Annotated in this window: 31 protein-coding genes and 3 tRNA genes (1 of these 34 running past the window's edge); 28 read left to right on the top strand and 6 right to left on the bottom strand. The window is 61.3% G+C overall.

Annotated features, from left to right (window positions below; all coding sequences use genetic code 11):
* The first annotated feature begins 80 nt into the window (after positions 1 to 80).
* The 3 genes from HMPREF2845_RS08225 (at position 81) to HMPREF2845_RS08215 (ending at position 2276) form a co-directional block, all read left to right on the top strand.
* Positions 81 to 151, top strand: a tRNA-Cys gene (locus HMPREF2845_RS08225).
* 24 nt (positions 152 to 175) lie between these two features.
* Positions 176 to 247 (top strand) — tRNA-Val (locus HMPREF2845_RS08220).
* Positions 248 to 914: 667 nt separating this feature from the next.
* On the top strand, positions 915 to 2276 hold the full coding sequence (locus HMPREF2845_RS08215; RefSeq protein WP_070634436.1) for a hypothetical protein: 1362 nt from the start codon (positions 915 to 917) through the stop codon (positions 2274 to 2276).
* 375 nt (positions 2277 to 2651) lie between these two features.
* Here the strand turns inward: HMPREF2845_RS08215 and hrpA are convergent, their stop codons facing one another.
* Positions 2652 to 7142, bottom strand: a complete 4491-nt coding sequence (hrpA, locus tag HMPREF2845_RS08210; protein ID WP_070634435.1) for an ATP-dependent RNA helicase HrpA — start codon at positions 7140 to 7142, stop codon at positions 2652 to 2654.
* A gap of 285 nt (positions 7143 to 7427) precedes the next feature.
* Between hrpA and HMPREF2845_RS08205 the strand changes: the two genes are divergently transcribed.
* On the top strand, positions 7428 to 7889 hold the full coding sequence (locus tag HMPREF2845_RS08205) for a helix-turn-helix domain-containing protein (protein ID WP_070629507.1): 462 nt from the start codon (positions 7428 to 7430) through the stop codon (positions 7887 to 7889).
* Between the two features lie 18 nt (positions 7890 to 7907).
* On the opposite strand, the gene HMPREF2845_RS08200 is transcribed toward HMPREF2845_RS08205, so the two are convergent.
* From HMPREF2845_RS08200 to HMPREF2845_RS08190, 3 genes are all read right to left on the bottom strand, one after another.
* Positions 7908 to 9050: an alpha/beta hydrolase gene (locus HMPREF2845_RS08200; RefSeq protein ID WP_246824648.1), complete on the bottom strand. Its 1143-nt coding sequence runs from the start codon at positions 9048 to 9050 to the stop codon at positions 7908 to 7910.
* A gap of 14 nt (positions 9051 to 9064) precedes the next feature.
* The gene (locus HMPREF2845_RS08195) at positions 9065 to 10012 is read right to left on the bottom strand and encodes an NADP-dependent oxidoreductase (protein WP_070593474.1); all 948 of its coding nucleotides are present in this window, start codon (positions 10010 to 10012) and stop codon (positions 9065 to 9067) included.
* Positions 10013 to 10294: 282 nt separating this feature from the next.
* Positions 10295 to 10368, bottom strand: a tRNA-Arg gene (locus tag HMPREF2845_RS08190).
* Positions 10369 to 10442: 74 nt separating this feature from the next.
* Here HMPREF2845_RS08190 and argS point away from each other — a divergent pair.
* The 9 genes from argS to HMPREF2845_RS08145 all read left to right on the top strand — a co-directional run bounded on the left by argS (position 10443) and on the right by HMPREF2845_RS08145 (position 24019).
* Positions 10443 to 12107, top strand: coding sequence for an arginine--tRNA ligase (argS, locus tag HMPREF2845_RS08185; protein WP_070634434.1), 1665 nt, complete (start codon positions 10443 to 10445; stop codon positions 12105 to 12107).
* An 83-nt stretch (positions 12108 to 12190) separates the two neighbouring features.
* A complete protein-coding gene (locus HMPREF2845_RS08180; protein ID WP_070634433.1) occupies positions 12191 to 13711 on the top strand; it encodes a diaminopimelate decarboxylase family protein in 1521 nt (506 codons plus the stop codon).
* A gap of 317 nt (positions 13712 to 14028) precedes the next feature.
* The gene (locus HMPREF2845_RS08175) at positions 14029 to 15318 is read left to right on the top strand and encodes a homoserine dehydrogenase (protein ID WP_070634432.1); all 1290 of its coding nucleotides are present in this window, start codon (positions 14029 to 14031) and stop codon (positions 15316 to 15318) included.
* A gap of 160 nt (positions 15319 to 15478) precedes the next feature.
* The gene (thrC, locus tag HMPREF2845_RS08170) at positions 15479 to 16579 is read left to right on the top strand and encodes a threonine synthase (RefSeq protein ID WP_070634431.1); all 1101 of its coding nucleotides are present in this window, start codon (positions 15479 to 15481) and stop codon (positions 16577 to 16579) included.
* A 164-nt stretch (positions 16580 to 16743) separates the two neighbouring features.
* Positions 16744 to 17712 carry a homoserine kinase gene (thrB, locus tag HMPREF2845_RS08165; RefSeq protein WP_070634430.1) on the top strand — a complete coding sequence of 323 codons (969 nt, stop codon included), beginning with the start codon at positions 16744 to 16746 and terminating at the stop codon, positions 17710 to 17712.
* 494 nt (positions 17713 to 18206) lie between these two features.
* Positions 18207 to 20375: a transcription termination factor Rho gene (gene rho / locus HMPREF2845_RS08160; protein ID WP_070634429.1), complete on the top strand. Its 2169-nt coding sequence runs from the start codon at positions 18207 to 18209 to the stop codon at positions 20373 to 20375.
* A 143-nt stretch (positions 20376 to 20518) separates the two neighbouring features.
* Positions 20519 to 21601, top strand: coding sequence for a peptide chain release factor 1 (gene prfA, locus HMPREF2845_RS08155; RefSeq protein ID WP_049337341.1), 1083 nt, complete (start codon positions 20519 to 20521; stop codon positions 21599 to 21601).
* Between the two features lie 152 nt (positions 21602 to 21753).
* Positions 21754 to 22662 carry a peptide chain release factor N(5)-glutamine methyltransferase gene (gene prmC, locus HMPREF2845_RS08150; protein ID WP_070634428.1) on the top strand — a complete coding sequence of 303 codons (909 nt, stop codon included), beginning with the start codon at positions 21754 to 21756 and terminating at the stop codon, positions 22660 to 22662.
* 169 nt (positions 22663 to 22831) lie between these two features.
* The gene (locus HMPREF2845_RS08145) at positions 22832 to 24019 is read left to right on the top strand and encodes an L-threonylcarbamoyladenylate synthase (RefSeq protein WP_070634427.1); all 1188 of its coding nucleotides are present in this window, start codon (positions 22832 to 22834) and stop codon (positions 24017 to 24019) included.
* Between the two features lie 162 nt (positions 24020 to 24181).
* Here the strand turns inward: HMPREF2845_RS08145 and HMPREF2845_RS08140 are convergent, their stop codons facing one another.
* Positions 24182 to 25183, bottom strand: a complete 1002-nt coding sequence (locus HMPREF2845_RS08140) for an NAD-dependent epimerase/dehydratase family protein (RefSeq protein ID WP_070634426.1) — start codon at positions 25181 to 25183, stop codon at positions 24182 to 24184.
* A gap of 429 nt (positions 25184 to 25612) precedes the next feature.
* Here HMPREF2845_RS08140 and HMPREF2845_RS08135 point away from each other — a divergent pair, with 429 nt between their 5' ends.
* The 13 genes from HMPREF2845_RS08135 (at position 25613) to HMPREF2845_RS08075 (ending at position 39221) form a co-directional block, all read left to right on the top strand.
* Positions 25613 to 27580, top strand: coding sequence for a glycosyltransferase family 2 protein (locus HMPREF2845_RS08135; RefSeq protein WP_070634425.1), 1968 nt, complete (start codon positions 25613 to 25615; stop codon positions 27578 to 27580).
* Positions 27580 to 29538, top strand: a complete 1959-nt coding sequence (locus tag HMPREF2845_RS08130) for a polysaccharide biosynthesis protein (RefSeq protein ID WP_049358657.1) — start codon at positions 27580 to 27582, stop codon at positions 29536 to 29538. Before HMPREF2845_RS08135 ends, HMPREF2845_RS08130 begins: the two co-directional genes overlap by 1 nt.
* 256 nt (positions 29539 to 29794) lie before the next feature.
* On the top strand, positions 29795 to 31084 hold the full coding sequence (locus tag HMPREF2845_RS08125) for an MraY family glycosyltransferase (protein WP_049358658.1): 1290 nt from the start codon (positions 29795 to 29797) through the stop codon (positions 31082 to 31084).
* A complete protein-coding gene (locus HMPREF2845_RS08120) occupies positions 31084 to 31650 on the top strand; it encodes a hypothetical protein (RefSeq protein WP_052265079.1) in 567 nt (188 codons plus the stop codon). Before HMPREF2845_RS08125 ends, HMPREF2845_RS08120 begins: the two co-directional genes overlap by 1 nt.
* 28 nt (positions 31651 to 31678) lie before the next feature.
* Positions 31679 to 31939, top strand: coding sequence for a hypothetical protein (locus tag HMPREF2845_RS08115; protein WP_049347487.1), 261 nt, complete (start codon positions 31679 to 31681; stop codon positions 31937 to 31939).
* A 112-nt stretch (positions 31940 to 32051) separates the two neighbouring features.
* The gene (gene atpB, locus HMPREF2845_RS08110; RefSeq protein ID WP_049347485.1) at positions 32052 to 32843 is read left to right on the top strand and encodes a F0F1 ATP synthase subunit A; all 792 of its coding nucleotides are present in this window, start codon (positions 32052 to 32054) and stop codon (positions 32841 to 32843) included.
* Between the two features lie 143 nt (positions 32844 to 32986).
* Complete coding sequence (atpE, locus tag HMPREF2845_RS08105) at positions 32987 to 33190, top strand: ATP synthase F0 subunit C (RefSeq protein ID WP_005506461.1); 204 nt, start codon at positions 32987 to 32989, stop codon at positions 33188 to 33190.
* A gap of 51 nt (positions 33191 to 33241) precedes the next feature.
* Positions 33242 to 33799 (top strand): F0F1 ATP synthase subunit B, encoded by a 558-nt coding sequence (locus HMPREF2845_RS08100; RefSeq protein WP_049326923.1) that lies wholly within the window; start codon positions 33242 to 33244, stop codon positions 33797 to 33799.
* On the top strand, positions 33799 to 34611 hold the full coding sequence (locus HMPREF2845_RS08095) for a F0F1 ATP synthase subunit delta (RefSeq protein ID WP_049347483.1): 813 nt from the start codon (positions 33799 to 33801) through the stop codon (positions 34609 to 34611). The genes HMPREF2845_RS08100 and HMPREF2845_RS08095 overlap by 1 nt, the downstream gene beginning before the upstream one ends.
* 187 nt (positions 34612 to 34798) lie before the next feature.
* Entirely contained in the window at positions 34799 to 36424 is a 1626-nt protein-coding gene (gene atpA, locus HMPREF2845_RS08090; RefSeq protein WP_070634424.1) for a F0F1 ATP synthase subunit alpha, read from the top strand.
* 75 nt (positions 36425 to 36499) lie between these two features.
* Positions 36500 to 37441: a F0F1 ATP synthase subunit gamma gene (locus tag HMPREF2845_RS08085; RefSeq protein WP_070634423.1), complete on the top strand. Its 942-nt coding sequence runs from the start codon at positions 36500 to 36502 to the stop codon at positions 37439 to 37441.
* Positions 37442 to 37497: 56 nt separating this feature from the next.
* A complete protein-coding gene (gene atpD, locus HMPREF2845_RS08080; RefSeq protein ID WP_005507810.1) occupies positions 37498 to 38961 on the top strand; it encodes a F0F1 ATP synthase subunit beta in 1464 nt (487 codons plus the stop codon).
* Positions 38962 to 38963: 2 nt separating this feature from the next.
* On the top strand, positions 38964 to 39221 hold the full coding sequence (locus HMPREF2845_RS08075; protein ID WP_005507812.1) for a hypothetical protein: 258 nt from the start codon (positions 38964 to 38966) through the stop codon (positions 39219 to 39221).
* Positions 39222 to 39440: 219 nt separating this feature from the next.
* Here HMPREF2845_RS08075 and nucS read toward each other — a convergent pair whose 3' ends face one another.
* On the bottom strand, positions 39441 to 40154 hold the full coding sequence (gene nucS / locus HMPREF2845_RS08070; RefSeq protein WP_070634422.1) for an endonuclease NucS: 714 nt from the start codon (positions 40152 to 40154) through the stop codon (positions 39441 to 39443).
* A 248-nt stretch (positions 40155 to 40402) separates the two neighbouring features.
* On the opposite strand from nucS, the gene HMPREF2845_RS09135 reads away from it, so the two are divergent.
* Positions 40403 to 40729 carry an ATP/GTP-binding protein gene (locus HMPREF2845_RS09135; protein WP_080562540.1) on the top strand — a complete coding sequence of 109 codons (327 nt, stop codon included), beginning with the start codon at positions 40403 to 40405 and terminating at the stop codon, positions 40727 to 40729.
* A 66-nt stretch (positions 40730 to 40795) separates the two neighbouring features.
* Positions 40796 to 41571, top strand: the 5' portion of a protein-coding gene (locus tag HMPREF2845_RS08065; RefSeq protein ID WP_070634421.1) for an alpha/beta hydrolase. It continues 43 nt past the right edge of the window; 776 of the gene's 819 nt are visible here — the first part of the coding sequence; its start codon is at positions 40796 to 40798; its stop codon lies off the right edge, out of view.

Genomic DNA, 41571 nt, shown 5'->3' with positions numbered 1-41571 from the left:
TGGATGTCGCGAGTTCAAGTCTCGTCAACCGCTCGTAAGGACTCCAAGAGTTCGAACGCGTTCCCTCGTGGAGCGTATGCGGTGAGGTGGTCGAGTGGTTAGGCAGCGGCCTGCAAAGCCGTGTACGCGGGTTCGAATCCCGTCCTCACCTCGCAACAAAACAACTGTTTTGTGAGCGCGATTGGCGCAGCGGTAGCGCGCTTCCCTGACACGGAAGAGGTCACTGGTTCGATCCCAGTATCGCGCACAGATAAAGCCCTTAGCTTTCGAGCTAAGGGCTTTTGTGTTTAACTTTTTTGGTTTTGGTTAGAGGGGCGGTGCTCCTCAGCTGACTTGTGTTTATTCTGGAGGCGGTGCTCCGTATATTTCCTCCGCGCCGTCGCAGGGGACCCGCCCTCGCTTCGCTTCGGGCACCCTGAGGGCGCTTCCGGAAAATACGCTCGCCCCCGCTCCGCGTCCCCGATGTCACGACGGAGGACACCATCCCTCCGCCTCGTAGGTAAAACACTCGACCCCGGTTCAGTAAGGGCAGGGCTTGGGTGCGCGATACCGGTATAACGAACTGGAGGGGGAGGGGGCTGTCACCTTCTCAATCTTTTGCTGGCTCCGCCGGACAGGTGAGCTGAAATTGTGCCCGCGCCGCACCTTCCGAAAGCGACATCAGGGTGCCCGCCCGGGCGCTCTCCGCAGCGAAGCAAGGAGAAGCGGAGCGTCCGGGCGTGGCGGGTTCCCCTGCAGGAGCGAAGGAAGGGAGCGGCGCGAGATGCCCAAGAGCTCCCATACTGTGCTCGAGCTAGGGATTTATGTTAAAGCTGAGGTTCAAGGTATGCTTTTCCTCGGCGCAGAGGCACAGACTTTCAGGCTCCCGCTTCCGCACCGCAAACACATCACCCCACCTGAATAAAGGGCATACCATGTCTACATCCCTGACCCGCCGCAAGCTCGTCGCCGGTGCAGCCTGGGCGGCACCCGTCGTCGCCGCCTCCGCAACCATCCCCTCCTACGCAGCGTCCGTCGCTGCAGACTGCACGCTCGCCGCACACCCGGCGTACAGCATCTCCGGTACCGATGAAGGCGCCAAGACCGTTCAGAGCTTCGCCGTGCCCAACAACGTCCACAAGCTCCGCTTTGAACTGGTCGGCGGCGCAGGCGGCACCAACAACCGCATGACCCCCGCTGGCTCCGGCGCGAAGGTCAGCGGCATCATCCCCGTAACCCCCGGCTCCACCGTGCAGATCATCGCCGCGGCAGGCGGTATCGGTGACGGCTCCCTCACCCCCACCGCAGGCGGTGAAGGCTACGGCAACGGCGGCTCCGTACCCGCCTACACCATCCCCGCCACCATCACCTCGCAGGTTGACGCTAAGTACGCGGACCCGGCAAACTCCAAGAGCCAGGTCTACGCCGCATCAGGCGGTGGCTCCTCCGCACTGCTCATCGACGGCGTCATCGTAGCTGTAGCAGGCGGCGGTGGCGGTGCGGGCATGACCACCTCCGGCGTGTCCTACGCAGACCCCTGGTACTCCAACTTCAACGGTCAGATCGACGCCGGTGTGGCGCCCCTCGGCTCGGACGCATCCCCGCAGTTCGACGCGGCGGGTAGCGCCTCCGCGGCGGCAGGTTCCAACGGCACCTCCGGCTACGAAGTCTACAACGCTGAACGCTCTAAAGTCCTGACTTATAACTCCGGTTTCGGTGGCGCAGCGGGCGTTGGCGGTGCCGGTGGCGCGGCGGGCACCCTGCCGGCAAGCGGCCCCATCATTGGCTTTGAAACCACCAACAACCAGGTGCTGTTCAGCCAGTTTGTTGCCGGTAACGCGGGCACGAGTGGCTTCGCGGGCAACGGCGGCGATGGTGCGGGCGCGTACTCCTACCAGCTGGATGAGAACCCCGCCAGCGTGCACGAGAAGGGCACCTACGAGGACCGCAGCTGGGACCTGGACGTCTACAACGACGAGGGCGCGTACGCGCAGAACTTCAACGGCTACCAGTCCGTGGTGTCCGGCGGTGGCGGCGCAGGCTACGGTGGTGGCGGTTCCGGTGCGGCACAGTCTGTCTCCTCGATTGTGCTGACCCAGAAGTGGCTGAACAGCCCGACCGGCGTGCGTCAGGGCATCGGCTACACGATGCAGGGCGGCGCCGGTGGCGCGGGCGGCTCGTACATTGCACCGTCCGTGACTGATGGCTCCATCGTTTCGGCTGAGAACGCGCCGCAGTGGATGCGCGAGCGCGGTAACGGTTCGGTGACGGTAACTTTCTGCGAGGCGGCTGCCTAACCGTCCTGGTTGCTCTTGCCAATTCGCGGGTGGAGGCAGCTATGCCTTCCGGAAGCGACATCAGGGTGCCGCCCCGGGCGCTCTCCGCAGCGAAGCGAGGAAGAGCGGAGCGTCCGGGTGCGGCGGGTGCCCCTGCAGGAGCGGAGGAAGTGCATGGCTTGCCGACCCACCGGGTGAAGAAAACCATAGAGATAGAAGAGTCCCCCACACGAGGTAATCGTGCGGGGGACTCTTTGCTGTTCACAGCGCAAGCTGAGGCGGGAACCTACCGCGGACAGGCGGTGTCGTCCGTAGCGACATCAGGGTGCCCGAGCTCTGCGAGGGCGGGTGCCCCTGTAGGAGCGAGGACGACACCGCCATCCGCAAGCTCAAAATCTAACGCTTGATAGCGTCCAGCGCCTCACGCTGAGCCTTCGCAATGCGCTTCTCAGACACCGTGTATGCGGTACCAAGCTCCTGGGCGAAGAAGCTGACGCGCAGCTCCTCAATCATCCAGTTCACGCGGCGGAGCGCATCCGGCACGATGGTGCCTGCCGGTAGCGACTTGACCGCGTTATCGTAGGAGTCTTCCAGATCCTGCACGGTAAGCATGAGCTGGTTGTCGCGGTGCAGGTTCGGTCCGAGCTTCGTCAGGCGCACCTGGGCGGCCTTGAGGTAGCGCGGGATGTGAACCAGCTGGTCGTAGCCGGTTTTCGCCACGAATCCGGGGTAAACGAGGTTCTCCATCTGTGCCTTCACATCGGAGACGGCGTGCATGGTCGTCAGCGAGGTTGCCTTCTTGATTGCCTTCTTCAGCGCGGTGGCTTCGGAGAGGATTTCGGCGACGAGTTTGGTGACGTCGAAGACCGTTTCGATGAGTTCGGCGCGCACGTGCTCGTAGAGTTCGCTGTATTCGGCGTGCGTGAAGATGGGCGTGTGCGGCACGAGGTGGTCGAGTGCCGCGACGGTGCAGTCGCGGATGAGCTCGTCGATGGAGCCGTGCGGGTTCTGCGTGAAGACGATTTTCTCCTTGTGGGAGAGGTGTTCGCTCACGTAGCGCACGGGCGAGGGTACCTGCAGCTGGAGCAGGCGGATGATGCCGCGGCGCTGCGCGTGCAGCTGCTCGGCCTCGGTGGGGAAGATGCGCAGGCCTACGCTGGTTTCTTCGTCGACGAGGGCGGGGTAGCCGTTGACCGCCTGGGTCGCGATGACACGCTGTACCTTGCGGGGGATCTCTCCGTTGGGGAACATGTCGGCGGGGAATTCGGTGAGACCGCTGATTTCGCGTACCTGCGAGCCGTGCGCATCGGCTGCCTGAGCGGTGCCGCTCTGAGCGTTCTTCACGCTCTTCTTGGCAGAAGCCGCGGAGCTACCCGAGTTGCCCTGCGCGAGCGCCACCATTTTTGCCATGGTGTCGTCGGATGCGCCGAGCGAGTCGGCGAGGGCGCTGCGGATTTCCTTGTGGAGCTGCTGCTGTAGGGCGCGCAGGTCCTTGCCTTCGCCGAGGATTTTGTTGCGTGCGTTGCGCACCTGGAATCCCATTTTCAGGTGTTCGGGCACGGCGTCCCAGTTAAAGGCTTCGGGCTCGACAACGACGCCGCGCAGGCGGCGTAGTACGAGTGCAAGGGAGGGGATGAGCTCGTCGGTGGCGGGGGAGTAGTCCTCCTCCAGTGCGGCGCAGGCGGCGCGTGCTACGTCGGGTGCAGGTACGAAGTTGCGTCGAATCGCCTTGGGGAGCGATTTGATGAGCGCGGTGACGAGTTCGTGGCGCAGGCCGGGGATCTGCCAGCGGAACGGTTCGGGGTTCAGCTGGTTGAGGAACAGGATGGGTACCTGGACTGCTACGCCGTCGCGCTTGGCGGCGTCGGTGCGTGCGCCTCCGATGCCGGCGGTGGGGGCGTATTCGTAGCGCAGGTCGAGGGTCAGTTCGCCGCTGTCGGTGCGCTGCACCCACTGGCGGGGGAACTGGGAGTCGTCGTAGTCGGCGGCTTCCTCGTTGATGAGCTTCTCGGGGTTGAAGTCCAGGTAGTTGTCGTCTTCGAGACGTGCCTGCTTCCACCACTTGTCGAAGGCGCGCACGTCGGTGACGTGGGCGGGGATGCGTGCGTCGTAGAAGGCGAAGAGTACGGAGTCGTCTACGCGCAGGTCGCGGCGGCGCAGGCGTGCTTCGAGTTCTTCGACTTCGGCGAGGGCGCGCTGGTTGCGCAGATAGAACTTGTGCTGGGTGTGCCATTGGCCTTCGACGAGGGCGGACTGGATGAACAGTTCGCGGGCTGCGGCGGCGTCTACGCGGGCGTACTGCACGGGGCGGTCGGCGTAGATGGTCAGGCCGAAGAGGGTGCCCTTGGCGTAGGCGACTGCCGCGCCGGAGCTGAGGGACCAGTGCGGTTCGGAGTATTGCACGCTGATGAGGTGCTTGCCGATTTCTTCGATCCACTGCGGGTCGATGGAGGCGTTGGTGCGCGCCCACAGGCGGGAGGTTTCGACGAGTTCGGCGGAGAGCACCCAGTCGGGGCTCTTTTTGAACAGGCCGGAGCCGGGGAAGATCGCGAACTTGGTGCCGCGTGCGCCGAGGTATTCGCGGGGGCCGCGGTTGCGTCCCTTGGAGTCCTTCTCGCGTTCTTCCTTGACGCCCACGTGCGAGAGCAGGCCGGTGAGCAGGCTCTTGTGGATGTCTACCTCGTGCGCGGAGGCGTTAATATCGCGACCGCCGCTGGCGTGAATGTTGGCGGTGCGTCCCATTTCGCGCAGCTGGGCGAAGAGGTCCTGCCATTCGCGGATGCGCAGGTAGTTGATGTATTCGCGGTGGCACATTTTGCGTAGCTGCGAGGATGACAGCGCCGCCTGCTGCTCGTTGATGTAGTCCCAGAGCAGCAGGAAGGAGGAGAAGTCGGAGGTGTCGTCGACGAAGCGGGCGTGCATCGCGTCGGCTTCGGCGCGCACGTCGGCGGGGCGTTCGCGCGGGTCCTGGATGGTCAGGGCGGCGGCGAGCACCATCATTTCCTTGGCGCAGTTGCGGCGGCCGCCTTCAATGATCATGCGGGCCAGGCGCGGGTCCACGGGGAATGCCGCCATGGCTCGGCCGATGGCGGTGAGGGTTGCGCTATTGCCGCGGCCCTTGCGGGGGCCGCGGGGGCGTTCGGTGAGTGCGCCGAGTTCGCGCAGCAGGTTCACGCCGTCGTTGATGGCGCGGGATGCGGGCGGCTGCACGAACGGGAAGCGGGAGATGTCGCCGGGCTCGCGAACCACGCCGATTGCGATCATCTGCAGGATGACGGCTGCGAGGTTGGTGCGCAGAATTTCGGGGTCGGTGAACTCGGGGCGCGAGTTGAAATCTTCTTCGGAGTAGAGGCGGATTGCGATGCCGTCGCTGACGCGGCCGCATCGGCCGGAACGCTGGTTGGCGCTTGCCTGCGAGATGCGTTCGATGGGCAGGCGTTGAACCTTGGTGCGTGCCGAGTAGCGGGAGATGCGTGCGGTGCCGGTGTCGATGACGTACTTGATGCCGGGCACGGTCAGCGAGGTTTCGGCAACGTTCGTGGCGAGCACGATGCGCGGGCGGGATCCGGGGGAGAACACGCGGTGCTGTTCGGCGAGCGAGAGGCGCGCGTACAGGGGCAGCACTTCGTAGTTCAGGCGCGGCGACTTGAGAACCATTGCCTCGATGGCGTCCTTGGCGTCGCGGATTTCGCGTTCGCCGGAGAAGAAGATGAGGATGTCGCCGGGCGCTTCCTTGGAGAGTTCCTTGATGGCGTCGAGGATGCCGTCGGTGGGGTCGTGGTCGTCTTCGATTTCGTCGTCGCTGAGGTAGTCTTCCTCGTCGAGCGGGCGGTAGCGGATTTCCACGGGGTAGGTTCGGCCGGACACCTCAATGATGGGCGGCGCGTCGTCGGGCAGGATCGCTTCGGCGATTTCGCGTTCTTCGGCGCTGAGGCTTTCGTCGACGATGCCCTTGCCCGGCACGTAGCTGGGGGAGAAGTGGCGCGCGAAACGCTCCGGGTCGATGGTCGCGGAGGTAATGATGACCTTCAGGTCCGGGCGCTGCGGCAGGATGCGCTTGAGGTAGCCGAGGATGAAGTCAATGTTCAGGCTGCGTTCGTGCGCCTCGTCAATGATGAGGGTGGAGTATCGGCGCAAAAGCTTGTCGTTCTGGATTTCGGCGAGCAGAATGCCGTCAGTCATGAGCTTGATAGCGCTGTGTTCGCCCACTTCGGAGGTGAATCGCACCTGGTAGCCGACGGTTTCGCCGATTTTCTGGCCGAGTTCTTCGGCGATGCGTTCGGCGACGGAGCGTGCGGCGAGTCGGCGCGGCTGGGTGTGGCCGATGAGACCCTTCTCTCCCAGGCCCAGGTCGAGGCACATTTTGGGGATCTGGGTGGTTTTACCGGAGCCGGTTTCACCCGCGATGATGACGACCTGGTTGTCGCGGATCGCGTTCATGATGTCTTCGCGGCGTTCGCTGACGGGCAGCTCTTCGGGGTAGGTGATGACCTCGGGAATGAACGGCTCGTAGCGGCGCGGTGCCGGGCGGTTCTGCTGGTTGCTCTTGTTGTCGCCCTGCTGGTTGCCCTGCTTGCGGGCGCGGTTGGGACCGCCTCCGCGTCGGTTGGAGCGGGAGGCATTGGAGTTACGTTCGGAGGCGCCGCGGGAGGAGTTCTTACGGTCAGCGTTATTCTTCGAGGCGCTGTTCTTCTGCGCACCCTTCTTCGGAGCGCCGTTTTTTACCGCGTTGTTCTCAGTAGTTTTATCTGCGGTTTTTTCGCTGGCTTTTTCGGAGGATCGTACCTTTGCCGCGTGGATTGCGGCGGCCATGCTCGCCATGGTGGGGGCGGTGCGGGGGGCCGTAGAAGTATCTGCGTGTTTCTTCGTGGATTTCTGCTCAGACATATCCTATCCAGTGTACTCGCCTTGCCCGCGGTGGGCTTGGGGTGTGCTTTGTTTGTCATATTTGGGGTTGTTCGCGGGGACCCCGGGGTGGGCGGCGGTGGAATACTGACCCCAGGAGAGCAGTTAATATACAATAAATGACATCAAATGCTATCTAAAGAGTTAATAATTATTCATCTGAATTTTATGCACTGTAGATGCGAATTAACTGCGCTTCTTAACTTTCTTTCGATAGTTTCGTTCAACTGCTACAGTGGTGAATAACACAGTAACGAAGGAGTGACTATGCCATCACCAAAGACGTACCCGGCAACACGTGTTGCAGTGTTGGATTGCTGCGAAGACGGACAGTACGAAGAAATTCACCACCGCTGCGAAGAGCTCTTCCAAGCCCTCGTTCACGCGAGTCTGCGCACCCACTTCGACCGCCTCAGCGCCGAAGAAACCCTCTACCTGGTCACCGGCGACGGCGAGCGCGTACAGATTTCCCCCGAAATGTACGGACCCCTCACCTCCGTAGCGCGCGCATTCGCCGACCGCAAGGATGTCTGCGTGGTTCGCCAGGACCGCCTCATGACCACTCAGGAGGCGGCAGACTACCTGGGCGTATCCCGCCCGACCGTTGTTCGCCTGCTGGAGCGCGGAGATATTCCGTTCGAGCGCATTAACACGCACCGTCGCGTTGCTTTTGATGACCTCGAACGCTACCGCCTTGAGCACGAATACGTGAACCGCCGCGTTCGCTAACCTGTCGAACCGCTCGGGCTACACGCCGCGGTTGAGCTGCACGGCGCGGTTGAGAAATAGCAGCATCTGCTGAACAATATCGGGGCTAAAACAGCGCGAATCCCCGTGTTCGGCATCCGGAACCAGCACCAAATCGGTAGGCACCTGCCGCGTGCGCAGCGCCTGATACACCCGCACCGATTGCTGGTACGGCACACACGAATCACTAATACCGTGCACAAGCATCAGGGCAGTGGCGCCGCCGCTCACACCCGGTGCAGAGGCACTTTCGACCTTATTCACTCGTTTCTGGGGGCGTACCGCATCGATAGGATGCGCACGCTCCCAGTTCTTTTGGGCACGCTCGATGCAGACACCCGGAACCGCCCGCTCGCCCTTGGAAGCGTCGATGGTAGACACGTCTGCGGGTACCGGGTGGGTGCTTCCCAGTAGTCGCCATTCGGCGCCGTCATCTTCGGGATGGTCGAGAGCGTAGCCAGCCAGGGGTCGATCGGTGAAGATGGTCCTCAAGTCGCTGACCCCGTAAAACGAAGCCGCCGCCGCCACCTGCGAACTGTGGGACGGGTAGGTGCTCGCCGCCCTGCCCTCAAAGTATTCGTCGTGCTCGGGTGCGCTCGCAGAATCCCCACTGCTACCGTCACCGGCGGCGGAATCTCCCGTATGCGCAACCATCATGCTCAGGTGCCCTCCGGCGCTTCCGCCCGCTACCGCAATGCGCTGCGGGTCAATGCCGAACTCGTGCGCGTTGGCGCGGAAGAAACGCACGGCCTCCTTCACATCGTGCAGGGCGCCCGGGAAGAGCGCCTGATGCGAATACCGGTAGTTGATGGAGGCGACCGCCCAGCCTGCCTGCTGAAAAGCGGCGCGCATGAGCGCCTGGGTATTGGGCTGCTCCCCGCCAGGGGTGCGCAGGATAGTGTCGCGTAGAGCCTGGTTGGTGCCGAAGCGCCAGGCGCCACCGTGAACCCACACCAGTAGCGGGGCGGGGGAAGAGATATCCCCTGTCGCGGGGAAGAAATCGTAGGCGAACGCCTCACGAGTTACCGGCGACTGCGCGCCGTAGTCGGGTAGCGAATGGGCATCGTAAAAGCCCGCCTCGCGGTAAAAACCGGAGCGGTACTCGGTGCTCTCAATGGTCGGCGCGTTCTCAGAAGTCTGCATGAATCAGCGCCGCGTTAGGGAACCAGCACGATCTTGCCGCGGGTGCGACCCGTCGCAACCAGGGCGTGAGCCTGCGCAGCCTGCGAAAAATCAAGTACCTGATCCACGTGCACCTTCAACAGGCCCAAGGACATGAGGCGGGCAATCTCCTGCATCTGCGTGCGGTCCGGGTGAACCGTCAGCCACTGCGCCTCGAAGCCGCGCTCACGCGCAACATCCAGCGGGTCGGGGCTGGTCAGGGTGACAATGCGGCCGCCGGGAACCAGCACCTCCAGCGAATCGAGGAAGGTCTGCTGACCGGTGGAATTGAGCACCACATCCATGGTCTGGCCCAGTACGGCGCGGAAATCCTCGGTGCGGTAATCGATGGGCTGGGCACCCAGCGAGCGCACAAACTCGTGGTTCGCCGCGGAGGCGGTCGCAAAAACCTGAGCGCCAGCCTGCGCAGCCAACTGAACGGCGAGGTGACCGACGCCTCCGGCACCGGCGTGAATGAGCACGCGCTCGCCTTCCTTCAGCCGCGCCACTTCGAAGAGCGCCTGGTATGCGGTCAGCGCCGCCAGGGGAGCGCCACCCAATTGCGCGCAGGGAACATCGGCGGGCACCTTCACCAGCTGATGCGCCGGGGCGAGAACATACTCGGCGTAAGCACCGGCGGGGGAGGGAAAAGCAACAAGACCAAATACGCCGTCGCCCACCTTAAAACCCGTGTAGTCGCCGGCGGTAGCAACCACGGTGCCGGCAACATCCCAGCCGGGCACGAAGGGCTTGTACGACGGATCTGCCAGCTGAGCGGCGGGCCCCAGACCCTTGCGAGTGGTTAGGTCAATCGGGTTGACGCCGGCGGCAACCGTCTTGATGAGCACGTGACCGCGCACCGGCGAGGGGATAGGTACGTTTGCTTCGTGCAGAACGCTTTCGTCGCCCCATTCGGTGAGCTGAATCTGGCGCATGGTGGTCATCGGGTTACCTCCGCTGTTGTGGCTTGAAGCCGTGCTGATGTGACGGGTGTGCGCGTTTTCCCATTCTCTCAAGGCTGTTAGCGTTGCCACAACAGGCAGGCGGGTAGTGTCCACCCTCTGAGGTCGAAGAGGGAGCTGGCGGGAACGGCCGCCCGGCGCAGGCTTTATGCATAACAGGTTGAGCGGCTAAATAAAGTTGGGTTGTTAAATAAAAAGGAGCCGATACCCGAACAATACGCCTCGGATATCGGCTCCCGTGTTCCCTCTCGAATAAGAACATCGTGCCCCTGAAAGGATTCGAACCTTCGACCCCCAGTACCGGAAACTGGTGCTCTAATCCGCTGAGCTACAGAGGCAACCCACTTATGGTATCAGATAAGCACTAGATAAAGGGTCAGACACCAGCCAAGGCTTGCTAGAATAGTTTGTTATGACTCCTGAAGAACTCTCCGAAGCCATTGCGCTTGCCCTAGAAGAAACCATTTCCTCCGGCCAGCTGACCCTCGTGGAGGGCGCTGAACTGCCCGCCGTCCGAGTGGAGCGCCCCAAGTCCCGTGAGCACGGCGACTGGGCCACCAACGTCGCTCTGCAGCTCGCCAAGAAGGTGGGCAAGAACCCGCGCGAGGCAGCAGCTCTTCTGGCCGAGAAGATCGGCGCCATCCCCGGCGTGGCATCCGTTGACATCGCGGGCCCCGGCTTCCTGAACATCACCCTGGACGCCGCAGCTGCTGGTGAGCTCGCCGCCACCATCGTTGAGGCTGGCGAAGCATACGGCCGCAGCGACAAGTTCGCCGGCAAGACCATTAACCTTGAGTTCGTCTCCGCGAACCCCACCGGCCCCATCCACCTGGGTGGCACCCGCTGGGCCGCCGTGGGCGATGCGCTCGCCCGCGTGCTGGAGGCTGAGGGCGCTAACGTGGTGCGCGAGTACTACTTCAACGACCACGGCACCCAGATTGACCGCTTCGTGCGTTCCCTGATTGCCGCCGCCCGCGGTGAGGAGACCCCCGAGGACGGCTACGCTGGCGCGTACATTGTCGACATTAAGGACCAGATTCTGGCTCAGCGCCCCGACGCGCTTGAGGCTGAGAACCCCGAAGAGATTTTCCGCGAAATCGGTACTCACCTGATGTTCGATCAGATTAAGGAGTCCCTGGCGGCCTTCGGTACCCACTTCGACGTGTTCTTCCACGAGAACTCCGTGTTCGAGGGCGGCAAGGTGGACGCCCTGCTTGAGACCATGCGCGAGAACGGCCAGCTCTTCGAGGCCGACGGCGCATGGTGGATGCGCACCACCGACTACGGCGACGACAAGGACCGCGTGGTCATCAAGTCCGACGGCAACCACGCCTACGTGGCCGGCGATATCGCCTACTACCAGGACAAGATGACCCGCGCCGAGAACCCCGCCGACGTGGCGATTTACATGCTCGGTGCGGACCACAACGGCTACGTGGGCCGTCTGAAGGCCATCGCCCAGATTCTCGGCTACCGCCCCGACCAGATTGAGGTCATGATCGGTCAGCTGGTGAACCTGGTCAAGGACGGCAAGCCCGTCCGCATGTCCAAGCGCGCCGGCACCGTGGTCACCCTCGAGGACCTGGTCGAGGCCGTTGGCGTTGACGCTGCACGCTACGAGCTGACCCGCTACTCGGTGGACACCCCCATCGACATTGACCTGGGCCTACTGACCTCCAAGAGCAACGAGAACCCGGTCTACTACGTGCAGTACGCTCACGCACGCACCGCCGCCGTGGCACGCAACGCCGCGGAGGCCGGCGTGAAGATTGAGGACGGCGTGGACACCTCCCTGCTCGACTCGGCTGCTGATGGTGAGCTGCTGGCTGTGCTCGGCCAGTTCCCCGCCGCCGTGCGCGACGCCGCGAAGTTCTACGAGCCGCACCGCGTGAACCGCTACCTGGAGCAGCTCGCTTCGGCCTACCACAGCTGGTACGGCGTCTCCCGCGTGGCCCCCAAGGCCGACGAGGAGGTCACCGACCTGCACCGCACCCGCCTGCTGCTGAACAACGCGGCACAGCAGGTGCTGGCTAACGGCCTGAACCTGCTGGGTGTGAGCGCACCCGAGCGCATGTAATACCCCTCGATTCAACCCCCGACCCGGTGCTACCGGGGCGGGGGTTGAGCGTATGCCGGCAAGATAGCTAAGAAAGAGACACGATGAGCGAAGCCCGCGCCCTCTACGCCCCCGAATGGCTCACCTACCCCGAGCACCCCGAGACCCTCTCCCGCACCATCTGGACCGATTCCTTCACCCGCAATGCGGAGGGTGAGCTCTGCATCGACGGTGTGACCGTCAGCGAGCTGGCCGCCGAGCACGGCACCCCGCAGTACGTTTTCTCCGAGACCACCTTCCGCGCCCGTGCCCGCGCTTACCGCACCGCTTTTGAGCAGGCTTTCGCCAAGCATGGCGCGCAGGTGAGCGTCTACTACGCCGGCAAGTCCTTCCTCTCCACCGCGGTCGTTCGCTGGGTTCGTGAGGAGGGCCTGTGCCTGGACACCGCCTCCGGTGGCGAGCTGGCGCTGGCGCTGCGCGGCGGCATGCCCGGCGAGCGCATCGCCCTGCACGGCAACAACAAGTCGGAAGCCGAAATCGCCCGCGCGATTCGTAGCGGCCTGGGCCGCGTGGTGGCCGATTCGGTGGACGAAATCAAGCTGATTGAGCGGGTGTACGCCGAGCTGGCCGCCGAGCGCGTGGCTGAGGGCGAGGAGCCCTACCCGCCCGTTCCGGTGCTGATTCGCATCACCCCGGGCGTGCACGCCTCCACCCACGAGTCGATCGCGACCGCTCACGAGGACCAGAAGTTCGGCATGTCCCTGCAGCCCGGTACCGCTGCGCTGGCCGGCCTGGACGAGGCAGAGCTGGAGCACTGGGGTGTTGAGGCGAGCGATTCTTACGCGGCGCTGGCTGCCGCGATTCTGAACGCGACCGATTCCCTGGAATTCCGCGGTATTCACTGCCATATTGGTTCGCAGATTTTTGAGGCGGAAGGCTTCGAGCAGGCGGCAACCACCGCCCTGGAGTTCATGAACCGCCTCAACCGTGACCTGGGCGTGACCCTGCCGGAGCTGGACCTGGGCGGCGGCTACGGCATCGCCTACACCGAGGCGGATCACCCCCGCTCCATTACCGAGGTGACCGAGTCGATTGCGGCTTCCGTTGCGGCAACCTGTGAGCGCCTGGGCATGGCGATTCCGCATATGTCGTTTGAGCCGGGCCGTTCCATTTCCGGTCCTTCGGGTGCGACCCTGTACACGGTCGGCACCATCAAGAACGTGAGCATTGAGGACGAGAACGGCGAGATTCGTGTGCGCCGCTACGTTTCGGTGGACGGCGGTATGAGTGATAATGCCCGTCCGGTGCTGTACGAATCGGATTATTCGGTGACCCTGGCGAATCGTGCCCCGGCGGGGGAGCAGGTGCTCTCTCGCGTGGTGGGTAAGCACTGCGAGTCTGGCGATGTGGTGGTTCGTTACTGTTACCTGCCTGCTGACCTGCAGGCTGGCGATATTCTGGCGGTTCCGGCGACCGGCGCGTACTGCTATGTGCTGGGTTCGAACTATAACTTCTTGACTCGCCCGCCGGTGATTGCGACCGCTGAGGGTAAGCCTTCTCGCGTGATGATTCGTCGTCAGCGCGAGGAGGATATGTTGGCGCTGGATATGGGTTCGGATATCTAAGAACGGATATCTAAGAACCCTGTCTGACATCATGAAAAGCCGTGAAGTTCCCGTTTCTGGCAATGGACTCCGTGAGGTGGCGGTTGCGGGCGGGGTCTTCACGATTTTGCGCGTTTACAACATGACAGAAGATAAGGTTCACCTCATCACTGTGAGGGATACCTCATCTCAGAGAGTAAAAGTCGCAGCTTGAGGCTGCTGAGCCGTCCCCGGCTCTTGATAAAGTGGTTGTTGAGTGCGTGCTCTGCGCCGCATCCACACCGTAGCCCGAAGAGATACCGGGGCGAACCCGGAACAGACCGTAGAAAGAGACTATCGTGGCTGAAAAGATCAAAGTAGCACTGCTTGGTGCCGGTAATGTCGGTTCCCAGGCTGCTCGCATCCTGGTCGAGGATAACGCCGTCCTTGAAAAGCGCATTGGCGCCCCCGTGGAGTTGATCGGTATTGCTGTGCGCGATACTAATGCATCCCGCCACTGGAATGCGGATCCCTCGCTGTACACCACCGACGCTGAATCCCTGATTGATGCGGCGGATGTGGTCATCGAGCTGACCGGCGGTATTGAGCCGGCTCGCACCCGCATCCTGCGCGCGCTGAACGCCGGCAAGTCCGTCGTTTCGGGCAACAAAGCCCTGCTGGCCAAGCACGGTGTGGAGCTGCAGGCCGCCGCTGATGAGTCCGGTGCTCAGCTCTCTTACGAGGCCGCCGTGGCCGGTGCGATTCCGATTCTGCGCCCGCTGCGCGACTCCCTGGCCGGTGACCGCGTGACCCGCGTTCTGGGCATCATGAACGGCACCACCAACTACATTCTTGATCAGATGGACACCACCGGCGCCTCCTTCTCGGATGCGCTGGCCGACGCCCAGAAGCTGGGCTACGCCGAGGCCGACCCCACCGCCGACGTTGAGGGCCTCGACGCCGCTTCGAAGGCCGCTATTGTTGCTTCGCTGGCGTTCCACTCGGACTTCACGATTGATGACGTGCACACCGAGGGCATTACCGCCATCACCGCCGATGACGTTGCGGCCGCGGACGCCGACGGCTACGTCATCAAGCTGCTGGCTATCTGCGAGCGCGAGGGTGAAGACGGTGTGAACATTCGCGTGAACCCGACCCTGATTCCGCGCCAGCACCCGCTGGCCGGCGTGCACGGTGCGTTCAACGCCGTGTTCGTCGAGGCTGAGAACGCCGGTGAGCTGATGTTCTACGGTCCCGGTGCGGGTGGCGCCCCGACCGCTTCGGCTGTTCTGGGTGACTTCGTGTCCCTGGCTCGTCGCCTCGTGCTGGGCGGCCCCGGTGTTCCCGAGACCTCCCACGCTCAACTGCACGCAACCAGCCTGGACAACGTGATTTCTCGCTACTCGGTGGGCGTTCTGGTGGAGGACCGTCTGGGTGTTCTGGCGAACATTACCCGCATCCTGGCCGAGCACGGCATCTCGGTGGATTCGCTGCGCCAGTCCGCCCCGAAGGAGGGTGTGGCCCAGATTCGTATGGTGACCCACTCCGCGAAGGACTCCGACCTGCGCCGCGCCATTGCCGTGATTGACGCGCTCGATACGGTGCGTGAGGTGAACTCCGTGATTCGCGTGGAGTCCGAGAAGCACTAGGTGCACGTCGAAAGACTATCCAATCCCGCGGCCTGATGCGCCGCACTAAACCTGCGAGGGCAACCCGCGAGGTCCCTCGCTCACTGACGAACCCGCGTACCCGCTATCGGGGTCACAGGACCCCGGCGGGCGGTGCGCCTCAAGATTAAAGGAGAAGCCAATGGCACACGTGTGGCAGGGCGTTATCAAGGAATACCGTGACCGTCTGCCCTTCGGTGAGGACGTTCAGGTCGTGACTCTGGGTGAGGGTGGTACCCCGCTGATTCACGCCCCGGCGCTGTCCGCCGAGACCGGCAACACCGTTTACCTGAAGTTCGAGGGTATGAACCCGACCGGTTCCTTCAAGGACCGCGGCATGACCAGCGCCATGACCGCCGCTAAGCGTGACGGCGCGAAGGCAGTGGTGTGCGCTTCGACCGGTAACACCTCCGCTTCCGCCGCAGCCTACGCGCTGCAGGCCGGCCTGCGCTGCGCCGTGCTGGTTCCGGACGGCAAGATTTCCATGGGTAAGCTCTCCCAGGCGATTGCTCACGGTGCCGACATCATCCAGATTGACGGCAACTTCGATAACTGCCTTGAGATTGCTCGCAAGCTCAGCGAGAACTACCCCGTGTTCCTGGTGAACTCGGTGAACCCCTACCGTATCGAGGGTCAGAAGACCGGTTCCTTTGAGGTTGTTGACACCCTGGGCGACGCCCCCGACTACCACATGCTGCCGGTCGGCAACGCCGGTAACATCACCGCGTACTGGAAGGGCTACAAGGAGTACTCCGAGCCCTACACCAACCGTGACGGCGAGGTTCTGGAGCCCGTGGCCACCAAGCGCCCGATCATGTGGGGCTTCCAGGCCGCCGGTGCCGCCCCGATCGTGGCGGGTCACCCCATCGAGAACCCCGAGACCATCGCAACCGCGATTCGCATCGGTAACCCCGCTTCGTGGGAGAAGGCCGAGGCCGCCCGTGACGAGTCCGGCGGCGTGATTGAGGCCGTGACCGACGAGGAGATTCTCGAGGCGCACCGCTGGCTGTCCTCGCGCGAGGGCGTGTTCGTGGAGCCCGCTTCGGCCGCCGGTGTGGCGGGTCTGCTGAAGAAGCACCGCGCGGGTGAGGCCCCCGAGGGTAAGACCATCGTCATCACCGTGACCGGCCACGGCCTGAAGGACCCGCAGTGGGCCCTGGAGGCAGTGAACGGCGTGAAGGTCGAGCCGACCAAGGCCCCCTTCGACGTGGTTGCTGTGGCAAATATTCTCGATTTGCACTAGCCTATTCGTACTACGAGGTGCACTCCGTCCCGGTTTTTGGGGCGGGGTGCACCTGCATGATGGCGGGGCCCCGTACCCCGTCACCACCCATTGTTATGGCGGATGTGCGGATCATCAGCATCCCGCTCGCTCACTCCGTCACCGATCGCGAGGTACCTCTTCACATGTCTTCCCTGAACCTTTCTGATATTCCCGTGGGTGCATCCGTCACCGTGCGCGTGCCCGCCACGAGCGCTAATTTGGGTCCCGGCTACGACAGCCTGGGCCTGGGCCTGGGATTCTACGATGAGCTGAGGGTTGAGCGCATCGAGTCCGGCCTGGAATTTGAGCTGACGGGTGAAGGTAGCGCCGAGGTTCCGCGCAACGAAAACCACCTGGTGGTTCGCGCCATGAAGGCGGCTTTTGAGGCGGCCGGCCTGGAGGAGCTGCCCCCGCTGAAGCTGATTGCGGATAATAAGATTCCGCACTCGCGCGGCATGGGCTCTTCGGCCTCCGCGATTGTTGCCGGCGTGGCGGCCGCCAGCGCGCTGCTGCCCGAGGAGCACCGCCTGGACCGCGAGCGTATGCTGCAGGTCGCCTCCGATATGGAGGGTCACCCCGATAACGTGGCTCCGGCGATTTACGGTAACCTCTCGGTGTCCTGGGGACAGCTGGGGGAGTGGCACTCCCTGATTATTCCGGTACACCCGCAGGTGCGTCCGATCGTGGCCGTGCCCGACTACGAGGTGTCCACAAAGCTGGCCCGTTCCCTGATTCCCGCGGAGATTCCTCACGCTCGGGCCGCCGCCAATTCGGCGCGTTCCGCGCTGCTGGTGCGTTCGCTCTCGGATGCTTCCGAGTACCTGATGGATGCGACGGTGGACTACCTGCATCAGGGCTACCGCGTTCCCGCCATGGAGCCGTCGGCCGCCCTGGTCGCCTTCCTGCGCGAGCGCGGCCTGGCCGCCGTGATTTCGGGCGCTGGCCCGACCGTCCTGACCTTCGCCCGCGGTGATGAGCAGGTGCAGCAGGCCGCCGAGGCTATTGCCGAGTTCGAGGCGCAGAGCCCCGCGAGCGAGGTGGAGGACCGTCGTCTGAAGTGGCGCGTGCTCCCTCTTGAAATTGATACTGAAGGTGTTATAGTTACTCAGTAGGACGTGTAACGTCCTATCGCGGGTTCTACCCGCCGTTCGACGACGACCGTAATTGACGCTTCCTCGCGGGTACGTTCTGTACCTCACCCCGTTTCGCCCCTTTCCGGACCTTGTACCCGGTTGGGCCTCGGAGGGGAGCTTACCTTCTACAACGCCTCACCCGCAGGGTGCCGACGTGAAGGTACGGTCTCGGTCACGGCGATTGAACCCTCCCGACCGTTCATTCTTGACCCGCCGGCCCCAGGCCCCAGGTGCGGGTCCGATGAATGAGGGGTGCACGCATAATGATAGAGCGCCTTATCTTCCGTGTGTGCTCGCCGTGTCTGAATCGGCGGGTACGGTAAGAGACGCGAACCGCCTCCAGCGCGGTTCGAGGGAGTCGAAGGTGCAGGTCGCCGCGTTCTGCGGCGGCGCAGGAACCTTTGACCGCGCTATAGCGCCCGCCCGATCTTTATTCTGAAGATTTTCAGGGCTTACAACCAAAGGAATTGTAGTTGGCAAAAAATATTGTTGTCACCGATGAGTTCGGCACGGCATCGACCGCGCCGGAACTGGCAAATTTGAAGGTCGCGCAGCTGCGCGTCCTGGCTCAGCAGCTGGGTATTCGTGGCTACCTGAAACTGAAGAAGGCGGAGCTGGTTCAGGCTCTGGAGGAGCACCAGCGTGGTGGCGCCGTAGCTGCCCCGGCCGCTCCGAAGGCCGAGACCCCCGCCGAGAAGACTTCCGAAAAGCCCACCGCGAAGGCCGAGGAGAAGGCCGCCGAGGCCTCCGCTGAGGGTGAGAAGGACTCCGAGCCTGTTCAGAAGACTCGCCGTACCCGCCGTACCCGCGTCCAGAAGGATGCTGAGGCACAGGCCGAGAAGGCAGAAAAGAGCGGCTCCGAGGGCTCCGAAAAGTCTGAGAAGTCCGAGAAGCGCACCCGCTCTTCGCGTTACGAGACCCCCGCTCAGAAGCGTGCTCGCGCTCGCCGCGCCGCCGAGGGTCAGGAGGCCCCCGAGGCCTCCGAGAAGGGTGAGAAGTCCGAGAAGTCGGAGAAGCCCGAGAAGCGCACCCGCCGTAGCCGCAAGGACGAGAAGCCCGCAGAGCTTCCCCCGCTGGATGTGCGCGCTGAGCTGGCCGCGGAGCGTATCTCTGAGCGTTCCGAGCCGGGCGATTCGGCTCCGAACTCCTCCGAGCTGAAGGCATCCACCGCCGATGGCACCGCAAGCCTGGACAGCCTGAACGCTGCCCTGGACATGACTTTTGGCACCCCCGACGGTGAGAAGAGCTCGAAGCGTACCCGCACCCGTGAGCGTCGCCGCGACCAGGATGGTGAGCGTACCGAGCGTCGCACTAAGCGTGACCGTCAGGCTGAGCGTGCAGAGCGCAACACTGAGCGTAGTGAACGTGCCGAGCGTAAGGCTGCTGAGCGTGCAGAACGCACCGAGCGTACTGAGCGCCGTTCCAAGCGCGACCGTCAGGCTGAGCGTGCTGAGAAGCAGGCTCGCCGCCGCGAGGAGAACGAGCCTCGCCTGAGCGAAGACGATGTGCTGGCACCGATTTCGGGTGTTCTGGACATTCTCGACAACTACGCTTTCGTGCGTACCACCGGCTACCTGCCCGGCACCAACGACGTGTACGTCTCCCTGGCTCAGGTGAAGAAGTACAACCTGCGTAAGGGCGACCACGTGCTCGGTGCGATTCGCGTGCCGCGTGAGGGTGAGTCGAACAGCCGCCAGCGTTTCAACGCGCTGGTTCAGGTTGAGGCGATTAACGGTCAGAGCGTTGAGGAAGCAGCGAACCGCCGCGTCTTCTCGAAGCTGACTCCGCTGTACCCCAAGGAGCGTCTGCGCCTGGAGACCACCCCGAAGAAGCTGGGCACCCGCGTGGTGGACCTGGTGTCCCCGATCGGTAAGGGTCAGCGTGGTCTGATTGTGTCCCCGCCGAAGGCGGGTAAGACCCTCATGCTGCAGTCCATTGCGAACGCGATTACTGTGAACAACCCGGACGTGTACCTGATGATGGTCCTGGTGGATGAGCGTCCTGAAGAAGTGACCGATATGCAGCGCACCGTCAAGGGTGAGGTTATTGCCTCGACCTTCGACCGTCCCGCTGAGGATCACACCACTGTGGCTGAGTTGGCTATTGAGCGTGCGAAGCGTATGGTGGAGCTCGGCTACGATGTGGTCGTGCTGCTGGACTCCATGACCCGCCTGGGCCGCGCATACAACCTGGCGGCTCCCGCATCCGGTCGTATCCTGTCCGGTGGTGTGGATTCTGCTGCACTGTACCCGCCGAAGAAGTTCTTCGGCGCTGCCCGCAACATTGAAGAGGGCGGCTCGCTGACCATCCTGGCTACCGCGCTGGTTGAGACCGGCTCGAAGATGGACGAAGTGATCTTCGAAGAGTTCAAGGGCACCGGTAACATGGAGCTGCGCCTGTCCCGTCAGCTGGCGGATAAGCGTATCTTCCCGGCGGTTGATATTAATGCTTCTGGTACTCGCCGCGAGGAGAACCTGCTCTCCCCGGATGAGATCAAGATTATGTGGGGTCTGCGCCGTGCCCTGGCGGGTATGGAACCCGAGCAGGCTCTGGGTGTTCTGACCAACCAGCTGCGTAAGACTGAAAGCAACGTGGAGTTCCTTCTGACGGTTCAGAAGAACGGTCTGCGTCTGGTCGACTAAGGCTCGTATCTCACGCGCCCCACCTCCTCATTGTGGGTGGGGCGCGTGAGCCGTTCGTTTTGTGCATCCCCGTTGTGAGGGGTGTGAGATGTCTAGTGCCTGCCCGTGCGGCGTAAAGTGCGGGAGATGGAAGAGAGAACAGAATGTTTGAATCTATTCAGGTTCTGCTGGATGAGCACGCTGACCTGCAGAATCAGCTGGCTGACCCCGCCGTGCAGGCGAATCAGGGTAAGGCACGCCGTGTGGGCCGCCGCTACGCGGAGCTGACCGGTATTGTGACTGCATACAATAAGTACACTTCGCTGAAGGATGACCTTGAGGCTGCTCGCGAGATGGCTGATGAGGATCCGGATTTCGCGGCGGAGATTCCCGGTCTGGAGGAGGAGCTGGAGGTTGCTCAGGAGAAGCTGCGCCGCCTGCTGATTCCGCGTGACCCGGATGATGGCCGTAACGTCATTCTTGAGGTGAAGGCTGGTGCCGGTGGTGACGAGGCGGCTCTGTTCGCTGGTGACCTGCTGCGCATGTACATGCGTTATGCCGAGAACAAGGGCTGGAAGACTGAGATTATTTCTTCGACCAGCACCGATGTTGGCGGTTACAAGGACGCCCAGATTGCTATTAAGGGCTCCTCGAATGAGCCGGCTGAGGGCGTGTGGGCGCACCTGAAGTATGAGGGTGGCGTGCACCGTGTGCAGCGTGTTCCGGCGACTGAGTCTCAGGGCCGTATCCACACCTCCGCTGCCGGTGTTCTGGTGTTCCCCGAGGTGGATGAGCCGGAAGAAATCGAGATTAACCAGAACGACCTGAAGATTGACGTGTACCGTTCTTCGGGCCCCGGTGGCCAGTCGGTGAACACCACCGACTCGGCGGTGCGTATTACCCACCTGCCGACCGGTATTGTGGTGGCGATGCAGAATGAGAAGTCTCAGCTGCAGAACCGTGAAGCTGCGATGCGCGTTCTGCGTGCGCGACTGCTGGCTCACCAGCAGGAGCAGATTGACGCTGAGAACGCGGCGCACCGTGCTTCGCAGGTGCGTACCATGGACCGTTCGGAGCGTATCCGTACGTACAACTTCCCGGAGAACCGCATTGCAGATCACCGTACCGGCTACAAGGCGTACAACCTGGATGCCGTACTGAATGGTGACCTGGAGCCTGTGGTTCAGTCCGCTATTGAGATGGACGAGGCGCACCGCCTCGCTCAGGTGGGCCAGGAACAGAAGTAGTTCTGTGCAGACGTAGGTTCTGTATATAGACTCTTGTCGATTCACTGAATCGACGTGAGATGTTGGTGAGGGGCTCGCCGCTACGGCGGTGGAGCCCCTTAGCCATATGCTGTGACAGGTTTTGAGCTGTTGAGAGAGCGTAAGGAGAGCTCATGAAGGTGAATGTGCACGACCCGCGCGGGGAAGAACTCGCGCAGGTACTCACGCGCGCCACCGCGGCACTGGCGCAGGTGCCCAGCCCCCGCGTGGACGCCGAGCTCCTCGCCGCGCACCTGCTCTACGACGGTTCGCGCTCGCGCCTACAGCACGCCGCGCTCATGGGGGAGCGGCTCACCCCCGCACAGGTCGCAGAGTACGAGGCGCTGGTCGCCCGCCGCGCCTACCGCGAACCGCTGCAGCACATCACCGGCTCCGCTCCCTTCTACCGCCTAGAACTGGCAGTCGGACCGGGCGTGTTCGTACCCCGCCCCGAGACCGAGCTACTCGTCGAAGAAGCCCTCAAGGTGCTGACCGCACGCACCGATTCGACAACCGGTCAGCTGCGCATCGTCGACCTGTGCACCGGCTCCGGGGCTATCGCGGCGGCAATTAAGAGCGAACTGCCGAACGCCCAGGTGTTCGCGGTGGAACTCTCCGAAGACGCCATCCCCTACACCCGTAAGAACCTGGAGCCGCTCGGCGTACACCTGGTTCAGGGGGATGCGCTCACCACCCTGTCCGAGCTCGCCGGAACCTTCGACGCGGTGCTTTCCAACCCTCCGTACATTCCGCCGGCGAACGTACCCGCCGACCCGGAAGCCGCCCTCCACGACCCGGACAAGGCACTGTACGGAGGGGGAGATGACGGCATGCAGATGCCCTCCGCTATCGCTGCCCGCGCCTTCGAACTTCTAGCCCCCGGCGGCCTGTTCATCATGGAACACGACGACACCCAGGAAGAAGCCGTCGCCGAACTGTTGGCGCGCATCGGCTTCGAGGACTGCTACCCGGTGCGTGACCTGAATAATCGCCCGCGGCATAGCGTCGGTTATAAACCGCGCCCACTAGAGCCTTTAAACTAGTAGATGCACCACCTAGCCCGCGCTGGGCTGCGTGAAGGCAACGCGTCCGCCTCCGCAGCAGGCTCAGAGCTTGCGAAATATGGTGAACGCTCGGAAGAACGCTTCCACATGGCGCGTTGTGGATGCCGGCGCCTCGCCGCATCCAGAAAAACATGAGAGAATAAGACCCGTGACTGCAAAGCTGTACCCCGTAACGACTGAAACTGAGACCCGCGAGGCCATCGAGGTTGCCCGCGAGGCGCTGAAGGCGCACGACACGATTGTGATGCCCACCGATACCGTCTACGGTATTGCCGCCGATGCTTTCTCGCATCAGGGCGTTGCCAAGCTGCTGGCAGATAAGGGCCGCGACCGCACCATGCCGCCGCCCGTGCTGATCTTTGACCTTGCTGCGCTCGCCGGCGTGGTGGACGATGTTCCGGACGACATTTACGACCTGGGCGGCCGCTTCTGGCCCGGCGCGCTGACTCTTATTCTTCACGCGTACCCGTCGCTGAGCTGGGATTTGGGTGAGACCCGCGGTACCGTTGCCGTGCGTGTTCCCGATGACGAGTTCGCCCTGAAGCTGCTGACCGAGCACGGTCCGCTGGCGGTTTCTAGCGCGAACAAGACCGGTCAGGAAGCCGCACTGGACGCGCAGACCGCCATGGACTCCCTGGGTGAGGATGTTGCCGTGGTGATTGACGGCGGCGCTCGTCCTAAGCCGATTGAGTCTGAGCCGAATGAGGACGGCGTGGTTGTGGTGACTGAGCGTGACCCTGCACCGTCCACGATTCTGGATTGCACCTCCTTCCCCTATGTGGTGGTTCGTGAGGGCGCAATTTCGGTGGAGGAACTGCGTGAGGTTGTTCCGTCGATTCTGACTCGTGCGGAGGCTGATGAGCAGGCTGCTCGTAAGGTTGAGGAAGCCGAGGCTGCTTCTTCCGCGTCGTCTGAGCCGGCGCCTTCTGAGCGTGCTCTGGACGATCAGGCTGACCTGGATGAGGCGTACGAGCAGTGGGACAGCACCCACACCGTGAGCGGTGAGCCTGCTCGTCGCGCTTCGGCGCCTGCTGCTGGTTCTGTTGCGGCGTCCCTGCTGGGCGCTACTTCGGCTCTGTCTTCTGCTTTCAACACCGGCGTGGATCAGGAGCGTGCGCGCGGCTACCGTGACAACACTCCGAAGCCGGTTCGTGCGGATGAGCCGCAGACCCACCCGGTTCCTGCTGACACTGCCCGTGCTCTGGTCTTTGGCGAGTCGAAGATTGAGGTTGCTGCCAAGAGCAAGCCTGCCAAGGAAGAAGCTAAGGCCGAGGCTGCTACGACCGAGGCTGAGGCAAAGACCGAGCAGAAGGACGCCCCGGAGGATCAGCTCTAAACCTCTGCGGGTTATAGAGCTTGGAACATAAAATCTCGGAGCATAAAAACTTAGAAGGGAACCCCCGATATATCGCTCAGATATATCGGGGGTTCCCTTTTGCTATGAGTCTTACAGATTGCGTGCCCCTAGATTGTGCGTCTCTACAGGCACGTGCGCAATCTACTTCTTGTCGAAGCGGCGGTCCTTCTTCTTGCCCAGCGCGGTGTGGGCGTTGCGCAGTACCTCGCGTACGCGCGGGGTGGGCAGAAGGTTGTTGTCGCGCGCCCAGGAGTCATCAATGCCCTGGCCAAACCACATGACCTCGACCTTACGCACGGAGCCTGCGAACTTGTCGTTCATCAGCTCGGAGACGGTGTAGCCTGCCTTGACGGCTGCGCGGCAGAGCCATTCGGGCAGGTGCAGCGGCTTGCGGCGGCCCGCATCCAGAGTTGCGGAGGCGACGGTTGCCCCCTCCCAGGGCTGCAGGACAATGGTGGGCAGTTCGCCGGGGAAGGTGCCGAGCATGACCACGAATTCCGCGAGGGCGTGCACACTGGAGACGGGCGACTTGCCGGTGCCTGCGCCTGCAACGGACGCGAAGGGGGAGGACGCCATCTTGGCGAAGAGTTCCGTGGTGCGGCGTCCGCGGCCCTGCACGCTGGTTGCGCGCAGGATGCACAGTTCGGGTGCGCTGTCGGGGTGCTCTTCGAGGAAGTAGTCCTGCAGATCGAGTAGCGCTTCTTCACCGAGTGCCTTGGAGAAGGAGTATGCGCTGAACGGGTTAGTCTCTTCGGAAGCATCCAGCACGAGGCGCGGGCCCTGTACCGCTGCGGAGGAGAGGTGGATGACGCGGCGCACGCCGGTGCGCTGTGCGGCAATTGCGATGACTGCGGGTAGCAGTGCGTTTGCGCCGACGAGCGGGGGCAGGTCCTGCATGTTGGGTGCTGCGAGGCCCGCTGCGTTGACGACGACCTGTGCGCCGGCGAAGGCTTCTGCGAGGGAGTCGATGATGCCTTCAAGCTGGTCTGCTTCGTCGATGATGCTGTCTACGTCGAGGGCGCGGGTTGCGAGTCGAGGTGCCTCAATGGGGTCGACGCTGATACCTTCTGCGTTCAGTCGCGCGACGATGGAGGAACCAACGAAGCCGCTGGCGCCAATGACTTTCCACTTGGATTCAGACATCTCTTTTACCTCTCATGAGCCCGCGTACGTTGCGGGGAAAAATGGGGTCATTTCAACTTTCCCATATTTGAACAGTTTATGGGGAATTTGTGGGGTTTTATTCGGGCTCTGGTCGTTTTTTCGCACGGTATGCACAGCGCAAACACAGGCTGTGAAGCGGGTAGCTTGATTGATACCCAAAAGCGGGTGTGCCGGTACGTCCGCTATGCGGATAAATCAACTGAATTCGGTTGTTTATTTGTCATATAAGGCGTCTTTTGGGGTGATGGTTCACTCTCTAGTGGAGACCGCAGGTAGAATATTTTCTTTGAGTGATATATCCACACGGTTGAATACCGCGGGCGCGAGAAACACCACAAGCGCCCAGCTCGGTATGGGTATATCGCGTACCGGCTGATTCAGGCGCATCGCGCCGCGGAGGGAGAACTTATGGCAGAAAAGTACAGCGACGTGACCGCTTTTGCCCAGCCTTCTTCCGAACAGTCTTCTTCTCACGATTCTTTGAACGAGTATCCCCGCACGGTTGCCGTGGTGGTGACCTATAACCGTGAGGACCTACTACCGAGGACCCTCGCTGGTATCGCTTCTGGTGAGCGTGTGCCTGCGGCGGTGGTGATCGTTGATAACGCCTCCACGGACGGTACTGCCGAGTATCTGCGTACCCTGGACTATGAGTTGCCGGTGGATTGTATCCGCCTGGAGAGCAATATGGGTGGTGCTGGCGGTTTCGCGGTGGGTATTGATCGCGCCCTGGAACGCCATAACCCGGATCTGGTGTGGGTTATGGACGATGACACCGAGCCGACCGAGAACACCCTGTCGGAGGCGGTTGCCGCCTGGCTGAACTATTCGCCGGTGCCTTCGCAGCGCCCCGCGGTGGTGGCCTCTCGCGTGGTGTGGACGAACGGCGAGGACCACCCGATGAACACTCCGCGCACGATGTTTGCGGCGGGGGAGCAGCGTCATGCTCGTGCGCAGGCTGTGGGTGCCCGCCCGATTCGTAGCGCCTCGTTCGTGTCGATTCTGATGGATGCGCAGGCTATTCGCCGCAACGGCGGCCTGCCGATTGCTGAGTTCTTCATCTGGAATGACGACTTCGAGTTTTCGACCCGCCTGATTCATCACCGCGACGGCATTGCGGTGCCGTCCTCGGTGGCAAAGCACCACACGAAGACTTTCGGCACGACGAACGCCAACCCCGGCCCGCGTTTCTATAACGATGTACGCAATAAGCTGTGGGTCTTCACCCGCTCGCGTACCCTGAACCCGCTGGAGAAGCTGCTCTATGGTGGCTCGTCGGCGCGCCTGTGGATTTCTACTGTTCTGCGTACTGATGACCGCCGCACCTACCTGGGGTATTTCCTCAATGGTGTGCGTGATGGTTTGCGTGCGCCTCGCCCGAATGCTCAGGTGCTTGAGGGCATTTACCCGCTGACTTTCCCCGGCCGCTACGGCGTGCCGGCATCCGCTGAAAGCCCCGCTGATTCTGAGAAGGCGCGTGGTTGCGTGAGCTCTGTACCCGATTTCTCGGTGCTGATGAGCGTGTACGCGAAGGAGAACCCCGCCTATCTGGACCAGGCGTTGGAGTCAAATCTTCTGAACCAGACGGTGCGTCCTTCCGAGCTGGTTTTGGTGAAGGACGGTCCGCTGACCCCCGAGCTGGATGCCGTGGTGGACCGCTGGGTTCAGCGCGCCGAGAATCTGGATTGCCCGCCGATTCAGGTGGTGGAGCTGGCTCAGAATGTTGGTTTGGCGGAGGCGCTGAACGCCGGTCTGCAGGCGTGTTCGTATGAGCTGGTGGCTCGTGCTGATTCTGATGATCTGTCTGAGCCGACTCGTTTTGCGCGTCTGATTCCTGCCCTGGTGCAGGGCGGCTACACGGTGCTGGGCTCTGCCATGCTTGAGGTGAATGAGAGCAATACTGCGGTGGAGTCGACCCGCGAGGCGATTGTTGAGTCCGAGCGTCTGCTGCGCGCGATGGATTCGCGTAACCCGATTTATCACCCGTCGGTGGCGTTCGTGAAGAGTGCCGTGCAGCAGCTGGGCGGTTACGAGTTCGTGCCCGGCGCTGAGGATTGGTGGCTGTGGATGCGTCTGCGCGATGCCGGCTACCGTCTGGGCAATATCCCTGAGGCGCTAGTGCGTTACCGCGTGGGTGCGGGCGCGTACACGAAGCGCGGGGGAGTGGACGCCTGGTTGCAGGATGTGGCGATTCAGCGTCGACTGTACACCGGTCACGGTATTTCTAAGCTTCAGTGGGCTCAGAATATGGCGGTGCGCAGTGTGTACCGTTTTGTTCCTGAGCAGGCGCGCCGTTTGGCGTTTCGTGCGTTGTCGTCTTTGACGGCTCGTGCTTCTTCTCGTTCTTCTGGTACCGCATCTGAAGGAGGCATGTAGTGGCTCAGTTGAAACCTCACGCTCATGTGGTGATGCGGAAGGCTGCTCAGCGCGGCACGATGGTGACGGAGGGTGACTCTGGCACGATGCTGGTGAACCGCCTGTATGAGCGTAAGCCGTGGTGGTTGATTGCGCAGGCACTGATTGATTCGAGCGCCTGGGTTCTGTCGGTTTTGTTCGCGTATATGCTCCGCTATAGTGTGCTGCTCAGTAACGGCTCGGTGTTCGATATTATTCACCCGGCGTCGTTGACGATGACCGCTACGTTGGCTGTGGTGTTGCACCTGGTCATTGGTCTGGCGGGCGTGAAGATTTATAACGGCGTGTATTCGTACGGTTCGTTTGACGAGTCCTGGCGTGCTGGCGCGGCTGCTTTGAGCGCGGGTGCGGCGTTGACTGCGTTCTCCTTTGTGGATGAGCTGCTGGGTCTGCCGCATATTCCGCATAGTGTGCCTGCGATTGCGGCGGCATTTAGCCTCATTATGATGGCGGGCGCTCGCATGGCGAAGCGTGTGTACACTGAGCGCGGTGCGGTGCGTGAGCTGACCGGCGAGCCGGTGATTGTGTACGGTGCCGGTTTTATCGGCGGCATGGTCATGGATTCGATGCTGCACGATGAGGATGCGAAGCTTCGCCCGGTTGCTGTCTTTGATGACGACCAGTTGAAGGCTGGTACGAAGTTCCACGGCATTTCGGTGATTACGACTTACCGCGAGCTGGAGCAGGTAATTCGTGAGTCGGGTACCCGTAAGATTCTGGTGACGATTTCGGATATGTCGGAGGATTACTTCGAGTCCTTCTGCAACCGCATGCGTAAGCTTAAGGTTGAGGTTCAGCGTATTAGTAGCGCGAATGCTCGACTGATGGGTGAGCGTCTGATTACCGCGAGCGATAACGATTTGATGCGCGTGATTCGTGGCGAGATTAACTACGATATTGACCGCGATATTCTGCGTTCGTACCTGCACGGTAAGCGAGTGCTGGTGACCGGTGCGGGCGGTTCGATTGGTTCTGAGCTGTGCCGTCAGATTAGCGAGTTTGAGCCGGAGACTCTCATGATGCTTGATCATGATGAGACTCTGCTGATGGAGACGAAGGTTTCGATTACTCACGAGTCGAGCCTGGACGATGACCGCATCATCCTCGCTGATATTCGTGAGGGTGATAATCTGCTGGAGATTTTCCGTGACCGTCGCCCCGAGGTAGTGTTCCATGCTGCGGCTTTGAAGCATGTGTCGGCGCTGGAGGCGTACCCGCAGGAGGCGTGGAAGACGAACTCCCTGGGTACTCTGAACGTGCTGCGTGCCGCAGAGGCGGTGGGCGTGAAGACCTTCGTAAACGTTTCGACTGATAAGGCGGCGGATCCGAAGACTGCGCTGGGTCAGTCCAAGCGCGTGGCGGAGCGTCTGACCGCGTACTTTGGTGAGAAGACCGGCAACACCTACGTGTCGGTTCGTTTTGGCAACGTGTTTGGTTCGCGCGGTTCGATTAAGCCGCTCTTTACGAAGCAGATCCTCTCGGGTGGTCCGATTACCCTGACGGATAAGCGCGCGACCCGTTACTTCATGCTGATTACCGATGCCTGCTTGCTGGTGATGCTTGCCGGTGCGATTGGTCGCCCGGGTGAGGTCATGGTGCTGGATATGGGTCAGCCGGTCAAGATCCTGGACGTTGCGAAGGCGATGCGCCAGGCGTATGAGCGGTATGACGTGGAGATCAAGGAGATTGGTCTTCGCAAGGGTGAGAAGCTGGATGAGGCTCTCTTCGGCGGTACCGAGAAGCTGGTACCTAGTGAGGAGAACCGGTATATTTCCCGGTCGAGTGCTCCGGCGCTTGACCCTGATGAGCTCGATTATGAGCTGTGGATTCAGAACTATCGGGAGCACAGTGGCTATGAGCGTCATGGCCTGGAGCGTGCCCCTGATCCGCGTACTTTGGCGGATGCGCAGACGTTCTAATCTTTAGGGAATGACATCGGATGCTGCACTTGCGTGGCGGGTGCGGTATCCGGTGTTTTCTCTTTCTCGGGTGTAGAACATTTCAGGACGCAGAATATGCAGAACGTATGGAGAGAATCTGTAATGTTTAGTCCCGGGCTACTGAAGAGTTCTATAGAATACGAAGTAAACACACACACACTACGCACACATCGTCCCTTAGCTGCAATTCTGGAGCTTGCGTCCAGGGGAGCGGCGCCAATGCCTTGGAGCTGGTATGACCTCCTTTTCTGAGCTGTTGAGCATTTTTGCTCTTGCTTTTGTTTTGGGTGCCCTTTTGCCGTTTGCGGTGCGCCCGATTTTGCACCGCTACAACATGGTGGATGTTCCTAATGAGCGTTCTTCGCATACTGCTCCGACGTACCGCGGTATGGGTTTGGCGACTGCGGCTGCGACCTTTGTGGCGTTTGTGGCGGCTACCCTGTTCGGCTGGACGTACCGTTCTGCTGAGTCTTTGCAGCTGGCGGTGACGATTGCCGCGGCGATTCTGTGTGCTCTTGCCCTGGGCTGGCTTGAGGATATTCGCGGCGTGAGCATTGTGCGTCGTGCGGGCCTGCAGCTGGTGATTGGCGTACTGGTGAGCGTGAGCTTTGCGACGGTGCAGGGCACGAACATTCTGCTGCTGATTCTGGGCGCGATTTTTGTTGCCGGCTACATTAACGTGGCGAATTTTATGGACGGCATTAACGGTATTTCTGGTGCTCACGGTCTGGTGGCTGGTTTGGCGTATGCGCTGACCGGTTGGATGGTGAACCTTCCGTGGCTGGCTTTGGCTGGTGTGGCTGTTGCCGGTGCTTTTGCGGCGTTCCTGCCGTGGAATGTGCGCCCTGGTAAGAACGTGTTTTTGGGCGATGCGGGTTCTTATGTTTTGGGCGCGGCGCTGGGCACGTTGGCTGTGGGCGCGTGGTTTGCGGATGTTCCGTTCCTGTTGGCTTTTGCTCCGCTGATGACGTATCTGGCGGACGCGGGTACGACTCTGTTCCGTCGTTTTATGGCGGGGGAGCAGTGGTACAAGCCGCACCGTACTCACACTTATCAGCGTCTGACGGATGTTGGTTTCAGCCACCTTGGTTCGACCGCCGTGGTGACCGGTACGACCATTCTGGTGTGGGTGCTGCTGGCGTTTGCCTCTGATTTGTTTGCTTCGGGCGCCGTGCTGGCGGCTGTTGGTGTGGTTCTTGTGGCTCTTGCCGTGCTGGTGGTGTACCTGCGTATGCCGCAGCTCTTTGGCGGTGAGGCACCTACTTCTGCGATTGACCTGTCGAAGCGCTTTGCGGCGGATTCGAAGGGTTCGGCGCCGAAGGCGAAGTCGGCAACTGCAGAGCCTGCTACCGGCTCTTTGACCTCGGCGACTGGCGTTCCGGCGACTCCTGAGAACGTAGAGCCGACCTCGCTGCATCCGGAGCCGATCATGCCGGATTCCGTGAAAGACCGTGCAGATAGCTCTTCTGCTGCTCGCTCCTCTGTTCAGCCTTCTTCTCATCGCAACCGTGGGGAGAAACACTAATGGCTTCTGAGCAGCCTAAATCTCAGGCTCCTGCAGAGCCTCTCTGGAGGCGCGTGGTGGACGTTCTGTGGTATCCGCCGGCGGAGCGCAAGAAGCAGCAGAAACACCGCCGAGAGCGTGCTCAAGCAGGTTTGAAGGCCTCTTCTTTCGAGAGTCAAGAGCTTTCCTGGAAATTTTTGTTCTACAGGGTATCGGCTTACTCTCTGCTGGCTTGGTTGGGCGGTATGATGAGTGCGTACCTGTTTGCGGGCCCCGTGGGCGCGCTAGGAATAACATTGGGCTTTCTGATAATCTATATATGCTTCACTCTGGGCGTATTGGTTATGTTGGTTGCTCCCATTTTCGACTGGGGTGTACCCAAATCGCTGGTGGTGAGCTACCTCGTGAAGATTGCTCTGCTCGGTCTGGTATTGATGTTTGTGCCGTTCCCCGAGAATCTGAGGCACGGTTGGACTCTCGCAGGCGCATGTACCGGCGTGATTCTGTGGATTGTTATTGAAACAGTTAGCATCGCACGACTGAGAATTTTGTACTTCGACACCGACTCGGAAGACCATGGTCGGTAACACGATCGGTGTTTGAAAGGAAAAACGTTTGGCCGAAGAGAAGAAGTGGTGGGACGGAGATAAAAAGCTCCGCACCACCGGAGAATTGGTATCTGACGGAGGTCTCTCCGGTGCAGTCATGTCGATTCTCTATCTGATCATCGGTGTAGCAGTGTGGGGAGGCATCGGTTACCTCGGTGACCTGGTCTTCTCCACCACCTGGCTGGTGTGGGTTGGCGTCTTGATTGGCGCTATTGGAGGTTTGACCCTCGTCTTTACCCACATGACCAGGCAGAATAAAGACCGTTAGGTCATTGAACGCGGACCGCCAGGTCACACATTCATCCATGTAGTTAGCATGTCAGTCGTTTATAGGCAGACATGGGCTCTTGATAGCCACTAGTAGCAAGAAAGGACTTGCTTTGATCGAGAACGGGTTGATCCTCGCGGAAGCCTATGTGCCGCCGACCCCCGAAGACATGCATCTGCCACCCTTCTTCACCATTGGTGATTTCGCTTTCGGTAAGCAGAACGTACTGATTCTGCTGTCCGTGGTGATTATCGCGGTCTTCTTCCTCACCGCAGCACGTAAGCGCGCCATGGTTCCCGGCAAGACTCAGTTCATCGCTGAGTCCGGCTACATGTTTGCTCGTAACTCCCTCGGTAAGGAAACCCTGGGCGTACAGCACTACAAGCCGTTCGTGCCGATTCTGTTCGCCTCCTTCTTCTTCGTTCTGGTGAACAACCTCTACGGTTCGATTCCGTTTGTTCAGTTGCCCACCTTCTCGCACCCCGGTAGCGCCTACGCGCTGGCTGGCGTAGCGTACCTGACCTGGGTTGGCGTTGGTATCAAGCGCAAGGGCCTGGGCGGCTTCTTCAAGGACATCACCATGCCCTCGGGTCTGCCGGTGTGGATTTACCCCATCCTGATCCCGATCGAGTTCTTCTCGAACCTGCTGATTCGTCCCGCAACTCACGCGCTACGTCTCTTCGCGACCATGTTCGGTGGTCACCTGGCGCTGATGGTTGCATCCAGCATGGTGACCTACATGGTTGAGACCCTGGGTGGTATCGGCTACCTGGCTGCTATTGCTCCCGGTGCTCTGGGCCTGTTCCTGTACTTCCTGGAATTCATGATTCAGTGCATCCAGGCTTATGTGTTCGCTCTGCTGCTGGCTGTGTACCTGCAGGGCTCGGTTTCCGAGGGACACTAAACTCTCTAGTTTTTTAGGTTTTCGCGTTCGTCATTGGGCGTGAATAAAGCAACCCACACGTTCACTGTGCGGGCTATTAACTCAAATCAAACTCTGTTCGGTCCGGGTATGTTCCCGGTCGAACACTGTTGAAAGGAAAAATAATGGTTGGTTCCATCACTGCGGTTGGCTACGGTCTGGCAGCTATTGGCGGCGGCATCGGCGTGGGTCTGATCTTCGCGGCATACATGACCAGCGTTGCTCGTCAGCCCGAGTCCCAGAAGACCCTGCAGCCCATGCTGTTCCTGGGCTTCGCACTGGTCGAGGCGCTGGCAATTCTGGGCCTGGTTCTCGTCTTCATCAAGTAACCGGCTCTGCCACATCCTAAACGACCCATCCCATAGAACAGGATTCCCTCCATGATTTATCTGGCAAGCGAAGGGGGAGCGGAGGCAACTTCGAACCCCCTGATTCCCGACGTCGGGGAAATTGTCATTACCCTCATCGGATTCCTGATCCTCTACTACATCGTTGCTAAGTACGTTGTCCCGGCGTTCGAGAAGATCTACCAGGACCGTAAGGAAGCAATCGAAGGTGGCCTTGCCAAGGCCGAGAAGGCACAGGCAGAGGCTGCAGCGGCTCGCGATGAGTACACCCAGCAGCTCGAAAGCGCTCGACTGGAGGCTCAGAAGATTCGTGAAGAGGCACGCGCAGAGGGCGAGGCAATCATTGCCGATGCTCGCGAGCGTGCAACCGCTGAGGCTCAGCGCATTAGCGATAATGCAGCAAAGGCTATCGAGGCAGAGCGTGCGGCAGCAGCAGTGTCCCTCCGTTCCGAGGTTGGCACTCTTGCTACGACCCTTGCCGGCAAGATTGTGGGCGAAGCCCTCAACGATGATGAGCGATCGGCCCGTGTGGTAGATCGTTTTCTTGCTGACCTTGAAACCGAGAAGCAGAACGCAGGTGCGGCTCGGTAATGGCAGGAGTATCTACTGAATCACTGAGCAAGGTGGAAGAGGTGCTGGAAGCTCACGCTTCCCTGCAGCCCCTGAACCTGGCGAGCGAGCTTTTCGCTGTGGTTGATGTTCTCGACCACAACGGCACCCTGCGCCGTGCTGTCACCGATTCTTCGCGTGATGCAGCAGCACGTCAGGGTATCGCTAACACCGTCTTCGGCGGCAAGATCTCTTCTCAGGCTATGGCTGTGCTCACCAGTGCGGTGGCTCAGCGCTGGTCCGATGATGCTGATCTGGCGAATGCCCTGGAGCGTGCAGCAGTGCTCGCCGTGACCGCATCGGCTCAGTCTCGCGGTGGCGTGGACGCCCTGGACGAGGTACTCAACGAACTACTCACCTTTGTGCGTACCGTTGATTCCAACGCTCAGGCGCAGGAAGCGCTGTCCGACCATCAGGCAAGCAAAGAAGCAAAGAAGAAGCTCGCCGTGGCGCTCGGTGGCCCCGCCACCACCGCCGAAGGTGTGCTTCTGCTCGAACGAGTTGGCTCCAACCCCCGCGGCCGTCACGCTGCACGGGTAGCCGATGAGTTCGCAGAAATCATCGTCACGCGACAGAACCGTTACATTGCGCGAGTAACTAGCGCGATTGCGCTGTCGCAGGCACAGCTTGAACGTCTCGGTCGCACGCTCAACGCCGTGTACGGCCGTGAGCTGAAGCTCGACGTTTCGGTGGACCCCGCCGTTCTGGGCGGTCTGCGTGTTCAGGTGGGCGACGAGGTGATCGACGGTACCGTCGAGACCCGCATGTCCGACCTGGCTCGTTCCATCGGCTAGCGGCTCAAGCTAGCGACGCTGAACCGTTCGTCGCAACGGTGATTTAGAAGATACCTCGGGTAGCGGGTGCGTGGCAGATGCCTCCTTCGCAGAAGCGGCGGCATTGCCCGCCCGTTCAACCCGAATTGCAAGTTTCGGTTGGTTCCGTTGACGGAACGCAACCACAATGAGAGAGCAGGGACACAAGATGGCCGAACTGACCATCAATGCCGAAGATGTCCGTAATGCGCTGAACGAGTTTGCAGCGTCTTACGAACCCGGCAATGCAGAACGTGTTGAGGTGGGTCGAGTTGTATCGGCCTCCGACGGTATCGCTCGTGTCGAGGGCCTTCCCTCGGTTATGGCGAATGAGCTGCTTCGTTTCGAAGACGGCACCCTCGGCCTCGCACAGAACCTGGATACCCGCAATATTGGTGTGATCGTCCTGGGTGACTTCACCGGTATTGAAGAGGGCCAGGTCGTACACCGCACCGGTGAGGTCCTCTCGGTGCCCGTTGGCGACGCGTACCTCGGTCGCGTTGTTGACCCCCTGGGTAACCCGATCGATGACCTGGGCCCCATTGAGGCTGAAGGTCGCCGCGCACTGGAGCTGCAGGCTCCCGGCGTGACCCAGCGTAAGTCGGTTCACGAGCCGCTGCAGACCGGTCTGAAGGCAATCGACTCGATGATTCCGATTGGTCGCGGTCAGCGTCAGCTGATCATTGGTGACCGCCAGACCGGTAAGACCGCTATTGCGATCGACACCATTCTGAACCAGAAGGACAACTGGGCTTCGGGTGACCCCAACAAGCAGGTTCGATGCATCTACGTGGCTGTTGGCCAGAAGGCATCCACCATTGCAGCTGTCCGCCACACCCTTGAGACTCGCGGCGCGCTGGAGTACACCACCATCGTGGCATCTCCCGCATCCGACGCAGCAGGCTTCAAGTACCTGGCACCCTACACCGGTTCGGCTATCGGCCAGCACTGGATGTACGGTGGCAAGCACGTCCTCATCATCTTCGACGACCTGTCGAAGCAGGCAGAAGCATACCGCGCTGTGTCCCTGCTGCTGCGCCGCCCGCCGGGACGTGAAGCATACCCCGGTGACGTCTTCTACCTGCACTCCCGCCTGCTGGAGCGTTGCGCTAAGCTCTCTGACGACCTGGGCGCAGGCTCGATGACCGGCTTCCCGATCATTGAGACCAAGGCAAACGACGTTTCCGCCTTCATTCCGACCAACGTCATCTCCATTACTGACGGCCAGATCTTCCTGCAGTCCGACCTGTTCAACGCTAACCAGCGTCCGGCAGTCGACGTCGGTATCTCCGTCTCCCGTGTTGGTGGTGCCGCACAGACCAAGGCTATGAAGAAGGTCTCCGGTACCCTGAAGCTGGAGCTGGCACAGTACCGTGCAATGGAAGCGTTCGCAATGTTCGCATCCGACCTGGACGACGCTACCAAGGCACAGCTGACCCGCGGTTCTCGCCTGACCGAGCTGCTGCGTCAGCCGCAGTACACCCCGTACGCAGTTGAAGAGCAGGTTGTCTCCATTTGGGCTGGTACCTCCGGTCACCTCGACGACATTGAGGTTTCCGACGTGCTGCGCTTCGAGGAAGGCTTCATCGAGTACCTGCGTCACAAGACCTCGGTACTGACCGATATCGCTTCCTCCGGCAATCTTGAGGATGACACCGTTGCAGCTCTGAAGTCCGCAGTTACTGACTTCAAGCAGGGTTTCAAGTCTGAGGGCAGCAGCCACCTCGTCGACGCAGGTCACGAGGAGCACAAGGCAGCTCGCGATAGCGACATCACTCAGGAAACCATCGGTTAGCGATTAGTCCTCGCCTTCTCCCCGCCTCAGCTATGAGGCTGGGGCGGGGCAGAAAGCAAGGAGAAAGGAAGCTCTATGGGAGCCCAGATTAGGGTTTACCGACAGAAGATTGCTTCGACGTCGTCTATGAAGAAGATCTTCAAGGCGATGGAGATGATCGCGACCTCCCGCATTAACAAGGCTCGTAACGCTGCTCAGGCAGCCGGCCCTTACGCGAACGCTCTGACCCGCGTGGTGACTGCGGTTGCAACTCAGCACGGTATTAAGCACCCGCTGATTCACAAGCCGCACGAGTCCGAAGCCTACGAACACCGTCGCTCCGCAATCCTGGTTGTTACCAGTGACCGCGGTCTGGCAGGTTCGTACTCCTCCGCTATCCTGCGTCGTACCGAATCTCTGATTGAGAGGCTGCGCTCTAACGGCCAGGAGGTACAGCTGTACCTGGTTGGCCGTAAGGCAAAGGCTTACTTCGAGTTCCGTGAGCGCCCCTACGCCCGTGCGTGGGAGGGGCACACCGATGCACCTCGCGTCGAAACCGCCGTCGAAATTCGTGACGCGCTGCTCGAAGCCTACGACCTGCCCTTCGAAGAGGGCGGCGTGGACGAACTGCACATCGTATACACCGAGTTCAAGTCGATGGTTGTTCAGGAACCCAAGATCCTGCGCCTGCTGCCCATCCACGTGGGTGACGCAAAGGCTATGGGCGAGGAAATCGTTCCCGACCAGGAACTGACCAAGGCTGAGTACGAGCAGGCGGCATCCTTCGAGTTCGAGCCCTCCGCCGAGGAAGTGCTCAACGCGCTGTTGCCGCGCTACATTGCATCGCGTATCTTCTCCTGCCTCCTGCAGGCAGCAGCAAGTGAGCTGGCATCCCGCCAGCGCGCGATGAAGACCGCAGGTGACAACGCTGAGACGCTGATTACCAAGTACACCCGTTTGATGAACAACGCACGTCAGGCGGAAATTACTCAGGAGCTCTCCGAAATCGTGGGCGGCGCAGACGCCCTCGGCTCCTAGTACTTGTACGCCAACGAAGCCATCAACTGTCCAAACTTTCTAAGTAAGTGAGAAATATGACTGCCACCTACAACGAATCGGTCTCCGCACCGACTCAGGGCGCAACGGGTCGTATTGCCCGCGTCATCGGCCCCGTGGTCGACGTCGAGTTCCCCGCCGGTCAGGTCCCCGAGATTTACAACGCTCTGACCACCGAGCTGACCCTCGACGGTCGCACCCGCACCATCACCTTCGAGACCGCACAGCACCTGGGCGACTCGATCGTTCGCGCTATCTCCCTGCAGCAGACTGACGGCCTGGTCCGCGGTCAGGCTGTAGTCGACACCGGCGCACCGATCTCCGTCCCCGTTGGTGACGGCGTGAAGGGCCACATTTTCAACGTTCTTGGTGACGCACTCGACGTGCCGAACTCCGAGATTAAGGCTGACACCTACTGGCCGATTCACCGTGCCGCTCCCGGCTTCGCAGAGCTGGAAGGCTCCACCGAAATGCTGGAGACTGGTATTAAGTCCATCGACCTTCTGACCCCCTACATCAAGGGCGGTAAGATTGGTCTGTTCGGTGGTGCAGGCGTGGGTAAGACCGTGCTGATCCAGGAAATGATTACCCGTGTGGCTCGTAACTTCGGTGGTACCTCCGTGTTCACCGGTGTTGGCGAGCGTACCCGTGAGGGTAACGACCTGTGGGTCGAAATGGAAGAAGCAGGCGTTCTGAAGGACACCGCTCTTGTGTTCGGCCAGATGGATGAGCCCCCGGGAACCCGTCTGCGCGTGGCACTGACCGGTCTGACCATGGCGGAGTACTTCCGCGATGTTCAGAACCAGGACGTGCTGCTGTTCATCGACAACATCTTCCGTTTCACTCAGGCAGGTTCTGAGGTTTCCACCCTGCTGGGCCGCATGCCCTCCGCAGTGGGTTACCAGCCGAACCTGGCGGACGAAATGGGTCTGCTGCAGGAGCGTATTACCTCCACCCGTGGTCACTCCATCACCTCCATGCAGGCAATTTACGTGCCTGCGGATGACTACACCGACCCGGCGCCGGCAACCACCTTCGCGCACCTGGATGCGACCACCGAGCTCTCTCGTGAAATCGCATCGCGCGGTCTGTACCCGGCAATTGACCCGCTGTCCTCCACCTCCCGAATTCTGGACGCACAGTACATCGGTCAGGAGCACTACGACACCGCAATTCGCGTGAAGGCTATTCTGCAGGAAAACAAGGAACTGCAGGACATCATCGCGATTCTGGGTGTGGACGAGCTCTCCGAGGAGCAGAAGATCGTCGTGGCACGTGCACGTCGTATCGAGCAGTTCCTCTCCCAGAACACCTACACTGCAAAGCAGTTCACCGGTGTCGAGGGTTCGACCGTTCCGCTGAAGGACACCATCGAGTCCTTCCAGATGATCTGCAACGGCGATGTCGACCACATCCCCGAGCAGGCGTTCTACAACATTGGTGGTATGGACGACGTTATGCGCCGCTACGAGGAAATCAAGGCACAGACTGGAGCTAAGTAATCATGGCTCTGAAAGTTGAAGTTGTTTCCCGCGAACGCGTCGTGTGGACTGGCGAAGCGAAGTACGTTCGTGCACGCTCCGTCAGCGGTGACCTCGGCATCCTGCCGGGTATGATCCCCACCTGCACGCTGCTGGCACAGGACGGCGAGCTGCTCATTGAACCTGTTGAGGGTGAGCCCATTAAGACCATCCTCAACGCAGGTTTCTTGACCGTCTCGAACGATCACGTGACCATCGCTGCAAAGCACGCAGAGATCTAAAGCCGGTTCCCCGCAAAGGGAATTGACCACTGTGTACACCTCGCCGGTGTTCTTCCCTGAAAGGGGAGGGGCACCGGCGATTGGTGTATCCGGGGGGGGGCAGGTCGTGTGCGCAGAAAGATCGGTATACGCAGAAAAGGGGCGCCTCCCATGTATCGGGAGGCGCCCCTCAAGCTATCTATAGCCGCCTAGCTAGAGCCGTTTAGAACAGGCGGTCAGCTAGAACAGGCGGTCAGCCGAGTCGTCCACGCCGCGCATCGCGTCGTAGTCCAGGCTCACGCAGCGGATGCCGCGGTCTTCCGCCAGGGTGCGAGCCTGCGGCTTAATCGTCTGCGCCGCAAACACGCCACGTACCGGTGCCAGTAGCGGGTCACGGTTGAGCAGCTCCAGGTAACGGGTCAGCTGCTCCACACCGTCAATATCGCCCACACGCTTGAGCTCGACCGCCACGGAGACGCCGTGCGCATCCTTCGCCATGATGTCTACCGGACCGATAGCGGTCGGGTACTCGCGGCGCACCAGCGAATAGCCCTCACCGAGAGTGTAGATCTGCTCGGCGAGCAGACGCTGCAGGTCAGCCTCCACACCGTCCTTGATGAGGCCGGGATCAACACCCAAATCGGTGGCGTGCTCGTGCTCAATCTTGTAGATGCGAATCATCAGGCGGTCATCGCTCTTAGCCGCCTGAACGGTCCACAGCTGCTGAACATCGGACTCCAGGTCCTCACGGATGCTATGCGGAACGTCCTCACGCTCAGCCACCAGCAGGGAGCAGGGAGGGCTCATCCAGTTCAGAGGCTTGTAGGAACCGCCGTCGGAGTGAATGAGGACGGAGCCGTCATTCTTGACCATCAGCAGGCGGGTAGCGCGGGGCAGGTGGGCGCGGAGGCGGCCCTCATAATCTACGGAGCATTCAGCAATGACAATACGCATCCGTCCACTCTAGCAGGTACGAGTGTTTGGCTCTAGCAGGTGAGGGTATGAGCTAGGGAACCTTGAGCTTGGTACAGGTCGCGGTACGGGGGCACAGTAGGGAAGTACGGCACAGTAGGGAGGTGCGGCACAGAGCGGGGGAGTACCGCCTCAGCATGAGTACCACGCCAGTATGAGGAAGAGCGCAGAGCGAACAGCGGCAGGGTAGGTAGGTAGAGATAGTTGAGCGGCGCGGTAGAATAGGGCTCATGGCACGTAAGAATCATCCCGGCAGGCGAGCATCCGGCACCACCAGTGATAAGTGGCACCGTCAAGCACCCGCAGGGCGTGATATCAGCAGGATCCTCGATCCTGCACCCCGACTGGAACGTGACCGATACGGTGACTGGCTGGTGCAATACATTCCCGCCGTCAACGCCCAAAAAACCTACACCTGCCCCGAATGCTACCGCCCGATTCCGCCCAGAACAGCGCACCTGGTGGTGTGGCAAGAAAGCCACACGATGGGCCGTAGCCGCGCCATCGACGAGCGCAGGCACTGGCATCAGCACTGCTGGCGCACCCGCCGCAAATAGGCTGAACAGTGCACTTGAGGCGCAGCCCAAGACCATATTCTCGAATCCATTTCTTGAAGGAACGCAATGAGCAACACCGCCGATATCACCCGCGAGCAGGAATTCGATCCCGCCCGCTACGTCTTCAGCACCGCCGCTGAGCCCACCCCCATTAAGGCACGTACTGTGCTTCCGGCACGCCGTGAGAACTTTACCGTCACCACTGCGGACGGCAAGCGCCTCGTCGGTGAACTCGCCCTGCCCGAAGGCGAAGTCAAGGCAACCCTGGTGACCTTCCACCCGCTACCCACCCACGGCGGCTACATGGACTCGCACGTGTACAAGAAGGCGTCCTTCCGCCTGCCGGCGCTGTCGAACATTGCGGTGCTGCGTTTCAACACTCGCGGCACCTCCTCGATTCGCGGCACCAGCGAAGGCGTCTTTGACGGCGGCTTTGCCGAGAAGAAGGACTTCGACGCAATCCTGAAGTTCGTACGCGAGCGCGCCCTGCCGAACCCCTGGCTGGTCGGCTGGTCCTTCGGCACCGAGCTGGTGCTCAAGTACGCGCCCGAATACGCGGACGAGTTCACCGGCGCTATTCTGCTCTCTCCGCCGCTGCACCGTGTGCACCCGGCTGAGCTGGACGAGTGGAACAAGATCGCGAACCCGCTGTACGCGCTGGTGCCCGAGCACGACGACTACCTGCAGCCTCCGGCGGCGTGTGAGCGTTTCGCGGCTGTACCGCGCACTCGGGTGATTCCCTTTGAGGGGTGCAAGCACCTGTGGGTGGGCGAGAAGTCCGTGCAGCAGGTCCTCAACACCGTGGTCAGCATCGTCACCGGTGCACCCACCGAACTGCCCAC

Origin of the sequence: Rothia sp. HMSC065B04 (assembly GCF_001812285.1) — a bacterium.
Classification (GTDB): domain Bacteria; phylum Actinomycetota; class Actinomycetes; order Actinomycetales; family Micrococcaceae; genus Rothia; species Rothia mucilaginosa.
The sequence above is the reverse complement of the archived record's forward strand: the minus strand, read 5'-3'. Positions and strand labels throughout refer to the sequence as shown.

Bases quoted from the DNA above. Each gene is read 5' to 3' on its own strand.
- HMPREF2845_RS09135 (WP_080562540.1), top strand. From the start codon at position 40,403: ATGGCACGTAAGAATCATCCCGGCAGGCGAGCATCCGGCACCACCAGT.
- nucS (WP_070634422.1), bottom strand. From the start codon at position 40,154: ATGCGTATTGTCATTGCTGAATGCTCCGTAGATTATGAGGGCCGCCTC.
- HMPREF2845_RS08125 (WP_049358658.1), top strand. From the start codon at position 29,795: ATGACCTCCTTTTCTGAGCTGTTGAGCATTTTTGCTCTTGCTTTTGTT.
- HMPREF2845_RS08140 (WP_070634426.1), bottom strand. From the start codon at position 25,183: ATGTCTGAATCCAAGTGGAAAGTCATTGGCGCCAGCGGCTTCGTTGGT.
- thrB (WP_070634430.1), top strand. From the start codon at position 16,744: ATGTCTTCCCTGAACCTTTCTGATATTCCCGTGGGTGCATCCGTCACC.
- hrpA (WP_070634435.1), bottom strand. From the start codon at position 7,142: ATGTCTGAGCAGAAATCCACGAAGAAACACGCAGATACTTCTACGGCC.
- HMPREF2845_RS08095 (WP_049347483.1), top strand. From the start codon at position 33,799: ATGGCAGGAGTATCTACTGAATCACTGAGCAAGGTGGAAGAGGTGCTG.
- atpA (WP_070634424.1), top strand. From the start codon at position 34,799: ATGGCCGAACTGACCATCAATGCCGAAGATGTCCGTAATGCGCTGAAC.
- HMPREF2845_RS08200 (WP_246824648.1), bottom strand. From the start codon at position 9,050: ATGCAGACTTCTGAGAACGCGCCGACCATTGAGAGCACCGAGTACCGC.
- HMPREF2845_RS08215 (WP_070634436.1), top strand. From the start codon at position 915: ATGTCTACATCCCTGACCCGCCGCAAGCTCGTCGCCGGTGCAGCCTGG.
- thrC (WP_070634431.1), top strand. From the start codon at position 15,479: ATGGCACACGTGTGGCAGGGCGTTATCAAGGAATACCGTGACCGTCTG.
- HMPREF2845_RS08195 (WP_070593474.1), bottom strand. From the start codon at position 10,012: ATGACCACCATGCGCCAGATTCAGCTCACCGAATGGGGCGACGAAAGC.
- argS (WP_070634434.1), top strand. From the start codon at position 10,443: ATGACTCCTGAAGAACTCTCCGAAGCCATTGCGCTTGCCCTAGAAGAA.
- prmC (WP_070634428.1), top strand. From the start codon at position 21,754: ATGAAGGTGAATGTGCACGACCCGCGCGGGGAAGAACTCGCGCAGGTA.
- prfA (WP_049337341.1), top strand. From the start codon at position 20,519: ATGTTTGAATCTATTCAGGTTCTGCTGGATGAGCACGCTGACCTGCAG.
- HMPREF2845_RS08085 (WP_070634423.1), top strand. From the start codon at position 36,500: ATGGGAGCCCAGATTAGGGTTTACCGACAGAAGATTGCTTCGACGTCG.
- HMPREF2845_RS08205 (WP_070629507.1), top strand. From the start codon at position 7,428: ATGCCATCACCAAAGACGTACCCGGCAACACGTGTTGCAGTGTTGGAT.
- atpD (WP_005507810.1), top strand. From the start codon at position 37,498: ATGACTGCCACCTACAACGAATCGGTCTCCGCACCGACTCAGGGCGCA.
- HMPREF2845_RS08180 (WP_070634433.1), top strand. From the start codon at position 12,191: ATGAGCGAAGCCCGCGCCCTCTACGCCCCCGAATGGCTCACCTACCCC.
- atpE (WP_005506461.1), top strand. From the start codon at position 32,987: ATGGTTGGTTCCATCACTGCGGTTGGCTACGGTCTGGCAGCTATTGGC.
- HMPREF2845_RS08075 (WP_005507812.1), top strand. From the start codon at position 38,964: ATGGCTCTGAAAGTTGAAGTTGTTTCCCGCGAACGCGTCGTGTGGACT.
- HMPREF2845_RS08135 (WP_070634425.1), top strand. From the start codon at position 25,613: ATGGCAGAAAAGTACAGCGACGTGACCGCTTTTGCCCAGCCTTCTTCC.
- HMPREF2845_RS08120 (WP_052265079.1), top strand. From the start codon at position 31,084: ATGGCTTCTGAGCAGCCTAAATCTCAGGCTCCTGCAGAGCCTCTCTGG.
- HMPREF2845_RS08100 (WP_049326923.1), top strand. From the start codon at position 33,242: ATGATTTATCTGGCAAGCGAAGGGGGAGCGGAGGCAACTTCGAACCCC.